Source organism: Martelella sp. HB161492 (assembly GCF_013184775.1).
In the GTDB taxonomy this organism is placed as follows: domain Bacteria; phylum Pseudomonadota; class Alphaproteobacteria; order Rhizobiales; family Rhizobiaceae; genus Martelella.
On record NZ_JAATVV010000009.1, the window covers coordinates 115,132 to 171,724 of the forward strand.

A 56,593-nucleotide genomic window follows, 5' to 3' on the forward strand; every position below is an offset into this window, starting at 1 on the left:
TTGGTTCCGCGACGGATCGTCCAGGCACGGGTTTCCTTCGGGCCGACGGTGAAATAGGTGATCAGATCGAGAAGCTTGTAGCCTGCGCGTATCAGGCGGTCGAGACCGGCCTCTTCCAGGCCGAGCTCGGAGAGGAACATCTCGGCTTCTTCGGCATCGAGCTGGGCCACTTCGGCTTCGATGGCGGCGGAGATGATGACCGTCTCGGCAGACTGCTTGTCCGCCATTTCGGCAACCGCTCTGGTGTGTTCATTGCCCGTGGTGGCGTCAGCTTCGGCGACATTCAGGACATAAAGCACCGGCTTGGATGTCAGCAGGTTGAGCCCCTTGAGAATCTTGATGTCTTCCGGATCAAGCGTGGCATTGAGGCTGCGGACCGGCTTGCCGTCCTGGAGAAGTGCAAGCGAGGCTTCCATGACCGGCAGATTGGCCAGCGCTTCCTTGTCCTTGCCGGTGGCGCGTTTGCGGGTCTGGTCGACACGGCGCTCCAGGCTTTCGAGATCGGCCAGCATCAGTTCGGTCTCGATCGTGTCGGCATCGGCGACTGGATCGATCCGGCCCTCGACATGGGTGATGTCATCGTCCTCGAAACAGCGCAGCACATGAACGACAGCGTCGACTTCGCGGATATTGGCCAGGAACTGGTTTCCGAGCCCTTCGCCCTTGGAAGCACCACGCACCAGGCCGGCGATGTCGACAAAGGAGATGCGGGTCGGAATGATTTCCTTCGAACCGGCAATTCTCGCCAATTCGGTCATGCGTGCGTCAGGAACCGCAACTTCACCGGTATTGGGCTCGATGGTACAGAAAGGGTAATTGGCAGCCTGCGCCGCAGCTGTTTTTGTCAGCGCATTGAAGAGGGTCGACTTGCCGACATTGGGAAGGCCGACGATACCGCATTTGAAGCCCATGGGAATGTCTCGCAGTTAATTCAAAAGGTCTGGTTGGTGGCTATGGGCGATGTTGACGGTCAAGGTCAAGGCTTGATCGCCTTTCGCTGGCTTTTCCGGGCCGCATCTTGCAAGAATGATGGCAAAAGCGCACAATGCAGCCGTTGCCTTTTGTCAATTTGCCGTGCAAAGACGGGGCGCTTTCAGTTCTTCAATTTCATCGAGCAGGCACCGGTCATGAGCAATCAGGGTACCGATCTCAAGAGCGCGACCAAGACCGCGCCGAAGATTCAGCGTCCGCGATTATACAAGGTCATTCTCGTCAACGACGATTATACGCCGCGCGAGTTTGTCATCGTCGTGTTGAAATCCGTGTTCCGCACGAGTGAGGATCAGGGTTATCGTATCATGATGACCGCGCATCAGAAGGGAAGCTGCGTTGTTGCGGTCTATGCGCGCGATATTGCCGAGACCAAGGCAAAGGAAGCCGTGGACCTTGCCAGGGAACTGGGCTTTCCGTTGATGTTCACCACGGAACCGGAAGAGTGATCGGGTTCAGTCTTCCTTCTTTTCGCCCAGCAGCTTTTTCAGCATGTCGGCCATCGGCCCCGATACCGGCGCCTTCTTTTGCCGGTGGTCGCGCGCCTTGTGGATATGCGACTGGGCCTTTTTCGCGACAGGCTGCGGTGCGGGTGCTGCCGGTCGTGATGGCGCACTGCCAGATAGCGCCAGCTTGTTCATGAATTGTGACTCTTCGCCGCGCACCAGCATGGCGGCATTGGCGGCAAGCGCGTCCAACAGCGCCTCAAGCCATTCGCGGTCGGCCTTGGCGAAATCACCGAGGACATGGCCATGCACGCGTTCCTTGGAACCCGGATGGCCAATGCCGAGACGCAGACGCCGGTAATCCGCGCCGCAATGTGCGTCGATTGAACGGATGCCGTTATGGCCACCGGAGCCGCCGCCGGTCTTGATCCGCGCCTTTCCGGGAATGAGATCGAGCTCATCATAGATCACGATCAGATCGGCGGTGGTGAGCTTGTAGAAGCGCAATGCCTCGCCGACCGCTTCACCTGAAGCATTCATATAGGTCTGCGGCTTGATCAGCAGCACTTTCTCGCCGGCCAATGTGCCTTCGCTGATCAGTCCCTTGAATTTCTTCGACCAGGGGGAGAAACCGTTTTTGTCGGCGATCGCATCAACGGCCATGAAGCCGATATTGTGGCGGTTGCCTGCATATTGCCCACCGGGATTGCCGAGACCTGCAATGATGATCATGTGATGATATCCTTTCGCAACTGGCCTCTTGGCGCCTAATGCGGGCAGCTGTCAAGCGCAAGCGGTGATCAGTCGCGCCGGACAATGCCGTCTGGCGCCTCGCGCTCAAGGAAGAGCAGCGTATCGGCCAGTGACATGGGGCGGGCATAGAGGAAGCCCTGCGCATATTGGATGCCGATGCGGCGGGCGAGGGCGGCCTGTTCCGCGGTTTCCACCCCCTCGGCAATCATATGACATTCCATTTTCTGCGAGATTGCCGCAATGCCTTCAATCAGCCGTTGGCTCCGCGCCCCGATCTGAGGGTCGGGATCGGTGCTGGCAGAGGTGAAGGACTTGTCGATCTTGATGACGTCGACGTGAAAGCGGTTGAGATAGGAGAGCGACGAAAAGCCGGTGCCGAAATCGTCAAGTGCGATGATGCAGCCTTCGGTGCGAAGCTGTTCCAGCGCAGACCTGACGGAGGGGCGGTCTTCCAGAAAGACGGCTTCGGTGATTTCAATTGTCAGCGTTTCGGGCGCGACGCCGCTTTCCCTGAGCTTTTCGCTGACAAATTCCGCAGTTTCCGCCGTCAATTGCAGGGGGGAGAAATTGACGGCGATCCGACACTGTCCCGGGTGCAGTTTTGCCGCGATCATCGGAAAGCGGGCCAGCGCCTTTTCAAGGATCTGGCGGCCGATGTCATCGATCAGCAACGTTTCTTCCGCCACTTCGACGAAACTTGCCGGTGAGAGAACACCCTTCTGTGGATGACGCAGCCGCATCAATGCTTCAAAGCCGATGATCCTGCCGCTATCGAGGGCAACGATCGGCTGGAAAAAGGGCTCGAACCAGCTATTGGCGAGGCCGTCGGCGATATCGATTTCGATCATCGCCCGTTCACGCGCCCGTTGCAGCATGTTGGGGTGGAAGAAGCTCAGCCCGTCGCGGCCAAGCCGTTTCTGCTGATACATGGCCAGATCTGCCCGGCGCAGGAGCTCGCGCCGCGTCAGCGCGTCGTTCGGATAAAGTGCAATGCCGATGCTGACGGAGGTGGAGACCATGATGTCACCGGCGGCAAAGTCTTCGTCACAGGCGCTGAGGATCTGCATCGCCGTCCGCCGGGCATCGTCAATTGCGTCCTTGCCGGCGATGACGATGGCGAATTCGTCGCCGCCAAGGCGCGCCGCCAGTCGGGCCCGCGCAAAAATCGGCTCCATGCGGGCACAAAAGGCGCGCAGAAGTTCGTCCCCGGTGGAGTGGCCGTAGCTGTCATTGACGCTCTTGAAGCGATCGAGATCGATATAGAGGCACGCCAGCCGCGTCGTATGGTCGGCATTGGTGATGGCATGGTCCAGCCCTTCTTCGAAGCCGACGCGATTGAGAAGTCCCGTCAGATAATCGGTCACGGCCTGATGTTCTATCCGTGCCTCGGAGCGGCGCAGCTCGGTGATGTCGGTCATGACACTGAGCATTTCGACGCCGCCATTGATGGTCGAGACGGCGGTTTCGACGATGAGAACATCCAGAATATCGCCATTCGCCTTGATCAGTCGCAGCGTCGTATTCTGTGCCGGTTCACCGATCCTGTAGTCCGTCAGGCGCTGGCTGCAGATATCGCGATCTGCCTCGACCACGAATTCGCTAAAGGCGCGTCCGATCACGGTATTTCGGCGGTAGCCGGTGACAAGCAGCCAGTAATCGCTCACCGCACTGATGGCGCCGCTCATCGTCGAGGAAAACAGCATGGCCGGTGTGAGATTGTAGAGATCGGATGCGCGCCGATGCGCCTGCTGCAGAGCCTGTTCTTCCTGTTCCAGCTTGTCCAGCATGTCATTGAAGCTCTGAGCCAGCATGGCGAATTCGTCGTTGGAGCGCGGCGTCACGCGCTGGCGGTAACCAAGCCGCTGCGTCGCTTCCATGGCCTCGGTCAGCGCCCGCAGGGGACGGATGATCAGACGGCGGTGAACGGCGATCGACGCGGCAAACAGCATCAATATGCCGATCACGAAGCTCAGGAGTGTCAGCAATTCGGTATGGGAGAAGCCGGACAGCAGTCCGGGGCGGTGAAAATACAGTCGGAGGACCCCGATCTCCTCATAGGCCGACAGCGTCTTGTAGACGATCGGACGGGTCACCGACGGCAGATGAAGAACATCCTCTCCCGCTCCCGGTGCTGACAGCCTGACGGCCACCGAGCCGACCTTGCCGGAGATTTCCACCCGGGCGATATCTGGCTCGGAAAGAATGCGCTGTGCGATGGCTTCAACACTTGGACGGTCAAAATCCCAGACGGGCTTTGCCAGAGCAAGAACGTTCATTTCAGCCAGGCTGGCCAGCCGGTTGGCGCTCTGTTCACGCGCGCGCTGCATGGAAATGATGGTCAGGCCGCCGAGCAGCAGCAGCAAAACAACAGCGAGCACGATGCTCACGACGTTTCTGAAGCGGTTTTCGATCGAACGGATCATCTATCACCGGCTGACATGCGACCAGACCAGGAGCATCATGCCGCAGTGCACCCAAGTCATTACAAAGCAATCATGGTAGTGTTTGCCGGTAAAAGGCAAGCGAAGCACCACAATATTTTTGCCTGTAAGTTTATTTTAGGAAATACCGAAAATTTGAGCGCGCATCCGGAGCACAAGGTGTGTATTCACGGTTGCATATTCTGGAGCGTAAACATCAGGATACGCGGCCAAAACAAAAAGCCGCATGCCCTTGAGCATGCGGCTTCGTCGAAAAGAACAGGCTCTAGAGCACTTATTCTTCAGTTTCACCTTCAGCGTCGTCGGCTTCAGCGGCAACACCGCCGGCCGGAGCTGCGATGGTGGCGATGGTGAAATCGCGATCGGTGATGACCGGGGTCACATTGGCCGGCAGGGTGACGGCAGAAATGTGAACCGATTCGCCGGCCTTGACCTTGGCGAGGTCAACGGTGATCGAATCCGGGATCGCGGTGGCCGGGCAGTGCAGCTCGACTTCGTGACGAACGACGTTCAGAACGCCGCCGACCTTGATGCCGGGGCAGATTTCTTCGTTGATGAAGTGAACCGGAACAGCAACGGTGACCAGGCTCTTTTCAGAGACGCGCAGGAAATCGACGTGAACGACGAAATCGCGGACCGGGTCAAGCTGGTAGTCCTTCGGCAGAACCTGATAGGTTTCCTTGCCGACTTCAACCGACATCATCGAGGTCATGAAGCCGCCGCCGAAGATGCGCTTGGTGATCTCGTTGGTGGAGATGGCGATCGAGACAGGGGCCTGCTTGTCGCCGTAGATTACTGCAGGTGTAAGGCCATTGCGGCGCAGTTCGCGGGAGGACCCCTTACCAACCCGATCGCGCGCTTCGGCCTTGAGCACGTAGATTTCCTTGCTCATGGCAATTCCTTTCAGAGTGTATAGCGGAGTGTTTTGCGACCTTGTCGAAGACGGAGCCTCAAAACGGAAGTACAAGACTCCCATCCGCGCTGCCTCCAAGGGTGTCTGCACGGACGCTGCTGCTATAATCCAGAAGGGGGAAATGTCAAGCTCGGACGAAGAAACGTCTGGAATCGGACTGTCATTTATGCGATTTTTTACAGTGCAGATGAACAAAACAGTGAAAAAAACAATGAATGCTCTGCCGAAACTGCCTGAACAGGGCTGTGAGCGAGGCATGGATCCAGCTTCAGGATGCGTCGCGGTGCCCATTTTATCCATTATTCTGTATCGAGGTGCTGAATGACGGCCCTTGTGACCAGTCTTGTGGTACAGCATTCTCATGTCACTATTCTGATCGCGCTCGCGGTTGTTCTCACGGGCGGGTTTCTGACCATGTGCCTGATGGGACGCCTGCGCGGTTCGAGCGGAAGCCAGTTTGCCATCTGGCTCTTCCTTGCCGGCTTTGTCGGCGGCATGACCGCCTGGTCCACCCATTTCATCGCTATGCTCGGCTATATCGTCGACGTGCATCATGCCTATGATCGGGTGCTGACATTTCTGTCGCTGGCGATTGCGATCTGCACGACAGTCCTGGCGATATCGATCGCATTTGCAGCCCGCGGCAGCGCACTTGTCGAAGCGGCGGGCATTATATTCGGCTTTGGCGTCGCGCTGATGCATTTTGTCGGAATGCGCGGCTTTAAGGTGGCTGGCTATCTGGAATGGTCCGTGTCCAGCATCGTCTGGGCTCTGATCATGGGAAGCCTGTTTGGCGCTCTTTGCTTCTCGGTCTGCATGCGCGCCAAGATGAGGCGTCCGGAATGGCTCGCAGCGGTTCTTTTCGGCCTGTCGATTTTCTGCGTCCATTTTATCAGCATGGCTGGCCTCAAGATTATTCCGGCAGAGGGGATCGTGCTGTCGGGGGCAGATCTGCCGGCCAGGACCATGGTTTTCGTCACGCTGCAGGTGACATCGATTGTCCTTGTTCTGGGCGTCTCCATTCTGATTCTCGACAGCAAGACCCGGGAAGGGTTCGATGAACGGGTTCTTCAGGCAGGAGCGCGCGATGTCCTGACCGGTCTTTCCAACCGCGTCGGCTTCAATGAACATTTCTCGGAGTTGTTTGAACGCGCGCGGACGCGGCATCGGCAACTGGCGGTGATCCATCTTGATATCTCCCGCTTCAAGCAGATCAATGATGTCCACGGTCATCTTGCCGGTGACTATGTGCTGCGCGTGATAACGTCACGGCTGCTATCCTGTCTCGGCAATTCCGATTTTCTCGCCCGTGTCGGCAGTGATGAATTCGCGATTGTGATCGAGGCCTATAATTACCGCAGCGATGCCTTGCGGCTGATGCGGCGTGTGGGGACCGAGATTGACAAGCCGATCGAGTGGAGCGGCACTCAGATCCGTGTCGACTTCCGGGCCGGGATTGCCGTCTTCCCTTCCGATGGCATCGAGCCGGATGAACTGATTGCCCGCGCGGACGCTGCCCTTCTTCGGGCAAAGCGTTCGACCAGTGAGCGCAGTATGTTTTACGATGCACGGCAGGACCACCATGAGCGCCGCCGCAATGCACTTGCCTTTGACATGCGCCGGTCGCTGCAGGAGGGGGAGTTTGAGCTTTTCTATCAGCAGCAACACCTGACCAGCGACCGGTCCATTTTCGGTTTTGAGGTCCTGCTGCGCTGGTTCCACAAGGAACTCGGTTTCGTGCCGCCGGATGAGTTCATTCCGATTGCCGAACAGACCGGCTTTATCCTGGAGCTCGGCGAATGGGTGTTGCGCGAGGCCTGCCTGAACGCGGTCAGCTGGAAGAAACCCTATCAGATCGGGGTGAATGTCGCGCCGCTGCAGCTTGCCGATGACCGGTTGCCTGCCAAGGTGAAGGCCATCCTGGAGGAAAGCGGCCTGCCGCCGCGGCGTCTGGAACTGGAAATCACCGAGACCGGCATTATCGCCGACTATAACCGCGCCTTGGCGGTGATCACGCAGCTCAAGCAGCTTGGGGTCAAGGTGGCGATGGATGATTTCGGCACCGGCAACTCGTCGCTCCGAACCCTGCAGCAATTCCCCTTCGACAAGATCAAGGTGGATCGTTCCTTCGTCTCCGGCCTGCCCGATGATCAGCTGTCAGCGGCAATCGTGCGTTCGACTGTCATCATCGGCGCCAGCCTTGGCATTCGTGTGCTGGCTGAGGGGGTGGAGACCGAGGAGCAGCTGGCCTTTCTGCTTCAGGAGAACTGCATGCGCGCACAGGGCTATCTGTTCGGCAGGCCCAAGCCATTCGACGAAATCAGGTCGCTGGTGATGACCGAAAGCTGACAGCAGGCTGACAGCAACAAGGGCGACGCCTGAAGCGCCGCCCTCAGACTGCTGACAAAGTCGTTCCGATTGCCTGTTCGGGGTGGAATGGCCGCCCCCTCCGTCGTCATCCCCGTGCTCGTCACGGGGATCCGGATTCATAAGACATTGAATAGAAAAGTTCTTTCGCCGCGTGGACGCGCGACGGCTGGATGCCTGTGACCAGCACAGGCATGACGTCGGAAAAGATGGAGAGGGTTGTCAGCAATCTGAGGGCGACGCCTGAAGCGCCGCCCTTGTTGCGAAAAAGACCTCAATGCCTGGCTTCAGTCGAACAGGCTCGATACGGAGCTTTCGTGACTGGTGCGGTTGATCGCTTCGCCGATCAGCGACGCCGTGGTGACGACGCGAATATTCGGCGACGAGATCACATCACCGCGCGGCTGGATCGAATCGGTGATAACCAGTTCCTTGAGGGCGGAATTGGCAATGCGCTGCACCGCGGTTCCGGAGAGAACACCGTGGGTGATATAGGCGGCCACGCTCAGCGCGCCGTTCTTCAGAAGCGCTTCTGCGGCATTGCACAGCGTGCCGCCGGAATCGATGATGTCGTCTATCAGGATGCATTCCTTGCCGGCGACATCGCCGATGATGTTCATGACTTCCGACTCGCCGGGGCGCTCGCGGCGCTTGTCGACGATCGCCAGAAGACAGTCGAGTCGCTTGGCGAGCGCACGGGCGCGGACCACGCCGCCGACATCGGGAGATACGACCATGACATTCTCAAGATTGCGCCGCGCCTTGATATCCCGTGTCAGGATCGGCAGCGCGTAGAGATTGTCGGTCGGAATATCGAAGAAACCCTGGATCTGACCGGCGTGAAGATCGAGCGTCATGACGCGGTTGGCGCCGGCCTGCGTGATCAGATTTGCCACCAGCTTGGCCGAGATCGGCGTGCGGGGACCAGGTTTGCGGTCCTGTCGTGCATAGCCGAAATAGGGAAGGACTGCGGTAATCCTTCGCGCCGAAGACCGACGGAACGCATCAATCATGATGAGCAGTTCCATCAGGTGGTCATTGGTGGGGAATGACGTCGACTGGACAACGAAAACGTCCTCGCCGCGTACATTTTCCTGGATCTCAACGAAAATTTCCTGGTCAGCAAATCGTCTGACGCTGGCCTTCCCCATGGGGACGTTGAGATAGTTGCAGATCGCATCGGCGAGTTGCCGATTCGAATTGCCTGCGAAAACTTTCATTTCAGCTCGCCCATTGCCGTCGTTATGGTCGCCTTTTACCGCTCCCAGATGCGAATGCAAGTCGCTTGAGCGGTACAGTGGTGTTTTTCCGTCGATTTATGACGGAAGGGTGTCATTTCGGTGTCGCGCTTGGGTCTCGCGGAGCATCACCCCTGCGAATCCAGCCAGACCATCAGATCGGCGACGCTCTTCTGACCGATGGTCTCCATGGTCTGGTTCGGAACGGCGCTCCAGGGGTCGCTCGACGTTGTCGGCGGTACCTCCTGCTGGCCCTGAATGCGATGAACGCGCTGGCCCTTGGCATCCATGACATCCCAGACATAGATCACCGCGACGCTGTCATCCTTTTTCACCGCCGAGAAATAGCCCTTGAGGCTGAGATCTGCATTGTCATCGCTCATCGGCTCAATGGTGAGCCCGGCAGCACGTGCCCCTTCACCGAGACGCGAGGAGAGCGGCTGCAGCTTGTCATCCGGCGCTCCGACAATCGGCAGGAATCGGATCGAACTGGCATTGGCAAGCGACGTTGTCTGAGATGCACCGGCTGTGCTGGGGGCCACTGTCTGTGGTGCAGGGGCCGCCGTTGCGACGGGTTGCGGGCTAGACGCCTGGACCTGTTGCGGGGCTTGCGCGGGCTGCTGAACGGATGCGGTCAAGGCCGGCGCCGTTGCCTGGCCGGCCGGCAGGGCCGGCGTGTCGTTTGAAAGACTGGCGGCCTGCGCACCAAATGTGCTTGGCGCCCGGCCAATGCCGGGTGTGTCGTTCAGCGTCGTCGCCGAGGCCGTCGCAGCTGCAGTGACCCCCGCATAGGTCGTTGGCGGGCTTGCCTGCTGATAGGTTTGTTGCTGTGATCCGGTCGATGGTGGCGGCAGGCTCTGGCTGGTGACGCTGTCGTCGGGAACCGTTGCCGCAAGCGGGCTTGTCTGCATCAGTGTCGGCTGACCATTGCCGCCAATAGCCTGCGGCGGGGACTGGCTTACATTCAGTGCATCACTCGTCGTGCATGCCGTGAGTGTCATGGCCAACAATGCAAGGCCCGCAAATTTGCCCGCCACGTTCAATCCCTTGCTTCGTTTCCGCGCGCAGCAGCCGATCGACCGCTGTCGTCTGTCACGCGTATCTGTTTCTTCGATATGTCAGCGATGTGAGAGGCCGACGTCCAAGTCCTTAAACCACTTGTCTTAAAGCTTCCTGATGCAGCCGTGTGATATTGTCAATTCTGCGGCGAAGGGACCGATCAACGGTGGATCATGCTCAGCGGATGGCGTGACAGCGGCCGTGGTGCATTTTCTGTGGTCAGATAGGTTCGACCGAGCGTCATGGCGGTACCGGTATCGGAATCCATGATGATCATATGGACGAAGAGCGACATGCCCGGCGCGATGGCCTGCATATTGCCGGTATGAAACATCTGGTGCTCCATCCATGAGGGGGCAAAGCGGGCGCCCAGCGAATAGCCGCAGGCATTCAGCCGGTGGCGGGAGAGGCTGAAGGCGTCCATGACCTCGGCGTGGCGGTCAAAGACGCTGCCGAAATTATTGCCGGGGCGAAGAATTTCCTCGATCGCCTCGATACACTCATGGCAGGCCCGATAGAGTTCATTGTGCCTGTCGGAAGGCTTGCCGGTCAGAAGGGTCCGCATCGCGGCAACGTGATAGTGGCGGTAGACGCCCGCCCATTCGAGGGTCAGCTGATCATCCTGATCGAGACGGCGGCGGCCGGTTTTGGAGCGGCACAGAAGCGCTGCCTCACCGGAGCCGATGATGAAATCATTGGCAGGCGGATCGCCGCCGCCGGAATAGACGGCGGCGTGCATGGCGGCAAGAATATCGGCCTCACTGCCACCGGCGACGGATAGCGGCAGGGCCGCATCCAGCGCATCATCGCAAAGCGCTGCGGCCCGTTCGATATAGGCGATCTCTGCCGGGCTCTTGATCAGGCGCAGCTGGCTGACAAGATAGGAGGCGTCTTCGAGCTGGCAAAAGGTCTGAAGCTGGCTTTCGATCTGGTTGGCGACACGCCCGGTCATGCCGTGGGTATCGTATTCCACCCCGACCCTGGCGCCCAGCAGGTCGAAGTCCGACATCAGCTCCTTCAGGTCGCGACTCGGGTCGCTCTGCCCGCGATCGACCCAGATGCGGATATCGGCAATGTTGGAGGTCAGCCGCGCCTGCCTCAGATCGGCGGACCGGGTCAGAAGTGCCATGCGGCCATCGGCGGTGACGACAAGGCATTGGAAGAACACGAAGCCGAATGTGTCAAAGCCAGTCAGCCAGTACATGCTTTCCTGGGCGAAGAGCAGGATTGCATCCAGTTTTCGGGCCTTGAGGCCGGCTGTCAGCCGTTCCAGGCGGTCCTGATATTCTTCGCTCGAAAATACCGGTTCCATCTAGTGCTCTCCAAGTGCAATGGCAGAGATCTGCCGGCCATAATCCGGTTCACGCCGATGCGTGGTTCTACGGTAGGAAAATAGTCCGTCCTCATCGCCATAGGTGCAGTGATCCATGATCTCGAAACCGACGCCTGCCGCGCCGAGCTTCTCTCCGACAAAGGCCGGCAGATCGAACATGGCATGGCCCCGGTTGATCGATGGCGAGAAGAAACGGTGATTGTCGGCATTGTGTTCCTTGAATGTCGCGACAAATTCCGGGCCAACTTCATAGGCGGCGCGAGAAATGGCAGGTCCGAGGCAAGCCGTGATGTTGGCGCGGCTGGCGCCCATCTTTTCCATCGCCGCGATGGTTGCTTCCAGAATGCCTGTCACGGCGCCGCGCCAGCCCGAATGTGCCGCCGCGATAACGCCCGCCTCAGGATCGGCAAACAGCACCGGCCCGCAATCGGCCGTCAGTACGCCGAGCACAAGGCCGGGCGTGCGCGTCACCAGCGCGTCGGCTTTCGGCTGGTCGCCGGAAAAGGGCGCGGATACCGTCACCGCATCGGCGGAGTGAACCTGATGAACCGTGACGAGATTTTCGGTCCCGGCACCGAACCATCTGGCAACGCGGCTGCGGTTCTCGTGAACATCCTCGGCCTTGTCCTTGGAGCCGGGGCCGCAATTGAGGCTGGCATAGATACCGGTCGAGACACCGCCCACACGGGAGAAAAAACCATGACGGATGGATGTTCCGGCCGTCTTTTCTGCAAGACGTGAACTTTGCAGGGGAGCCAGATCCGGCGTCCTGTTGAGCATGGCGCGCTTCCTCGTTTCAGGTTTTGATAGCGATGGTGGTTGGCGCAGGCGCCAATGTCAATCGGCGGGTAAGAATGGCGGCAGCGCGATTGTCGCACCGGAGACGGCGAGCACCTTGAACAGGTCCCCCATTTCACCAGCGCCATTGCCGGCTAGACGCTGCGCGGCCTCGATGATCGTCTTCTGCGTCGTCGTGTCGCGGCCACGGCCCAGCTGCGATGCGCGGGCGCCAAGGCCGAGACCGGCGAGAAAATCGCCCTGCATCAACGGTGGGTGCACATGCAGGCCGGCAGCTGCAGCGACGGATGCCAGTGCGAAGAAGTCGACATGGCTGGTCAGATCGGCCTCACCCGGATGGGCCAGAACAGGATCAAATCTGTGCCGATAAAGGGCCTGCAGCGTATCACCCGTGCCGGGCTGCAGATGGCCGTAATCGATGATCAGCGCCGTGCCGTTATCCCGCTTCAGGCGTTGAGAAATCTCTGCCATCAGCGCTTCGCGGGCCGGCGCGATTTCATAAAGGCTTCCCTCGGGCTGGGTATCGGCATCCGGTGGCAGTGATCCGGGATCCAGCCGTGCCGGCCCGGTTCGAAAGGCGAGCGTTCCCGCGTCATCAAGGCCGACCAGCCGTTCGAAAAAGCCGCCGCCGGTCTTGACGAATTGGCGGATCGGCAGGGCGTCGAAAAGCTCATTGGCGACAAAGAGCGTAAAACCTTCCGGAACGGCCTCCAGCCGGTCGACCCAGTGGAGTTTCTGCTGGTGCTGGCTAAGCGTTTCGCGCTGCCGTTTGCGAAGTTCCGGGCTTGTTTCGAGCAGATAGACCGAAACGCCAGCATAGAGGGCAGGGGCGAGGCGGGCGATCACCTTCAGCATGTCAGCCATCATCGTGCCGCGCCCGGGGCCGCCCTCGATCAGCACCACGCGATCCGGACGGCCATGGGCCTGCCAGGCGGCGACAAGACAGGTGCCGACCAGTTCGCCGAACAGCTGAGAGATTTCCGGTGCGGTGGTGAAGTCACCGGCACGTCCGAGCGGGTCGCGGGTCAGGTAATAGCCATATTCGGGATCGGCAAGGCAGAGCTGGAAATAGACGCTGACCGGGATCGGGCCGTCTTCAGCGATCATGCGCACCAGTTTTTCGCCGAGTGCCGTGATCACGCCGGCGTGCCCGTTTCATACCGGCGGGCGCGGTTTATGGCAAACCAGACGCCCCACAGGCCCACGGCAAGCATGGGCAGGGACAGGATCATGCCCATGGTCAGCCAGCCGCCATAGAGATAGCCAAGCTGGATATCCGGCTGGCGGAAAAATTCGACGAAGATCCGCGACAGGGCGTAAAGGCAGATGAAGACGCTCGATGTCAGCCCCGGCTTCTTCAGCGTGCCGAGGAAACGCACCAGCATGAACAGGACCAGCAGGCTGAAAAGCCCCTCGAGGCCGGCTTCATAGAGCTGGCTCGGGTGGCGCGGCAAGGGGCCGCCGGTGGGAAACACCATCGCCCAGGGCACGTCGGACACCCGGCCCCACAGCTCGCCATTGATGAAATTGGCGATCCGGCCGAAGAAAAGCCCGACCGGCGTTACCGTCGCGATCAGGTCGAACAGGCTCCAGGTGGAAATCCGGTTGCGGTGCGAAAACAGGATCATCACCGTGATCATGCCCAAGAGGCCGCCATGGAAGGACATGCCGCCATCCCAGATCCTGAAGATCAGCAACGGATCTGCGGTCAATTGCGGCAGGTCGTAAAACAGCATGTAACCGAGCCGCCCGCCGATGATGATTCCGAGCACCGACCAGGTGATGAAATCGTCGAGCTTGTTCTGCGTCAGCGGCGGCGTTGCACCGCGCCAGAGCTGCGTCTGCTTCAGCAGGTAGCGGGCATAGAGCCAGCCGATGAGGATGCCCGCGACATAGGCGATGCCATACCAGTGCACGGCAAGCGGGCCGAGGCTGAAGGCTATCGGGTCGATATTGGGGTAGCTGAGCGAGGCTTCGACGATCTGATCTGGCTGCAAGGGCTGAGTTCCATTATGATGGCGGCGAAGATGGCCGGTCTTTGTGACGGGGTCAAGACGTCGCTTTGGTGGCTTTTGGTCTTGCGTGTCAGCGCGGCTGTCACTACTTGAGTTCTGGAACGGGCGCCAAGCCTGCCCGGCATTTTCATGAGGGAGACAGGAATGAGCACCGGTACAAATCGCATTCTTGATGATCTGGCCAAGCTGATGACGGACGCCGCCGGCACCGTGCAGAGCGCTGGCAAGGATGTAGAGACCGCCTTCAAGGCACAGGCCGAGCGCTGGCTCAACAGCATGGACATCGTCAAGCGCGACGAGTTCGAGGCCGTGCGTGAAATGGCCATCAAGGCCCGTGACGAGAATGAGGCGCTGGCGGCGAAAATTGCCGCTCTGGAAGCCAGACTCGCCGACAAGGCGGAGTAAGCGTATCTGTCGTTGACGCTTCAATGCTAGCGGCGACAACGCAATGAATCAGGGCGTTTGCCCGTTTGACGCTGCTTTTGATCACAGGAAAGGCCCCGGTTTTTTGCCGGGGCTTTCTGTTTTGCGCCTTTGCCGAGTTTTTCCCACATTTCTTTCAAAAAAAAACCGGCCTGTGGACATGCCGAAAAAAGCCAGTGTCATGAATCGCTTAAGAGTCTCACCTGAATCATTTTCGCAGCTTCTGGGTGCTGGCTTGGCACCGTTCTGGCGATCTTGGGGCTTCCGTTCCCTGAGCCGCGTTATAGACTGATTTTAAAAGATGATTCGAAATTTTGGAATTCGGTGGAGCGTGGCTTCAGGCGCTGGTGTTCGTTACTGCGATACCGCATTGTAAGCTTCAGGTCTTCAACCTGAAAGGTGATTGATGAGCCTTCTCGAGTGGGAAATGGAACGGCAGTCCAATCCGGTGGACATGATTGAGTTCGTGGCCTCCAGCAATGACTGGTCGTTTGAGCGTTCCGGTGAGGATGAGATTGCCATGACGGTTGGCGGCCGCTGGGCCGACTATCATGTTTCCTTCTCCTGGATGGCGGATTGCGAGGCGCTGCATCTGGCCTGCGCCTTTGATCTCAAAGTGCCTGACAGGCGCATGAACGAGGTCGTCAAGCTGCTGACGCGGGTCAATGGTCAGGTGCTGATGGGGCATTTTGACTTCTGGCGGCAAGAAAGCGTTGTCGTCTTCCGCCAGTCCCTGCTTCTGGCCGGTGGTGCCGAACCGACCAATCAGCAGGTCGAAGGATTGCTGTCCTTCGGGCTTGATTCCTGCGAGGCCTATTTTCAGGCGTTCCAGTTCGTCGTCTGGTCGGGCATGTCTGCCGATGAGGCGCTGGCGGCCGTTCTCTTCGAAACCGTGGGGGAAGCCTGAGATGTCGTCACTTGCTGGACTTGGCAAACTGGTACTGGTCGGTGCCGGCAATATGGGCGGCGCGATGCTGTCCGGCTGGATCGCCGGCGGTATCCGGCCTGACAATGTTCTGGTGATCGATCCCAACCCGTCTGATTCCATTCGCGCGCTGATGGACCGCAGCGGCGTCAGCTATGCCATGCTTCCGCCGGAAAATGTCACGGCCGATATCCTTGTCCTCGCGGTCAAGCCGCAGGTCATGTATGCGGTGCTTGAAACGCTTGCGCCGGTGATCGGCCCCGATACGCTGGTGATCTCGATTGCCGCGGGCAAGACGCTGTCCTATTTCGAGGAACGTCTCGGCGCGCTTGCCATGATCCGCACGATCCCGAACACGCCGGCGATGGTCAAGAAGGGCATGATCGGTGCCTTTGCCAATGCGCGCGCCGGGGCGCAGCAGAAAGCGGATGCCGAAACGCTGCTGTCTGCGGTCGGCCAGGTCGAGTGGGTGGAAAAGGAAGCCGATATCGATGCGGTCACGGCCGTTTCCGGCAGTGGTCCGGCCTATGTCTTCTATCTGGTCGAGTGCATGGCGGAGGCCGGGCGCAAGCTTGGCCTGCCCGAAGACCTTGCCATGCGGCTCGCGCGCGGTACGGTGATCGGCGCTGGCGCACTGCTTGAAGGTGCCGGCGATGATGCCGCGACTTTGCGCAAGAATGTGACCTCGCCGGGCGGCACCACGGCTGCAGCCCTTGCACATCTGATGGCCGAGGATGCGCTTCAGCCCGTCTTTGACAAGGCGCTCGCCGCCGCGCGTGCGCGTTCCGAAGAGCTTTCGGGCTGATCGCCGGCCGGTTAACCAATCCCATCCGGGGAACAGACATATGGCTTCCGACGAAATCAGCTTTGACGATTTTATGAAGGTCGATATCCGTGTCGGCACGATTGTCGAGGCGGAGACTTTTCCTGAAGCGCGCAAACCCGCCTACAAGCTTCGCATTGATTTCGGCAGCGAGATCGGCATCAAGCGCTCATCGGCTCAGATTACGGTGCACTATGCGCCCGACAGGCTCGTGGGACGTCAGGTTCTGGCGGTGGTGAATTTCCCACCGCGCCAGATCGGTCCGGTGCGCTCCGAGGTGCTGACACTCGGTTTTGCCGATGGTGATGGTGCCATCGTGCTCGCAGGTGTCGATATTGCGCTGCCCAATGGCCAGCGCCTGATGTGAGCCAAGGCTGCCCATACGTCACGCCGGAATAGTCCTTCACACCGGAATTGCGATGACGGCGCGCAGGCCGCCGAGCGGGCTGTCGTCAAGCGTGACATTGCCGCCGTGGCTGCGGGCGAGATCCCTGGCGATGGCAAGACCGAGACCGGTACCGGACGAATCGAGATTGCGCGCATCATCAAGCCTGAGGAACGGCTTGAACACATCCTCGCGCCTTTCTGCGGGAATGCCGGGGCCGTCATCGTCAAAGATGATGGTCACCCATTTGCGCTCGTGGCGTACGGTGACGTCCAGCCGGTTGGCGTAACGGCGCGCATTGGATGCCAGATTGCCGACAAGCCGGGCAAAGGCGTTGGGCCGCACCTCAATCTCGTCGTCGCCTTCGATCGTATAGTTCAGGATTTTTCCGTGAAGTTCGAAATCTTCCTGCTGGCGCTCCATCAGGGCGCCGAGGCTGACGGTGTCGGATGTCTCCTCGCCATCGCCGCGGGCAAAGTCGATATAGCCCTGCAGCATGCTCTGCATTTCTTCGACATCTTCATTGAGCGCCTCGATCTCGGGAGAGCTGTCCAGCAAAGCGAGTTGCAGCTTGAAGCGTGTCAGGATCGTCCTGAGATCGTGGCTGACGCCATTGAGCATGGTCGTCCTTTGCTCGATCTGGCGTTCGATGCGTTCGCGCATCAGCACGAAGGCGAGGCCGGCGCGGCGAATTTCCACGGCGCCGCGTGGCGTGAAGGGGGCGGTTGATCTCTGACCCTTGCCGAAATTCTCCGCCGCGCGGGTCAGTGAAAGGATCGGGCGGATCTGGCCGCGCAGGAACAGTGTGGCAATGCCGATCAGCACCAGTGACGTTCCAACCATCCAGAGAATGAAGATGTGGGTATTGGACGCATAGGTCATGCTGCGCCGGGCGAAGACGCGCAGAATGCCCTTGTCGAGCTTGATCCGGATTTCGACAAGGCGGGAATTGCCGACCGTGTCGATGAAGAAGGGGCGGCCGATGCGCTCGGAGATCTGCTGGGCAAGCACCTGATCCAAAAGGCCGAAGAAGGGTTTCGGCAGCGGCGGCGGCAATTGTCCGTCCGGCTCGATTGCCACCCGCAGGTTCATGTCCTCGCGGGCAATCCGGATGATATCGTCATAGGTGTCCGGACCGGTGCTTTCGATCAGATCGATGATGGCGGCGATATCGCCGGTTACCGCGGCGGAAAGCCGCTCTGTCACCATCTGCCAGTGGCGCTCCATGAACACCGTGGCAATGACAGCCTGCAGCAACAGCATCGGCATGATGATGATGAGCAGCGAGCGGGCATAGAGGCCGCGCGGCAAGCGGTGATGGACGAAACGCGCGAAGGTCTTGTAGGAGCCGAGAATCTGGCGTCCGGGCGGCACGGAAGGAACGCTGCACAGGCTGGACCAGAGCCGCCGGTTGAGATTTCCCCACCGCCGCAAAAAGGTGAGCAGCCGCTGTTTCAGTCGTGCTGGCATGCGCTAGTCCCGGCTCAGCCGATAGCCGATGCCGCGCACCGTCTGGAGATAGCGCGGATTGGCCGGGTCGGTCTCGATCTTGCGGCGCAGCCGGTTGATCTGAACATCGATCGTGCGCTCGTTGATGTCAGAGGTCGAACTGGCGAGATCAAGCCTGCCGACGGTTTCCCCCACCTTGGATGCCAGCATCGACATGATGTCCTGCTCGCGATCCGTGAGCCGGATCAGCTCACTGCCCTTCTTCAGCTCCTTGCGGGCGAATGAATAGGCATAGGGGCCGAACATGACGACCTCAATGGTTCGGGGCTGCACGGTCTGGCTGCGCCGCAGGATATTGCTGATCCGCAGCAGAAGCTCCCGTGGCTCGAAAGGTTTGGCAAGGTAGTCGTCAGCACCGGCTTCAAGCCCGGCAATGCGGGCGTCCGCCTCGGCCCGCGCCGTCAGCAGCAAAACCGGAACATCGCGGATTTCGCGCAGGCTCGATGTGAGCGAAAGCCCGTCCTCCCCCGGCATCATCACGTCGAGCACAAGAAGATCGAATTCCAGCCCTTCAAGCTTGCGGCGGGCATCGGCGGCATCGCTGGCCGTGGTGACCCGGTAGCCACTCTCGCCGAGATAGCGTTTCAAAAGGGTTCGGATGCGGGTATCGTCATCAACGATGAGAATATGGGCCGCATCGTCGGCGGGCATGGTGCTGCTCATCGGTTCAACTGGCCTCCGGATTGATTCTGTCTGCGTTCAGCATTTCTGCTGGGCCGTATCGCACATCTTTTCGAGAAAGCTGAATACGGTTTGCCTTTCGCCCGGTGCAAGCTCTTCCATTGCGCCTTCAATGCGTCGCAGCTGTGGCGCGACCAGTGTGCAGCGCAGGGTTTCGCCCTTTTCTGTGAGAAAGAGGCGGCGCTGGCGGCGATCGCTCGGGCCGGCGGCCTGGCGCACATAGTCCATATCGATCAGCTGTTTCAGAACGCGTGCGAGGCTCTGCTTGGTGATCTTGAGAATATCAAGCAGGTCCGCGACAGTCATGCCGGGATGGCGGCCAACGAAGTGGATGACGCGATGATGGGCGCGACCGAAACCAAGTTCTGCCAGAATGGCGTCGGGGTCAGAGACGAAATCGCGATAGGCGAAGAACAGCAGTTCGACAATCCTGAACTCATCCGTTTCCTCCAGTGGACTATCGGCGCGCTCCGCGTCTTTTCTGGCTTCACTCAACACGATATTTCGATCCCCGGTCCTTGTCGATGCTGCTTCATTCCGGCACTTGGCAGGAACGGTCATTCTGACATAGGTTTAGCGCCGTTCGACGCCGGTGAGAAGGGCAAAGGGCCGGCTTTCCGGGGCAAAGAGGAAGTGTGTCGCGCTTGCGGGTGCGAAGTCATAGAGAGGGCCAGCCAGATGGCAAAGCTTCAGGCCGGGATCATTCCGGTAACGCCGCTGCAGCAGAACTGCACGGTCATGTTCGATGCGGAAACCCGTCAGGGCGTGATTGTCGATCCCGGCGGCGATGTCGATGTGATCATTCAGACGCTCGAGGAGAATGGTCTGACGCTTTCGGCGATCTGGCTGACCCATGGCCATCTCGACCATGCCGGCGGCGCGATGGAGCTGAAGGAGAGGCTTGGGCTTGAGATCATCGGTCCGCACGAGGCTGACAAGCCGATCCTCGAAAACATCGAGGAAAGCGCCAAGCGCTTCAACATGGAAGGCATGGTGCATAACGCCTATCCGGATCGTTTTCTCAATGATGGCGAAACGGTCAGTTTCGGCGAGCATGTCTTCGAGGTCTATCATTGCCCCGGCCATGCGCCCGGACATGTCATTTATTTCAACCGGGAACAGGGCTTCGCCCATCTCGGCGATGTGCTGTTCAACGGCTCTGTCGGGCGCACGGATCTGCCCGGCGGTGACCACCAGACCCTGATGAATTCGATCCGCGACAAGGTTCTGCCGCTCGGCGATGACGTCGGCTTTATCTGTGGGCACGGGCCGGGCGGACGCATTGGTGAGGAACGCAGGACCAATCCGTTCCTCAAGGGGCTATAGTGCGCCGTGCATCCTTTTGGGCGCCCCAGGACGCTCAATCTTATTGAGCCGATGCGCTTGAGCCCGGTCCATGTCCGGTGCCGGTATTGACAGGCGTCGGCAGGGTGGGCTCAAGCGCTTCCCCGATTTGGGAAGCGCTCTCCATTTTCGTCAGTCACGGACCAGAGTGACCCTGCCGCACGGGCAGGCAGGCAATATGCCGTTCGAGCTTCAGTTGTTCGGGCGGAAGCCGGGCGGCGCGATATTCCATGCCAAGCTAACAGGCCAAACGGCCAGTGAAATGCGCCAGATCAATGCAGCGCGGTCACAAGCCATGCCTTAACGGGTGCAAGAGCAAAGAAGATTGCAGAAATCGCGTCGCGGAAGGCGCGAGAAAGGCGAAGTCGATGCGCAATTGCCGCTTCGTTGCGGATAATTGGCATATAAATGCAGGCGCCTGCGCGCGAAGCGCCCACGTTTGACGAAACGGTCTTAACAGCTGTTGCAAAACATGCGTTCTGCTTCAGCGGCAAAGCCGGTAAAATGTCACAAAACCCCCCCTGCAGACGCGCGGTCTCCAGTCTTTAGGTCTTGCCGTGCTGATCGGGCTCAGCCTGCGATCTGCAGGTTGACGGCCTTCGGGCCCTTGCCGCGACGATCCGGCTCGGTGTCGAAGCTGACCTTCTGGTTTTCAGTCAGTCCGGTCAAACCGGAAGACTGAACGGCGGAAATATGGACGAAAATGTCCGCGCCGCCATTGTCCGGCTTGATGAAGCCGTAGCCCTTGTCTGTGTTGAAAAATTTTACAGTGCCTGTTTCGGCCATTCTCTGGGTCCTTTGCTCTCCGCCCTCGCTTTCTCCCGGAGGGGGATCATTCCAATGCTCGATCGCCCGTGAAGGGCAGCGCAGGCAGTTCTTGAATTGTGAGGAAAGGTACCGTTGTTACCGCGGCTCTCGATTATCCCGGGACGCAACCTCAGGTTAATCCTAAAGAGATACCGCCCGGAATATTAGCGTTTCCGGCGCGCATGGATTATTGGTCTTCCCGTGCTCGCAAAATGCCCGAACGCCGTTACAATGCGGTGTTTGCTGGATATTTGCAAGCGAAACTTTGCTGCAAAAGTCATGGTTGCGGCCTTTTCCGTCCGCTGTATCGCACATGATGGTTGTTTAGTGGTGCCTGGCAAGGTCATTTTTCTTTCCGGCTCTTGCGCATCGCGAATAGGCGCAGAAACGATATTGCTCAGACTTGATTTTGTTTTTTCCGTCCAAGTTCAGGCAGAAGCTCAACCATGATGATCGCCAGAAACATCAATGCGCAGCCAAGATAACCTGCCGGGACAAGCCTTTCGTGAAGAAAGAGCGCCGCGCCGAGCGCGCCGAATAATGTTTCCATTGACAGGAAGATTGCCGCCTGCGGCGCAGTCGTATAGCGCTGGCCAATCACCTGCAGGGCAAAAGCGACGCCGGAAGAGACGACGCCGACATAGAGGATCTCAGTCCATGATCCGGCAATCGAGGCCAGGCTGATATGTTCGCCGGTGATGAGGCCGGCAGCCACGCCCAGAATTCCGCAAACGAGAAACTGCACGGCTGACAGCATCAAGGGTCTGCCGCTCGGACCGACGAAAAGGCCCACAAGGGTCATCTGCGCGGCCCAGAAAAGCGCACAGAGAATGGTCAGCCAGTCGCCGACATTCAGTTTTGAAAGGTTGCCGCCGGACAGAAGGTAGATGCCGCCAAGGGCCATGAGGGCTGCGGGCCAGACGACCGGGTGGGGTGGCTTTCGCAGGATGATGAGGGCTATAGCCGGCACGGCGAGCACGTAAAGACCGGTGAGAAAGCTGGAATTGGTGACGCTGGTGTGGATGATGCCAACCTGCTGCAGGGCGGAGCCACCGAACAGGGCGATGCCAATGAGCGCGAAATGGCCATAATCGTGGCGGACAAGGCGCCGTTGCGATCTGGCGCCCTCGGCGAGCGCGAATGGAAGAACCACGAGCGCGGCCAGAAGGAAACGGATGCCAATAAACCAGTAGGGTCCGATATAGGCCATGGCGGTGGATTGGGCGACGAAGCCGCCACCCCAGATGGCTGCTGCGAGAAGAAGGATGCCGTTTGCTTGTAGTCGGTTCATCGGTGGTTCATGCAGTTTGTTGATAAGCTCGCCGCGTCGTTGCGCTTTTCGCGGAAAAGGCGGATTTCTGCGTCGCATAAACCCGGCGCTGAGCGATAGCAAGGATCAACCGCTCATGGGCCCGGAGATGCTGGTGGATGGCTGTTGCTGTAACGCAATTGGTTCGCCATATCGTGACGGATTTGCTAGAAGGCATGTTTGAAAATGCAAGCGACATTTGAACTGGCGCTGGACTTGGCAGGAGAGGGGACGCGTGGGATGAAGATTTGCAAAGCTCTGACGGGGACCGTCCTTGCCGTCGGCTTGAGCCTTGTGAGCCTTGCTGTGCCGGCGTCCGCCTTCGAATTCCGCCAGTTCGGCGACTGGGGCGTCAGCTGCGACAACGCCTATGACTGCACGATCTCGTTCAATCCCGCCACTGCTCCGGCTGACAAGGCGGGGCTGAGCGGACTTCAATGGCATCGCACCATCGATCCGTCATCGCCGCTGCTGATGTCGCTGCCCTTTCCGCCCGGCTTTTCGCAGAAGGCAGATGCGAAGGGCAATTTCACCATCGCTGTGGACGGTGTCGAGCGTTATAGTGTCGCGGTCAAGGATCTGAGCCGCGACGATGTGCTGGGCACGTTCGGGGTCAAGGAGCCGGATGGGCTCCGTAGCCTGTTCTCCGCCATGACCAAAGGACGGGTGGCGACGATCAGCTTTAGTGGCGCTGCGGGCGTCATCTCAAGCGATATCAAGCTTGACGGTCTGGAAGATGGTGGTCGCTTTATCGACAACCTTCAGGAACGCAACGGCCGGACCGATGCGCTGATTGCTTTCGGGGCGACACCACCGCCGACCAATGCACCGGTTCACGCGATTGACAGCCTGTCCCAGCTGCCGGATTCGGTTCTGCGCAACCTGAGTGACGAAAAGAGCGTGTGCTACACGACCGATGATCAGCTGGCGCAGGCGGATGCCTTTTCTTTCGAGACCTCGACGGGGACCGCCATCATCTTGCCCTGCGGTCCGAGCGGGGCCTATAACCAGCCCTACCAGATCTATGTCGGCAACGGCGAAGCCTTTCACCGCTCCGAATTTCCCAATGTCAGCGATGCCGGTATTACCGTTCTGGAGACGGTCTACAATGTCAGCTTTGATCTCAAGGAGCGCAAGCTGACGTCAGTCTATCTCGGCCGCGGGCTGGGGGATTGCGGTGTTGCCCATTACTGGAACATTGATGACAGTGCGACGGGCAATCCACTCGTTCTGACGGAAGAGCGCGGAAAAAGCGCATGTGACGGGAGTGGCGTCGGGGCCGACAAGTGGCCGGTTACCTGGTCGGCTGATCAGCGCGACACGACGGAAAAATAAGGTTTTACAATTCCAGGCCCGCGCTGTTGCGCGGGCATTTTTGTCTGGCCTTCATGCAGACTGGAGGATCAGAGCAGGCCGGAGCTTTCACGGTTGCGGCGCTCCTCGTCGCTTGCAAATGAGGAGATGCTTTCACGCCATAGGAAAGACGCGCCAACCACCATGGCTATGAAGGTGGCCATCAGGCCTGCCATGACAAGATCCCTGGTCAGCATGCCCGATGCCAGGCTCTCCGGCGCTGCTATCGTCGCCCCTTGCGGGAACATGAGATAGTAGTTGAGCAGAAGGGCGGAGGGGTGCTGCAGCGCCGTCACACCGTCAGCCTGGGCGAGCGGTGCGACATAATTTCCGGCCGGTGCGGCAAGGGCCGGCGTTGCTGCTGCCAGAAGTCCGAGCGATGCCAGCAGCATTTTCGTCCTGCCGATTGGGGCGGAAACGATGCGGGCAGCATATCTTTTCAGTTCCATGACCCGTTTCCTTTCGAACAACCTTTCGATGTGAACTAATTAACCAACAGATTGCGTTCTGAGATGGGCCGAAACTGGGTCAGTGCAACAAAATTTAAGGCAGATTTATGATTATATTAATGTCAGGTTAATTCGGTTCGCACTGACCTTATCTTTCATGACTTTGCGCCTGTGGATATTGCCCGCCGCCTTTGCATCTGATCGCCTGCAGGCGCTGGCGTGGCGGGAAGATTGTGGCTGATACGTCAAGAAAGACGCCGAAAAAGCGGCCGCCTTGAAACTGGCGGACCGATTGCTCTTGAAACCGGCGCAAAAGTGCGATTAGACCAATGACGCTGAAAAGATCGATGTGAACCCGGCTTTTCAGATGACAAAACCTCAATTCAAATCAGGACACTGATCATGGCCTTTCTTGCAGACGCCCTTTCTCGTGTGAAGCCTTCCGCCACCATCGCCGTGGCCCAGAAAGCCCGCGACCTCAAAGCGAAAGGCCGTGATGTGATCAGCCTCGGCGCGGGCGAGCCTGACTTCGATACACCGGACAATATCAAGGACGCTGCGATCGAAGCGATCAAGCGCGGTGAAACAAAGTATACGCCCGTTCCCGGCATTCAGCCGCTGCGTGAGGCGATTGTTGCGAAGTTCAAGCGCGAGAATGGCCTTGACTACAAGGCCTCGCAGGTGATCGTCGGTACCGGCGGCAAGCAGATCCTGTTCAACGCGCTGATGGCGACGCTGAATGCGGGCGATGAAGTGATTATCCCGGCGCCTTACTGGGTTTCCTATCCCGAGATGGTCTCGCTTTGCGGCGGCACCCCGGTTTTCGTCGCCACGACGCAGGAAAACAATTTCAAGCTTCAGCCGGAAGACCTGGAAAAGGCGATCACGCCGAAGACCAAGTGGTTCATCTTCAACTCGCCGTCCAATCCGTCGGGCGCCGCCTATTCGCATGATGAGTTGAAGGCGCTGACCGACGTGCTGATGAAGCATGAGAATGTCTGGGTTCTGACCGATGACATGTATGAGCATCTGACCTATGGCGATTTCAAATTCGTCACGCCGGCCCAGGTTGAGCCCGGTCTTTATGACCGTACGCTGACGATGAACGGTGTTTCGAAAGCCTATGCCATGACTGGCTGGCGTATCGGCTATGCGGCCGGTCCGGCGCCGCTGATCACCGCGATGTCGACGATCCAGAGCCAGCAGACGTCGGGCGCCTGCTCGATTGCCCAGTGGGCTTCGGTGGAAGCGCTGAATGGTCCGCAGGACTTCATTCCGATGAGCAAGGTTGCCTTTGAAAAGCGTCGCGATCTGGTCGTCTCGATGCTCAATCAGGCCGTCGGCATCGCCTGCCCGAAGCCGGAAGGCGCCTTCTATGTCTATCCGTCCTGTGCAGGGCTGATGGGCAAGACCGCGCCGTCGGGCAAGGTCATGGAAACGGACGAGGATTTCGTCACCGAGCTTCTGGAAGCAGAAGGCGTTGCCGTGGTTCACGGTTCTGCCTTCGGTCTCGGCCCGAACTTCCGTATTTCCTACGCAACGTCGGATGAGCTGCTGGAGGAATCCTGCCGTCGCATCCAGCGCTTCTGCGCTGCTTGCAAGTAATATAGCGGTTTCGACCATTTGATCTTGAGGCGGGCAGCAATGCCCGCCTCTTCTGGTTTTGCAGCGCTGGCTTAACAACTTGGTCAAAAGGCGTTATAGCGGCGACATATTTCATCTCCTCAACAGGTTCCTTTCGCCGATATGTCTGCCGTTTTGCCTCTTTCTGCCCATGGCCGCAAAGCCTTACATTCGGTTTGTCTCGCCGTTTTTCTGACCGTCTTTCTGATGCTTGCCGGTGGTCATGCGCAGGCACAGCAGGCCGGTACGTCGGCACCATCTCCTGCGGGGACTGCGTCAGCCGGCACGGAACCGAACCTTTTGATCGGCACGCATGCTGCCCCGCCTTTCGTTGCCCAGCGTGCCGATGGCGGCTGGTACGGGATCAGCATTGACCTGCTGAATGAGATCGCCGATGAGGTCGGCTTCACCTATAAGCTTGTCGACATTGACAAGGACGACCTCGTCGCCAGCGTTCAGAGCGGCAAGATTGATGCGGCCATTGGTGCTGTGCCGATCAATGGCAAGGACGAGGCGCGGATCGACTTCACCCAGCCCTACTATCACAGCGGCATTGGCGTTGCGGTCCACGACACCAATCCGGTCGAGCTTTCCTTCATCTTCAAGCTGATGACGTCACCGACGTTTCTGTCGACCATCAGCCTGCTGATCGGTCCGGTGTTCTTCTTCGGCGCGCTGATCTGGCTGCTGGAGCGGCGTGCCAATCCGCAGCAATTCGAGCACCGGCCCGGACGCGGCGTTTTCAGTGGCTTCTGGTGGGCGACGGTGACGATGACCACAGTCGGTTATGGCGACAAGGCGCCGGTGACCTTTCTTGGCCGCCTCATCGCCATGGCATGGATGTTCATTGCCCTGCTGCTTGCCAGTGTCACCACCGCCCAGCTGGCCGCCGGCTTGACATCGAGCATGCGCGAGAGCGTGGTGGCCGGCTTTGGTGATCTGGGGCATGTTCGTGTCGGCACGGTTTCAGGCTCTCCGGCTGAGACGGCGCTGAAGGCGCTCAGTATTCCTGCATCCGGCTTTGACAACATCGAAGCCGGCCTTGCGGCGCTGTCCGCCCACAAGATCGATGCCTTTGCCTATGACAAGCCGGTTCTGGACTGGGTCGTGCAGTCAAAGGCCGGCATCAAGGTCAGCGATATCGTATTTTCCGAGGAAAGCTACGGTCTGATCCTGCCGCAGAAGGATGCGCTGCGCGAACCGATCGATGTCGCCATTCTGAACCTGCTCGACACCAAGCAGTGGGATCTGGTTCTCAAGCGCTATATGCCGGACTTACCGGACTGATTGCCTTCGTCGACATAAGCGCGCATGCCAAGATAAAGGGCGTCGAATGCCGCACGGCAGTGGGGCGAGCGTCCGAGGTCTTCATGCATGGTGATATAGACAGGAAGCGACAGCGGAATGGCGCCTTCAAGAACCTCGACAAGATCCGCCTCCCGGCGGCCGAGCTGCAGCTGGCTGAGGCCAATGCCAAGGCCGGCACGAATGGCGGCAAGCTGGGCAAGGTTGCTGTCTGTCCTGATCCTGAAATGCGGCAAGGCGAGATCGGGAAAAGCACGCATGCTGTCGCGGACATAGCTGAGTTCGCGATCAAAGCCGATCACCGTATGGCGAGCAAGATCATCGAAGGTCTGCGGTATCCCGTGTCGTTGCAGATAGCGGCGATGGGCAAAGCAGCCAATGCCGATCCGCCCGGCAAGGCGCATTCTCAGCGCATCCTGCCGCGGCTCGACCATGCGAAGAGCGATATCGGCCTTACGCAGCAACAGGTCCTCCACCGAGTCGGAGATTGACAGCTCAATTTCGAGCGCCGGGTGTGCTTCAAGCAGCGGCTCGAGCACAGCCGGCAGAACCTCAACGCCGATCACCTCACTGACGCTGATGCGCACCGTGCCGGAGACCTGACCGGCCGTCTGTGATGCCGCGCGGCCAAGCGCTGATGCTGTTGCCGCCATGGCCTTGGCCAGCGGCCGCATAGAGAGGGCAACCTCGGTTGGCTGCAATCCCTGCTGGGACCGGGTGAACAGCGGTTGTCCCGCCGCAGCTTCCAGCGCGGCGATATGCCGGCCAATGGTCGGCTGCGTCAGTGCAAGCTCACGCGCGGCCGCCGACAGCGAGCCTTTTTCCAGCACGGCCAGCAAGGTGCGATAATGGTCCCAGCTCAGATCACTCATATATTTATGTATAGCAACGGCAGAATTTTATGCAATTCCGTATGGGGGGCATGTGAGCGCATCATGCATTCATCACGATTGCGATGGAGATGAGCGATGATTGAGGCAAAAGGGCTTGAGCGGCCAACGGCACTGGTTCTGGGCGCCGGCGGCGGCATTGGCGGCGCCGTGGCAAAAGTGTTGTCTGCACGCGGCTTCAGGATCAAGGCACTGTCGCGGCGTGCGGAGCAGATGCGTGTGGTCCGGCCCGAATATGAATGGATCTCCGGCGATGCCATGAATGGCGAGGATGTCACCAGAGCAGCAGCGGACGCGACGCTGATCTTTCACGGCGTCAATCCGCCAGGCTACCGGAACTGGGAGACGCTGGCCGTGCCGATGCTCGACAATACGATCGCCGCAGCGCGGGCGAATGCGGCGCTGATCCTCTTTCCCGGCACGGTCTACAATTTCGGCCGCGAGCAGTTGCCGTCACCGGAAGAGGATGCGATCCAGACGGCGACGACGAAGAAGGGACGGATCCGCATCACGATGGAGAACCGTCTGCGGGATGCCGCCGAAAGCGGCACGCAGGTTATTATCGTCAGGGCAGGGGACTATTTCGGCCCCGAAGTGGCCAATAGCTGGTTCAGCTATCTGGTCAAATCCGGCCGGCCGGTGCGCTCCGTCACCCGGATCGGCCGCAAAGGCGTCGGTCATCAATGGGCCTATCTGCCGGATGTGGCGGAAACAATGGTGCAGCTGGTCGAACGCCGCAGCGCGCTCGGCGCCTTTTCACGCTTCCATTTTGAGGGAACCTTCGATGCGGATGGCGAACAGATGCTTAAGGCCATCGGCCGGGTCGCCGGATGCGACAATCTGAAGGTCAGGAACTTCCCCTGGTGGATGGTGCCGCTTGCCGCGCCCTTTGTCCCGGTGATGCGGGAGGTGCGGGAAGTGTCCTATCTCTGGCGGGAGACCCTGCACATGCGCAATGACCGGCTGGTCGCGGTGCTCGGCGCGGAGCCGCGCACGCCGCTGGACACGGCGATCCGCGTGACGCTGATTGGCCAGAACTGCCTGCCCGGGCCGGATGCCATTCCGCTTACAGCCCCAGCACGGACAGCATGAGGAAGGTCGCAAAGAGCACGAAATGCGTCATGCCTTCGATCGCGTTGGTTTCGCCGTCATTGACGTTGATGGCGGCGGCGACCAGCGTGATGGCGACCATGGTGATCTGAACCGGTGTCATGGCCATGATAAAGGGCTGGCCGGTGAACAGTGCGATGGCCTCCACCACGGGCACGGTCAGGATGACGGTGGAGAGCGATGCTCCAAGGGCGATATTCATCACTGCCTGCATGCGGTTGCCAAGGGCTGCGCGCAGGGCGGTGAGGATCTCCGGTCCTGCCGAGATGGCGGCGACGAGAATAGCCATCAGCGCCAGGGGCGCGCCGGTCCCCTCGAGCCCGTGATTGAGGAAGGAGGACATGAACTCGGCGAGAATGCCGATCAGGAGGACGCCAGCGATGATGACGCCGATGGAGAAGGTGGTCGAGCCATTTTCGCCCTCCTCGCCGTGCTCCGCGCCGCCTTCGGTGACGGCGTGCTGTTTTTTCGGCGCGCGGTAGGAGAAGAAATAGCTGTGCTGGCCGACCTGCATCTTCAGGAAAAGGGCATAAAGCGCGAGCATGGCGACAATGGTGAAGCCGGAATAGAAGTGCCATTTGGCCTGCGGAACAAAGTCGGGCACGATCATCGATATGCCCATCGCCGTCAGGATCATCACGGAATAGGTTTTGCCGGAATCGCTGTTATAGGGCTGTTCGCCATGTTTGAGGCCGCCCAGAAGGGCGGCAAGGCCCAGTATGCCGTTGATATCCAGCATGACGGCCGAATAGATCGTATCGCGCACCAGCGTCGGCTGTTCGCTTTCCGACATCATGATCACCAGGATCAGCACTTCCACGGTCACCGCGGAGAGCGTGAGGATCATCGTGCCATAGGGATCGCCCGCCTTTTCAGCGAGAATTTCCGCATGATGGGCAACGCGCAGCGAGGCGCAGGCGATCGATGCCACCAGCAGCGCGGCAATGATCAGCAGTACCGGCCGCGAGGCATGGGCAAGCAGGTGTTCGAGATAATAGGCGATTGCCGCCACCGGCAATGCCTGAAGCAGTAAAAGCTCGCCCCTCAGCGCGCGCAGCATGGCATATCCCCAAAACGAGGTTGGTGTGATCCCTTATCCGGTATCAACGTGGCAGGCCGGCAAAGGTTTCGGCGCACCACGCGGATTGTTCCAAGGCTTTCAGCCGCCAAGGAAAGGATAATCGATATAGCCCTCGGCGCCGCCGCCATAGAGCGTGCGCTGGTTCAGCGGATTGAGCGATGCGTTGATCCTGAGGCGCCTGACATAATCCGGGTTGGCGATGAAGGCCCGGCCAAAGCCGATCAGATCGGCGCGTTCCTTCTCCAGTGCCTCGATCGCCTGGTTGCGGTCATAGCCATTATTGACCATCCAGGCACCGGTGCCATCCGTGCGGTAATAGGTCTGGCGCATTTCATCATAATCAAAGGGCCGCCCACCCTGGCTGAAACTGCGCTCGCCGCCTGTCGCGCCCTCAATCACATGCACATAGGCAAGATCATAGGCCGAAAGCTGGCTGGCGATATAGTTGAAGAGGCCCTGCGGTGCGTCGTCATGCACATCGTTTGAGGGCGTGACCGGCGACAGCAGCACCGCGGTGCGGCCGGAGCCGATCTCGCGGCTGACCGCGCCAACGATGTCGAAGAGGAAGCGGGCGCGATTCTCGATCGGTCCGCCATAAAGATCCGTGCGCTGATTGCTGCCCGAGCGCAGGAACTGGTCGATCAGATAGCCGTTGCCGGCGTAGATCTCAACACCATCAAACCCGGCCGCCATGGCGTTGCGGGCGGCCTTTCGGTAATCATTGATGATCTCCGAAATCTCGAATGGCTTGAGTGCGCGCGGCATCGACGTCTCGACGAAATCGCCGGTTCCGTCCGGATAGACGACAAAGGTCTTGGCCTTTGCCTGAATCGCCGAAGGTGCGACGGGCGGATCGCCAAAGGGCTGGAGCGATTTGTGCGAAATGCGCCCGACATGCCAGAGCTGGCAGAAGATCTTGCCGCCGCCCTCGTGCACGGCGCCGGTCACCTGGCGCCAGCCGGCAATCGCTTCATCCGTATAAAGTCCGGGAACATCCGAGAAACCCTGCGCCTGTTCGGTGATCGCGGTTGCTTCGGAAATGATCAGGCCAGCGGTGGCACGCTGCCGGTAATATTCCACATTGAGCTCATTTGGTACCGCTTCAGGGGAGCGGTTGCGCGTCATGGCCGCCATAACGATGCGGTTCTCCAGCGTAACATCACCGATGGTGATTGGGTCGAAGAGATTTGCCATGGATTCCCTTTCAGTGCCGACCGGCCGCGATGACGTCTACGAGAATTACATGATGGCCTCGCGCGGCGCAATTTCTCATCAAATGCTTTTGTTCTCTCAGTGGCCGAACCCTGTCAGGGCCTGCCGCTCAATCCGTGTCTAGTATCCTAAAATCGTTATCATAGGGTGAAACTGGTAAGAATTCGTTTACTTCGTTTCGCATTTTGCAGACTTTGAAAAGCGCAAAAAAAAAGGACCTCCAAAAGGGGTCCTTATGAGTTGTGAAGGTAAAACCTCCAGAGGGGAACAGCTGCTGCAGCGGGACTGGAGAGCCAACCGCCAGACGCATCAGCTATTAAGGGATATGGTTCTTTTTTGTGCGCATTGCAATAGTTTTCAGCGGGCGATGCGAAAAAAAAGTTCAGCCCCTGTCAGATCGTAAAAAAAAAGGGCCACCGAAACCGGGGCCCTATAAGTTAGAAGGCTTCTCAAAACCTCCAGAGGGGAACAGCTGCTGCGGTGAGCCAGGGAGAAGTTGGCCACCAACTGCATCAGCTATGTGCGATATGCTCTTTCATTAGGCAATTTTCAATGTTCTATTGTGCATGGCAGCTATGCATTTTGTGTAAAATCACGACTATTGTGACTAAGTTCAAGTCATCCTGCATCTCTGCCTACAAATAAGGCAAAATCGCGACGGATCAATGCCGGTTCTGCGGCGCGACCGTGGCGCAGTCGTGGCGTCCGGTGTTTGGTGTTGGCCTGATTCTTGCCTGCGCAGCCGCAGCCTTGCGCTCGGCCCGGTTTTCAGGGGCCGGAACAAGGCCTCAGCGCCTGAGCGATTCGATTCTTCTGCCGGTGATGCTGACCTGACGATCGTCAGTTTCCCGCCCGCTGATCGCGCTCAGAAGCTCCAGTTACGGGCCTTTGAGACGATGAAATCGCGGAAGACTTTCAGCTTGGCCGAATTCTTCATTTCATCGGGATAGCAGAAATAGGTGTCGAAGGTCGGCACATCCGCATGGGTGACGAGCTGCAGCAGGCCGGGATCGCGACCGACGATATAGTCCGGCAGGATGGCGATGCCGATGCCGAGAAGCGCCGCCCGTTTGATCGAGGTCAGCGAGTTGATCTGCAGATGGGCCGGCCGCGGATTGTCGAAGGACCGCCCGGCGATCTCCAGCCAGTTGACGTCGAGCAGATAGCTCGGCGCCGGTTCGCCGAAGGAGATGATGCGGTGATTGTCGAGATCCTCGATCGTCTGCGGCTCACCATAGCGGTTGATATAGGAGGGCGAGGCGTAGACGTGCATGTGAACGGTGAACAGCTTGCGCTGAATGAGATCCGGCTGCAGCGGCTGGCGCAGGCGGATCGCGCAGTCGGCGTGGCGCATGTTCACGTCGACTTCCTCATTGTCGAGGATCAGCTGGATCTGCATGTCCGGATAAAGCTGCAGGAATTCCTGAACCTTGTCGGTCAGCCAGCCCTGGCCGAGGCCAACCGTGGTTGTCACCCGCAGTTTGCCGGATGGCTTTTCCTTGGTCTCGGTCAGGCGCATCCTTACGCCTTCGAGCTTCAGCAGCACGTCATGGGCGGTGCGGTACAGCAGCTCGCCCTGTTCCGTCAGGATCAGGCCGCGCGCATGGCGATGGAACAGCTTGACGCCGACATCCTGCTCGAGCGCGCTGACCTGGCGGCTGATGGCGGACTGGGAAAGATGCAGCTTGTCAGCCGCATGGGTAAAAGAGCCCGCCTCGGCTGCCGCATGGAAAATGCGCAGCTTGTCCCAGTCCAGAGGCATTCCTGAGCTCTTCATGTCCGTCTACTCCGCAGCGGCGAGCGTTCCCGCTTTTTGGGCAGTGAGGAAACGGTCCGCTTCCAGAGCTGCCATACATCCCATTCCCGCCGCGGTTACCGCCTGACGGTAGTTGTCGTCCGTAACATCACCAGCGCCGAAGACCCCTTCAATGCTGGTCTTCGTTGTGCCGGGCTCGGTCCAAAGATAGCCATTCGGCTTCAAGCGTAATTGATCCTTGACAAGATCAACCTGCGGAGCGTGACCGATGGCGACGAAAACGCCATCTGCCGCGACTTCACGGGTTTCGCCTGTCACGACATTTTTCAGTCGTGCACCGCTGACTGTCGCGGGCAGGGGAGGCACTGCACTGGAACCGAGAATTTCGTCAATGGCGTGATTCCAGATTACGCTTACATTCTCAAGCGCGAAAAGCCGTTCCTGCAGGATTTTCTCGGCCCTGAAGCTATCACGGCGATGAACGACCGTCACAGTTTTCGCGATGTTTGCGAGATAAAGCGCCTCTTCGACTGCGGAGTTGCCGCCGCCGACAACGATCACGTCCTTGTTGCGATAGAAGAAGCCATCGCATGTGGCGCAGGCGGAAACGCCGCCCCCCATGAAATGCTGCTCGCTCTCGATGCCGAGCCATTTGGCCTTGGCGCCGGTTGCCAGGATCACGGTATCGGCGGTCCAGGTAATGCCTGAATCCGTCGTTGCGACAAATGGCCGCTTGGAGAGATCAAGGCCGGTGACGATGTCATTGACGATCTCGGCACCGACATGTTCTGCCTGTTCCAGCATCTGGCTCATCAGCCAGGGGCCCTGAATGGGATCGGCGAAGCCAGGATAGTTTTCAACGTCGGTGGTGATCATCAGCTGTCCGCCCTGATCAAGGCCGGCAATCAGCACTGGTTTCAGCATCGCGCGCGCAGCATAGATGGCAGCGGTATATCCGGCGGGACCGGAGCCGATGATCAGCACGGGGCTGTGACGATCGGACATGTCAGTTCCTTTCAATGACACGTCTGCCCGGTCTGTGGCCGGCCAGCGCGTCCGTAAAATCTTTTCCCTCATTTATGGCTGCTCACCCCCAGCTTTCAAGGTGGTGATCTTCGCTACCAACAGAGCATTTCAGACAGTTGAAAGATTCATGCTTGTTGTTGTAATATTATTGCGCAAATCAAGGTGGCTACGATTCACCAATCTCACATCATGAAGGAACACGGTATGCGCGCCGATCTCGATGCGGTCGATCTGAAGATTTTGCGTGAACTGCAGCGCGACGGTCGTATCACCAATGTCGATCTGGCCGAGCGCGTTGGCATCTCCGCGCCGCCTTGTCTGCGCCGGGTTCGCCGCCTTGAAGAGGCCGGTATCATCGAGGGTTATCACGCCATGCTGAGCGCGCCGAAGCTCGGCTATGACCTTGTTGCTTTCTGCATGGTTGGCCTCAAGCACCAGTCGGAGGCTGAGCTCAAGGCTTTTTCCAAGGCGACCGATGACTGGCCGATGGTGCGTCAGGCCTGGATGACCTCCGGCGAAACCGATTTCCTCTTGCATTGCGTTGCCGAAAATCTGATGCAGTTTCAGGATTTCGTTATCGAAGTTCTGACCAGCCATGAACATGTCGACACGGTGCGGACCATGCTGACGATTCGCCAGGTCAAGAAGGTCGGTCTGGTCGCGCTCTGACTGCTTGAGACTGGATATTGGCCAGCCGGCAAGCGCCCGCTTTCCCGGGACGGCACGATGCGCGGTCAGGACCTCGCGGGAGGCCGACGCTTCAGGACGTCCGGTCCATACTCTCCTGAAGCCGCTGATAGGCGAGGAATTCCTGCTCCAGCATCGTCTGCGTGGTGAAATGCTTCAGCACATGGGCGCGGCCGGCTTCACCCATGCGCTGCCGTTCTTCCGGCGCATCCAGCAGATGGTCGATGGCTGATGCCATGGCTTCGGCATTGCGTGGCGGCACCAGCAGGCCGGTCACGCCGTCGATGACTGTCTCGAGGCTGCCGCCATGGGCTGTGGCGATGATCGGCCGGGCCATGGCCTCGGTTTCGATTGCCACACGGCCAAAGGCTTCCGGACGTATGGAGGCGGAAACGGCAAATTCGCTAGCAAGAAGCACTGCCGGAATATCGGAACGACTGCCGCACAATCTGACGCGGTCGGCAAGCCCGGTTTCGGCAATCAGGCTGTTCAGCGCATCGATGGTGGATTGCTGGCCGCTGCCGACAATGGCGAGGCGAGCATTGTCATGCCGGCTTTTCGCCAGCGCCTCGACGAGGAAGCGATGGCCCTTCCAGTCGGTGATCCGCCCGACAATGACGATCAGCGGCGCATCGGCTGTGCCGCCAAGCTCGCTGCGGACCCTGGCAACCGCCTCCGGCGCGAGCGCGTCCGGATCAAACTGTGCCGGTTCGACCCCGCGCGGGGCGACAATGATCTGGTCGGCCGGGTAACCGTAAACGGATATGATGTGGTCGCGGATGAATGCGGAATTGGCAACCACCAGCGGCCCTTTCAGCATGACACCGTTATAGATCCGTTTCAGCCGTCCAGAATGACCATAGACGCCGTGGAAGGTGGTGAGGAAACCGACCTTGCGCCGTGCCATGCGTGTTGCCCAATATCCCGCCCAGGCCGGCGCGCGGCTTCGCGCGTGCACAATATCGATCTCGTCTTTGTCTATGAGGGCGGCGAGTTTTCGCGCATTCTGCCAGATCGCCAGCGGCGACTTGGCGCCGACACCAAGGGGAATATGGCGGGCGCCGGCCTGTTCAACGGCCTCAACCAGCCGGCCGCCGGCGCTGACCACGACATTTCCGATGCCGCGCTGGCTGAGAAATGCTGCCATTTCAACGGTTCCACGCTCGACGCCGCCGTCGCCGAGCGCAGGCAGGATCTGCATGATACGGGATTTGAACATGGCATCACTCCAGAAACTCAGTGCTGAAGACGCCTATCAATGAGGCTCGTTCGAGGCAAGCATTCATACGTCTCGGATAAATATTGGCATTCCTGAAGCCGATGCGATATTGAACGGCGGTAATTCTAGATGGAGTGGCAAGCGTGCAGACCATCGTGTGCATGAAATGGGGAACGCGGTACCCCGCCGATTATGTCAACCGCATGTGGTCGGCGATCAAACGCAATACCGGGCGTGAGACCCGGCTGGTCTGCTTTACCGATGATCCAAGCGGCATTGATGCTGCGGTGACGACCTTTCCGCTGCCGGACATCACCATTCCCGAAATTCTTGCCTGGACGCCCTGGCGCAAGCTCTCGCTCTGGCAGGCGCCGCTCGGTGATCTTGAGGGCGACGTTCTGTTTCTCGATCTTGATATTGTCATCACCGGCAATCTCGACGATCTGTTCGATTTTGCCCCCGGAAAATACTGCGTTTGCGAGAACTGGACCCAGAAGGGAAAAGGCATCGGCAATACGTCGATCTTCCGCTGGCATGTCGGCCGAAACACGCATGTCTTCAATGATTTCAACGCCGACGGCTATCCGATCTTCCAGAAATACCGCATCGAGCAGACCTATATTTCCGATGTCGTCGATGACATGGTGTTCTGGCCCGAGGCGTGGTGCGTGAGTTTCAAGCATACGCTTGTTCCGGCCTGGCCGCTCAACTTCCTCAAGGTTCCGCCGCTGCCCGAGGGCACAAAGGTGGTGGCGTTCACCGGCAAGCCGGATCCCGATGAGGCCGCGATCGGCAAATGGCCGGCCGGTAAAGCCTGGAAGAAGCTCTACAAGCACGTCCGGCCGACGCCTTGGATTGACGAGAACTGGCGCTGAGACGTCAGCGGCGGATCATGTTCGCGATCCGGTTCTTCAATTGCAGCGTTTCGCGGAAAACGATATCGGCAAGGCTTGAGACCGGTGCGGCAATGCGCGCCGCGCGATGGGACTTCAGCTCTTTCACCGCAGGAATATAGGGGGGCGGCTCTGTGCTGGTGACGATATCGGTGATCCGCGTAAAGCAGTTATAGTCCTCGATCACCCGCCGGCGGGCTTCGATGATGGCTGGCAGCCGTTTCTCATATTCATGATCTGCGATTGCCGCCTTCATGATGGCGACCGCTTCGTCCGGCTTGCGGATATCGAGCGCGATGAAACTGTCCTCGGGAAAGTAATCGGCCGCATTCGGAGCGCCGAAATAAAACGGCAGCGACAGGCCGAGAAAGGCATCCGACAGCTTTTCGGTGATGTGGTGCTGCGCCACGTGATTCTCGATGGCGAGGTGATATTTGAACGGATCGAGCGCCTCGGCCTTGTCGCGCATGGGCCTGCGGCCGTGGCCGTAAACTTCCATCTCAGGCAGTGCCTTGGAGGCAAATTCGGTAAAGTCATAGCGCAGCCGGTGCAGCGTATGGCCCTGACGCTTCGTCGAGCATACCGTTGAAATCAGCTGGCTCTTTTCCGGAAAGCTGTTGGCGATCATATCTGCGGTTAGGGCCGTCTCGCCACCCGTCCCATAATACCAGAAAAGCCCGACCTGGCTCCAGATCCGCCCGTCATGCCGCAGGGCAAAGGGTTCCTGGCTGGTCAGAACATGGCCGAACTGGCGCAGGAAACTGCGGGAATAGATCCGGATGGCGCTTGGTTCGCTGGTCAGCAGAAGTGTGTTTGCCGGCGGGCAGGGAAGTTGTTCCGAGCGCCCCAGGCGCCGGTCCTGACTGTCGACGGGCAAATCGTCATAGACAACCAGCCAGTCATAGTCCGGCGCATCGCTGTCGAGAATAAACTGAACGCCCCTTGATTCCTCAAAGCCCCGACGCAGTTGCCGGGAGTAATTCTGCTGTGCCGCTTTCACCATCGGGCCGCGGACAACGAATTTGATGCGTATGGGGCGGTTGTCGTGCATGCTCAGAGTTGTTCAGCCAGCGGCAAAGGCGGCCTTTGGCCGCCAGTGACGATCTATTTCCAGAGAACTTCAAGAATTTCGTAGGAGCGGGCACCGCCCGGGGCGTTGACTTCAACGCTGTCGCCTTCTTCCTTGCCGATCAGCGCACGCGCGATCGGAGAGGAGATCGAAATCTTGCCTTCCTTCACGTCAGCCTCGAAATTGCCGACGATCTGATAGACCTTCTCATCGTCGGTTTCCTCGTCGACGAGCTTGACCGTCGCACCGAATTTGATCTTCGAACCCGACATGGTCGCGGGATCGACAATTTCCAGACGTGCGGTAACATCTTCCAGTTCGCCGATGCGCCCTTCATTATAGCTCTGGGCTTCCTTGGCGGCATGATATTCGGCATTTTCCGAAAGGTCGCCATGAGCGCGCGCTTCCGCAATTGCCTGAATGATGCGGGGACGTTCTTCCTGCTGGCGCCAGCGCAGTTCCTCGACCAGCTTGCCGGCGCCGCCCCTCGTCATCGGTACTTTTTCGACCATTTCAAATTCCTTTGGCCTATTGTTCTTGCGGCGGCGGGCAGGCTTTTCTCCCACGCCTGAAAACGCCGTTCGCTCTGTGTTCAAACTTTCCTCGGCCGCCAGATCGGGATGAAAGACAGCGCTTTCCTCGCCCTCTGAGGCACACAAAAAGAAACAGGTTCCAGAGCAAGAGCCCGGAACCAGTCTCAAATCACTGCGGAATCTATAACAGAAGCATGGCCGCGATTTCCAGATAATTCGTGGCGCGGCTTTGCGAATGCCGGTTATCCGGCGCGAAAAGCCCGGTTTTACGGGCTTTTCGCGGAGGATCAATGATGGTGATGGCCGGTTCCGCCGGTTTCGTGGTGGTGCATGTGATCATGATCTTGGTGCCCGGCATGGGCACCATTCCGGGCGATCCAGAAAAACCAGATGGCCGGGATTGCGAAGACGATATTCAGCCAGAATGTGTAGTCGATGCTGAAATGGGTCAGTTCCGTGCGAATGTCGGGCACAGTCTGCGGCACGAGGCCGAGAACGGAAAATGCGCCATCCATGACGATACCGGCGGCAACCATGGTGACAAACATGACGCCGGCGATATAGAGCGCCATCTTCCAGCCGAAATAGCGCCGATAGGCATCGATCAGCGGCAGGATGATCAGATCGGCATAGATGAAGGCAAGCACGCCGCCGAAGCTGGCGCCGCTTGAAAAGAGCACGGCTGCCAAGGGAATATTGCCGACTGAACAGACGAAGGTGAAAATGGCGATGACGGGCCCGAGCACGGCATTGACGGGAATTTGCAGCCAGGCCGGAGCATCGGTCAGAAACAGGCTTTGCCAGAAGCTGGTCGGCACGAAGGCGGACAGGAACCCGCCGATCAGGAAACCGATCAGCAGATCCTTCCACAGCATCGACCATTCCATGACGAAATTCTGGGCGATTCGGCTCGCTGCCTGGGGCTGCTTCAGCCGCGCGAGCAGGCTATCGCCCTGAAGCGGCTCCATGTGATGCTGGTGACCCTTGCCGGTTTCCTCGTGTTCACGGGCTGCCTTTTCAAGTGGTTTGGAGAGCGTGAGGCGAACAATGACCGTCATGATGACGATCAGCACAACTCCGCCGATCCACTCGCCGAGCATGAATTGCCAGCCGAGAAACAGAAGCAGGATGATGCCGAGCTCAAGGACGAGGTTGGTGGAGGCGAACAGAAAGGCGAGCGCATTGACGAGCGCTGCTCCCTTCTTGAACAGCGTGCGCATGATGGCGGCCGACGCATAGGAGCAGGATGAACTGGCGGCGCCGGCGGCTGTGGCAAGCGCGATCTCGCGGGGCGTTCCCCGTCCGAGACGTTTCTGCAGCGCCTCGGCCGGAACTGCGGCCTGCAGCACCGATGAGATCGTGAAGCCCAGGACCAGCGTCCAGCCGGTTTTCCAGGCCATGCCAAAGGCCATCAGCAATGCCTGGCCCAGATCGTGAAGGATGGTGTTCATTGGCTTCCCCTTTCCCGTTCAAGCCCCGATGGTGGGGAATTGTTCCCGCGCAGTCTTGAAAAAAGCGCCGGAAGCGGCACGACAGCGCATAAATGGCTCTTTACGGAGGTGGTTTGCCGAGATTAGCATGTTTGCGTTGCCGGTGCATCGATGGCGTCGTTTGCAAGAACCGGCCGCGCTCATCTCATGATGATGATGTGTCCTGCACGCCCGGACGTTAAACCGGGCTGATGGATGGATCCCGCCCGGTCTGGACGAGGATTTCTCCATGACAGATCTGCCCGAACGCCCCCGTTACTTTTCTCTGAGGAATGGTGACAGGGCCGCCTTGCCCTTCTCCCAGTCTGAATATGATCTCAGGCTCAAACGTCTGCGTGCCATCATGGCGCGGCACGATCTTGACGCCGTGCTGCTGACGTCGATGCACAACATCGCCTATTATTCCGGCTTTCTTTATTGCAGTTTCGGCCGCTCCTTTGGCTGTATCGTCACCATGGAGACCTGCACCACGGTTTCCGCCAACATCGATGCCGGACAGCCCTGGCGGCGCAGCCATGGCGACAACATCATCTATACCGACTGGCATCGCGACAATTTCTGGAGGGCCGTGCAATCCATTGCCGGTTCTGTCCGACGGATCGGCATTGAAGGCGACCACATGACGCTGTCGGCGAAGACGGCGCTCGAGGATGCCTTCGGCGCCATCACGCTTTTCGACGTGGCGCCCGAGACGATGCGCGCGCGCATGATCAAGTCTGCGGAAGAGATCGCGCTCATCCGTGCAGGCGCCCGCATCGCCGATCTTGGCGGCGCGGCGATCCGTGACGCGATTTGTGAGGGCGTCCGCGAAATCGACGTCGCGATCGCCGGACGGGATCAGATGGAGCTGGCGATCGCCGAAGCTTTTCCCGAGGCGGAATATCGCGACAGCTGGGTCTGGTTCCAGTCTGGCCTCAATACCGATGGCGCTCATAATCCGGTGACCGCGCGCCGGCTCGAGGCCGGCGATATTATGAGCCTCAACACCTTTCCGATGATTTCCGGCTATTACACCGCACTGGAGCGGACGCTTTTTCTCGGTGAGCCGGACGCGGCGTCACGGAAGGTCTGGGACATCAATGTCGCCACCCATGAACTGGGCCTGTCGCTGATCCGCCCCGGCATATCCTGCGCTTCGATCTGCGAGGAACTCAACCGCTTCCTGAAGCAGGAGGGCATGCTTCAATACCGCTCCTTCGGTTACGGACACTCCTTCGGCATGCTCAGCCACTATTATGGTCGCGAAGCGGGGCTAGAACTGCGGGAGGACATCGACACCGTGCTCGAGCCGGGCATGGTCGTGTCGATGGAGCCGATGCTGACCATACCCCAGGGCATGGCCGGCGCCGGCGGCTACCGCGAGCATGACATCGTCGTCGTCGGGGAGACCGGCGCCGAGGATATCACCGGCTTTCCCTTTGGGCCTGAGCACAATATCATCGCGGCATAAGGCAAGGCGGCTGCGTGGCCTCAGTCCGCCACCGTTTTGAGCAGGGATTCGAGGCGATCGAAGTTCTGCTCATTGGCAGCGCGCAACAGATGACTGATTGCCTCGTTTTCTTCGGTCCTGTCGAACAGCATGCGCCATGAGAGGCGCGTGCCGGCATCTTCATCGGTGAAACGCATTTCCAGGGTGAAGGCGTGGACCGGTTCATGATGGATCGCGCGGATAAACTGCCCGGCGACGACATCGGTGAACGACCAGCGATTGTCGAAATCGGTGCCGTTCGAGGCGGTCATGGTAATCAGCCAGCTGCCGCCGGGACGAAGATCAAAATCGGTGATGCTGTTGGAAAAACCGTGCGGTCCCCACCAGCGCTCCAGCATGTCGGGATCGGCAAAGGCTTCATAAAGCGTTTCGCGGGAAACGGGGAAGACCCGTTCATTGAGGATTTCGATCTTGTCAGTCATGGTGCCGGTATCCTGAAATTACAGGGACAAAAACGGCGGGCTCTCGCCCGCGTTCAGATTGCTGAGAAACCTTGCCCTCTATCCGTCGTCATCCCCGTGACAAGCACGGGGATGACGACGGATAGAGGGGCTGCTCCACCTCAAGCATGCAATATGAATGGCTTTGTCAACAGTATGAAGGCGGACTCTCGCCCGCCTTCATAGCGCGATATCGCGCATATATCAGTCTGACAGATCAGGCGTAGCTCTGCAGCGGCGCGACTTCGAGCTGGCCCTTCTTCAGCGCCCGGATCGCCTGGGCGGCGGCAAGTGCGCCGGACATGGTGGTGTAATAGGGCACCTTCTGGGTCAGCGCCGCGCGGCGCAGCGATTTCGAATCCGAGATCGTCTTGTCATTGCTGGTCGTGTTGATGACCAGCTGGACCTGACGGTTGCGGATCGCGTCCTCGATATGCGGGCGGCCTTCGCGAACCTTGTTGATCTTGATGGCGGCAATACCATTCTGCTCCAGGAAATCGCGGGTGCCGCCGGTCGCCATGACCTTGAAGCCCTCTTCGACCAGCAGCTTGATCGCCGGCAGAACCCGGGCCTTGTCTTCCTGCTTCACCGAAACGAAGACGCAGCCCTGACGCGGCAGGTCGACGCCTGCGCCCAGCTGGGCCTTGGCAAAGGCAATGGCAAAATCGCGGTCAAGGCCGATAACCTCGCCGGTGGAGCGCATTTCCGGGCCGAGCAGCGTATCGACGCCGGGGAACCGGGCAAAGGGGAAGACGGCTTCCTTGACGGCAATGTGATCAAGCGCGCGCGGATGCGGCTTCTCCCCATATTCGCCGATCGCGTCGTCGAGCACTTCGCCGGCCATGACGCGTGCGGCGATCTTGGCGATCGGCGCACCGATGGTCTTGGCGACGAAGGGAACGGTCCGCGACGCGCGCGGATTGACCTCAAGGATGAAAATCGTGCCGTCCTTGATGGCATATTGCACATTCATCAGGCCCTTGACGTTCAGCGCCAGCGCCAGTTCGCGGGTCTGTTCCTCAAGTTCATCAAGAATGGCGGGAGACAGCGTATGCGGCGGCAGCGAGCAGGCGCTGTCGCCGGAGTGGATGCCTGCTTCTTCAATATGTTCCATGATGCCGGCGATGAAGACGTTTTTGCCATCGCAAAGGCAGTCGACGTCCACTTCGGTGGCGTTGGTCAGGTAGCTGTCGAACAGAAGCGGGTTCTTGCCCAGCATCGTGTTGATCTGGCCCGTCTTGTCGTTCGGATAGCGCTGCTTGATGTCTTCGGTTACCAGTTCCGGTACGGTTTCCAGCAGATAGGTCGAAAGCCCGGCGTCATCATGGACGATCTGCATGGCGCGGCCACCCAGAACATAGGACGGGCGCACGACCAGCGGGAAGCCGATCTCGCCAGCGACGAGGCGCGCCTGCTCAACCGAATAGGCAATGCCGTTCTCCGGCTGGTTCAATTCGAGCTTGATCAGGAGTTTCTGGAACCGGTCGCGGTCTTCGGCGAGATCGATCATGTCCGGCGCGGTGCCGAGGATCGGAATACCGTTTTTCTCCAGCGCTTCGGCCAGCTTCAGCGGTGTCTGGCCGCCGAACTGGACAATCACACCGACCACTTCGCCGTCTTCCTGCTCGGCGCGCATGATCTCAATCACGTCTTCAGCCGTCAACGGCTCGAAATAGAGCCGGTCGGAGGTGTCGTAGTCGGTGGAAACCGTTTCCGGATTGCAGTTGACCATGATGGCTTCAAAGCCAGCATCCTTCAGCGCGAAGGCGGCATGGCAGCAGCAATAGTCAAACTCGATGCCCTGGCCGATCCGGTTCGGGCCGCCGCCGAGAATGACGACCTTCTTGCGATTGGAGATCTGAGCCTCAGAACGGGTGGCACCGGCAAAGGGCAGTTCATAGGTCGAATACATGTAGGCCGTCGGCGAAGCGAATTCGGCCGCGCAGGTGTCGATCCGCTTGAACACCGGGCGCACACCGAGCCGGTTGCGCAGCTGGGCAACTTCCTTCGGCCGGCCATGGGTGAGGCTGGCAAGCCGCTGGTCGGAAAAGCCCATCGACTTCAGCATGCGCATATTGTCCGCATCGTCCGGCAGGCCGTGGACGCGGAGCTTTTCTTCCATGTCGACGATGCCCTTGATCTGGGCAAGGAACCACGGGTCGATCTTGGAATGTTCGTGGACTTCTTCTTCGGAGAAACCAAGGCGGAACGCCTGGGCAACCATACGCAGGCGCTCCGGCGTCGGTGTGCCGATGGCGGCGCGTACGGCGTTGAAGGGCTCGCCGGTGTCGTAGCCGGGGATCTCGATCTCGTCGAGGCCGGTCAGACCGGTCTCCAGACCGCGCAGCGCCTTCTGCAGCGATTCCTGGAAGGTGCGGCCGATGGCCATGACCTCGCCGACCGATTTCATCGCCGTCGTCAGCGTATGTTCGGCACCGGGGAATTTCTCAAAGGCAAAGCGCGGGATCTTGGTGACGACATAGTCAATCGACGGTTCGAATGAGGCCGGCGTGGCGCCGCCGGTAATGTCGTTTTCAAGTTCGTCCAGCGTATAGCCGACGGCAAGCTTGGCCGCGACCTTGGCGATCGGGAAGCCGGTTGCCTTCGATGCCAGAGCAGAAGAGCGCGAAACGCGCGGGTTCATTTCGATGACGACCAGACGCCCATCCTTGGGGTTGACCGCGAACTGAACATTCGAGCCGCCGGTTTCAACGCCGATCTCACGCAGCACCGCAAGCGAGGCGTTGCGCATCATCTGGTATTCCTTGTCGGTCAGCGTCAACGCCGGTGCGACGGTGATGGAATCGCCCGTATGGACACCCATCGGATCGATATTCTCGATCGAGCAGATGATGATGCAGTTGTCCGCCTTGTCGCGAACGACTTCCATTTCATATTCCTTCCAGCCGAGGACTGATTCTTCGATCAGCACTTCGGTGGTCGGGGAGGCATCGAGGCCGGAACCGACAATCTCGAAGAATTCCGAGCGGTTATAGGCAATGCCGCCGCCCGTTCCGCCAAGCGTGAAGGAGGGACGGATAATTGCCGGCAGGCCGATCACGTCAAGCGCCTGGGCAGCAATCGCCATGGCATGGGCCATGTAACGCTGCTTGCGGTCGGTATTGCCGAGGTTCCACTTGTTTTCCAGCGCATCCAGCGCAGTGTCGAGAGCGTCGCCGGACAGCGTGGCCCGCAGTTCGGCGCGTTCGGCCTCGTGTTCCTGGCGATCCTTGTCCTTGATCTCGGTGGCATTGGCGAGCATCGAGCGCGGCGTTTCCAGCCCGATCTTGGCCATGGCCTCGCGGAACAGCGCGCGGTCCTCGGCCTTGTCGATGGCATCCGGCTTGGCGCCGATCATCTCGACATTGTAGCGCTCGAGAACGCCCATGCGGCGCAGCGACAGCGCGGTGTTGAGCGCGGTCTGGCCGCCCATGGTCGGCAGCAGCGCGTCCGGGCGCTCCTTGGCGATGATCTTGGCAACGACTTCCGGCGTGATCGGCTCGACATAGGTCGCATCCGCCAGACCCGGATCGGTCATGATCGTTGCCGGGTTTGAATTGACGAGGATTACACGATAGCCCTCGGCGCGCAGCGCCTTGCAGGCCTGTGCACCGGAATAGTCAAACTCACAGGCCTGGCCGATGACAATCGGCCCCGCGCCGATAATGAGGATGGACTTGATATCTTGGCGCTTTGGCATGGGTGCTTCCGTTTGTTCTCGTTCCTGCATCAAAAACCGGCACGGAGAACCGGCCGGCTTGAGCGTCGTCGCAAATTTCTAGGCTAGGAGGGCCTTATAGGCAAAACATTGCCCGAACGGAACCCCGAAAATGGCCGAAATTGGGGATTGGGCAGGCAAATGCCGAACCGAAGCGTATCGGATCGGGACTGAAACCGGGCGACTTTCCGTGAAAGTCGGATCTGACAAGCCTTGCGGCAAAGGGATGTGCAGACTTGATCTGCGTGAAAAGAATCACATTTTGCCAAATCACAAATGAACCAAATCACCGCCAGCTACGTTTACAGAGCAAACAAGAGGAGTAACAACATGATGGAATATCTGCCTCTCATCGCTTTTCAGTCGCTGTTTGCCGCGGCCGGCCTCGGCGTCCTCTACCGCATCGTCGCAACGAAAAACGCCGAAGCGGGGCGCGCGCGCCACCTGCGCTGATCCCGCATGCGCTATCGCATGGCAGGTCTTTCCGGCCTGCCATTTTTCTCGGCTTGACGCGAAGGCATCATCATCCCATCTCAGCCTCACCTGACCATTGAAGGTTTCGCGTCATGCTCCTTGTCCATTATCTCGAAGATTCCCGTGCGCACCGCATTCTCTGGCTGCTGGAGGAGCTTGGTGTTGACTACAGCATTCGCGTCTATCGTCGCGGAGAGGATATGAGCGCCCCGGATGAACTCAAGCGGGTGCATCCGCTCGGAAAGTCGCCGGTGATCGAGGATGGTGACCGTGTCATTGCCGAGAGCGGCGCAATCGTCGAATATCTGCTTGATACCTATGGGATGTCCTCCGGTCTCAGGCCGGCTGCCGGATCTGAAGCGCTGCAGGATTACCGCTACTGGCTGCATTATTCGGAAGGTTCGGCCATGCCGCTTCTGGTGATGAAGCTCGTCTTTCTGAAATTGCCGGAGCGCGTGCCATTCCTGATGCGGCCTGTGGTCTCTGCTGTGTCACGCGGGGTGATGAAGGCGCTGACCGATCCGCAGCTCAAGGCGCATGGGGCCTTCTGGGAAGAGACGCTCGATCGCAGGGGCTGGTTTGCCGGTGACGGTTTTTCCGCGGCCGATATCATGATGAGTTTTCCTGTTGAGGTCGGCATGGCGCGGGTGCCTTTTGAAAGACGGCCGCAGGCCGTCCTGTCGTGGCTGGCGGCCATTCACGCGCGGCCCGGCTATCGCCATGCGATCCAGCGCGGCGGCGCCTATCGCTATGGGACGAAGGCAGAGTAGCTTTCGCAACAGAAAGAGGATATGGGAGGAGGCCGCTCGGGCCCCGATATTGCCTGGCCCCTGCGTGTCAGTTTCAGGTGCTCTCATGTCTGTCACAATGCCTCCTGCGCAAGCAGCCGGTCATTCGTGGTCTCGCCATTTTCGCGAAACGCTTTCCCTTGGTATCCCGCTTATCGGTGCGCAGCTTGCCCAGCAGGGCATCAACACCACCGATATTGTCATTCTGGGCCAGTTGAGCGCGATCGATCTCGCCGCCGCTGTTATTGCCACCCAGTATTTCTTCACGCTGTTCATCTTCGGCTGCGGTCTGGCGATCGCGGTGATGCCGATGGTGGCCCAGGCCTATGGGCGGGGCGATGAAGTGGCCGTCAGACGGTCACTGCGCATGGGCATGTGGGCATCGATTGCCTTCGGCCTCATGGTGCTGCCGCTGTTCTGGTATTCCGAGCCGATCCTGTTGGCCATCGGTCAGGAGCCGGATGTGGCGGCAAGGGCAGCGATCTATTGCCGTATCGTCGCCTTTGCGATGTTTCCGGCGCTGCTGTTCAATGTGCTCAGAAGCCTTGTCAGCGCCACGGGCCGGGCCGGTATCGTGCTCTGGGCAACGATCCTGATGCTGCTTTTGAATGCGGCACTCGCCTATATCGTCGTGCTTGGGCATTTCGGTCTGCCGCGTTTCGGCATTGCCGGCGCTGCCGTGGTTGCCTTCTCCGTGCAGCTTGCCGGCTTCCTGTTCCTGGCGATCTATATTGAGCGCGATGCGGAAATGCGGCGCTATCAGCTTTTCGTCCGCTTCTGGCGGCCCGACTGGGGTGCCCTGCGCGAAGTCGTGGCGCTCGGTCTGCCGATCGGTGTTGCCGTTCTCGCCGAGGTGTCGATGTTCACCGTCGCTTCGCTGATGATGGGCCGTTTCGGCGCCATTCCCCTTGCCGCCCACGGCATAGCCATGCAGCTTGCGGCGATCACCTTCATGGTGCCGCTCGGCCTGTCTCAGGCCGGCACCGTGCGGGTCGGCGTGTTTCACGGGCAGGGGGATTTTGCCAATCTGAAGCGGGCCGCCATTGCCGTTGTCGTGCTCGGCCTTTGCTACGCCATGATCGGCACCATGGCTTTCGCCTTTCTGCCCGCACAGCTCGCCAGCCTGTTCATCGATACCAAGCTGCCCGAAGCCGCCGCCGTCATCGCCTATGCCGTGCCGCTGATCATCATTTCCGGCTTGACGCAGCTGGTCGATGGCACGCAGACGATGATGAGCGGTCTTTTGCGCGGGCTGAAGGATACGCGCATACCGATGGTTCTGGTGCTGATTTCCTATTGGGGCATTGGTCTCGGCTGTGCATTTGTTCTGGCATTTCCGTTTGATCTCAAAGGGATAGGCATCTGGATCGGCTTCATGTTCGGTCTTGCGTCCGCGGCTGCGATGCTTGCCGCGCGCCTTTTCATTCTGCTGCGGCGCGAGCGTAACGCGCTTGTTGCCTGAGGTCTGTGTCGCGGCTAATCTCGGCGCTCTGATGGGAGGATAACGATGCGTAACGACATCATCTTCGGGGCTTTGCTACCCTATCTGACCTTTGTGCTCGGTCAGCATTTCGGATTGTCGGTCGTGCATGCGCTGGCGCTCGGATCCCTGTTTCCGATTGCGACGATCATCGTGTCCTATGTCGTCAGCCGCCGGATCGCCGCTGTCAGTATCATCACGCTTGCTGCAGCGCTGGCCTCGCTGGCGGGCAGTCTCTGGTTCAACAGCGCCTATCTGGCGTTGTTGAAGAATTCGCTGATTACCGGTCTGATCGGGCTTGTCTTTCTCGGTTCGCTGTTTGCGCCGCGTCCGCTGATCTTCTTTCTCGCCGCCGAGGGAAACCGGGAGAAGCAGGAAAAATACGAAGGCTTCTGGCAGACCCGTCCCGGCTTCCGCCGCACCATGCGGGAAATGACGGGCATCTGGGCGGCCGTCCTGCTTGGTGAGGCTATCCTGCGGGCGGTTCTGATCCCGCTTCTGCCGATCGATATTTTTCTGGTTGTCAGTGAGGTGATGTGGATTGCCGTTTTCGCCGGCATGATGACCTGGAGCATCCGCTACGGCAAACGCCGGTCGAAACAGCTCGAAGATCAATCTTCATGAAAAAGGGCGCCAAAGCGGCGCCCTCAGGCTGCTGACAAAGCCATTCAGATTGCCTGTTTGGGGTGGTGTAGCCGCCCCCTCTGTCGTCATCCCCGTGCTCGTCACGGGGATCCCGGCTCTTCTGGGCATTGGATTATAAGAGTCTTTCGCCGCGCGGACGCGCGTCGGCTGGATGCCTGCGACAAGCACAGGCATGACAACAGCAAAAAGGGGGCGAGGTTTGCCTGCAGTCTGAGGGCGCCAAAGCGGCGCCCTTCCTCAATTCACGGATCTGTCAGGCTTCAGGCGCGCTCGGAAAGAAGGGCCTCGCCCTTCTGTTCGCGCACCATGTTGATGAAGCGGCGGAAGAGGTAGTGGCTGTCCTGCGGGCCGGGGGAAGCCTCGGGGTGATGCTGGACCGAAAAGACCGGCTTGCCGACAAGGCGAAGGCCGCAGTTCGAACCGTCAAACAGCGAGACGTGGGTTTCTTCCACGCCATCCGGCAGAGAAGCCTTGTCCACGGCAAAGCCGTGATTCATCGACACGATCTCGACCTTGTTGGTGGTGAAATCCTTGACCGGATGGTTGGCGCCATGATGACCCTGATGCATCTTCACCGTGGTGCCGCCAAGCGCCAGTGCCAGCATCTGGTGACCGAGGCAGATGCCGAAGACCGGCAGGCCGCTGTCGATCAGCGCACGAATGACCGGAACCGCATATTCGCCGGTTGCTGCCGGGTCGCCGGGGCCGTTGGACAGGAAAATCCCATCGGGCTTCAGCGCCAGGATGTCTTCGGCCGAGGTCTTGGCGGGAACCACCGTGACCTTGCAGTCCAGACCGGAAAAGAGACGCAGGATATTGCGCTTGACGCCGTAGTCGATGCAGACGACGTGATAGGCCGCATCCGTGTCTTCAAGGTTGCCATAGCCTTCGTTCCAGACCCAGGGCTTTTCGCGCCACTGCGAGGACTGGCCGGAGGTCGCCTCGATCGCCAGATCCAGACCTTCAAGGCCGCTCCAGGCTTTGGCTTCCGTCTTCAGCGCTTCGATATCGAAATGGCCGGAAGGATCGTGGGCGATCACGGCATTCGGCGCGCCATGTTCGCGGATCCAGGCCGTCAGCGCACGCGTATCGATGCCCGAAAGGCCGATAATGCCACGTGCCTTCAGCCACTGGTCGAGATGCTCGCTGGCGCGATAATTCGACGGCTCCGTAATATCGGCCTTGAAGATCGTGCCGACCGCGCCGCGTCGTGCGGCCGGTGTCAGGTCTTCGATATCTTCGGCATTGGTGCCGACATTGCCGATATGGGGAAAGGTGAAAGTGACGATCTGCCCGAGATAGGAGGGATCGGTGAGGATTTCCTCATAGCCGGTGAGGGCAGTATTGAAGCAGACTTCCGCCTGCACCCGGCCCGTCGCGCCCATTCCCTTGCCGTAGATAACCGTACCGTCTGCGAGAACCAGTACGGCGGTTGGCTTGTTGATCGTCCATGCGGATTGGCTAGTCATCATCGTCCTTTGCGCTTCCAGCTTATCCTTGCCGCTTGTTCTTTGCGGTGCGGATCGCCATATATTGGCCGCATGATCAGGGGCGTCCGGCTGCTTTTGCAGCGGCGCGTGGCAAACACGACCAATTCTGATGCGGTTGCCGGAAAATAGTCAAACCCGGCTTGCGGGTCAATTGCCGAGGGTGCACAGTGCGCCGATAGACAAAAAAACTTCGCTGACGAGAACATTTGATTTGATCGTGGACGCTGGATTCGCTAAACGCCCCCGCTTGTTCACGAGGAAACGCCGCTGCAATCAACCCCCCGGCTTTCCCAGGAGATATGTATGTTGCGCGACAAGCTCGCTTCCGCACTAAAAGATGCCATGAAAGCCCAAAAGCCGGTCTGCCTCTCAACCCTTCGTCTGGTTCAGGCAGCGATCAAAGACCGGGATATTGCCCATCGCAGCTGCGGCAAGGATCCGGTCACGGATGAGGACATCATGACGATCCTGGTCAAGATGGTGAAGCAGCGCGAGGAATCGGCGCGCCTCTACGATGAGGCCGGTCGTGCCGATCTTGCCGCGCAGGAGCGTGAGGAAATCAGCGTCATCAAGGGTTTTCTCCCCGCCCAGCTATCGGAGGAAAAGGTGCGTGAGCTTTGCGCTTCCGTCGTGGAGGAGACCGGCGCCCAGGGGCTTCGTGACATGGGCAAGTGCATCAAGGCCCTGAAAGACCGCTATTCCGGCCAGATGGATTTTTCCAAGGCCTCCGGCGTGGTAAAGGAAATGCTGAAATAGCATTCCCGTTTCCGGCGGCTGTTTCCGCCGGCGATGGTACTTTTCCCGTATTGTCGTTATGGTGATGGCTGCCCGTCCGGCGAAAACAATCCGGACGGCGGGCCAAGAGGTATCGATGCGTTTTCCGCCTTCCTTTCTTGACGAGATCCGCGATCGCGTTGCGATCTCGAGCGTGATCGGGACGCGCGTGTCATGGGACCGTAAAAAGACCAATGCCGCGCGCGGTGATTACTGGGCGTGCTGCCCCTTTCACGGTGAGAAGACCCCCAGTTTCCACTGCGAGGACCGCAAGGGGCGCTATCATTGCTTCGGTTGCGGGGTGACGGGGGATCACTTCCGCTTTCTCACCGATCTGGACGGCATGAGCTTTCCCGAAGCGGTACAGGCGGTTGCCGATCTTGCCGGTGTGCCGATGCCGGCCCCCGACCCGCAGGCCGAGCGGCGCGAACGCGAACGCCGCAGCCTCGTCGAGGTGATGGAGCTGGCAACGGGCTTTTTTCAGGATCAGCTGCAGTCTGCAAATGGCAGTCGGGCGCGGGCCTACCTGCGCGAACGCGGGCTTTCCGCCCGCACCATCGATACGTTCCGCCTTGGCTTTGCCCCTGACAGCCGCAATGCGCTGAAGGAGTATCTCGCCGGAAAAGGTGTGGAAAAGGAACAGATCGAAGCCTGCGGTCTGGTGGTGCATGGCGCCGATATCCCGGTTTCCTATGACCGGTTCCGCGACCGGATCATGTTTCCCATCCTGTCCTCGCGCGAGCAGGTGATCGCCTTTGGCGGTCGTGCCATGCGGGCTGACGCCATGGCGAAATATCTCAATTCCAACGATACCGAGCTGTTCCACAAGGGCAATGTCCTGTTCAATTTCGCCCGTGCCCGAAAGGCGCTGTCCGGTGCCGACGGTGCCAAGACGGTGATCGCCGTTGAAGGCTACATGGATGTGATTGCGCTCGCGCAGGCCGGAATCGGCAATGTTGTCGCGCCGCTTGGAACCGCCCTGACGGAGGCGCAGCTTGGTCTTTTGTGGCGCATGACGCCGGAGCCGGTGCTCTGTTTTGATGGCGATGGAGCGGGCATCCGTGCGGCCGAGCGCGCAGCGGGTCTGGCGCTGCCGCTGATCAGGCCCGGCCATTCCTTGCGTTTTGCGCTGCTGCCGGACGGGCGCGACCCGGATGATCTGATCCGCGATGGCGGACGACAGGCTTTCGAGGCTGTGATGGGCCAGGCCCGGCCGCTTGCCGATATGGTTTTCGAGCGCGAGGTCGGCTCTGCCCGCAGCGATACACCGGAAAGCCGTGCCGCGATCGAGGCGCGAATCAATCAGCTGGTCCAGTCCATTGCCGATGAAAATGTCCGCCGGCACTATCAGCAGGATTTCCGCAACCGGCTTTACGCCCGGTTTCGCGGCAATGGCGGCGGCGGGCAGCGGCGTGAGGACCGCGGCCGTCAGGGTAATCGCAACCGGGCAGGGGGCGCACCCTTTGCCGGGGCAGGGTCCTTTGCCGCCTCCGATCGTCTGGCGCGGTCATCGCTTGCCAGCGCCCAGTTCCTGGCCAAGCCTTCCTTCCGCGAATGCCAGATCGCGCTTTGCCTGCTGACCCATCCGGCGCTTGCCCGCGAGGAATTTGACAATATCGCCACCCTGACCTTCGAGAGCGCGGATATGCGTGCCTTCTGGGCCGCCTTTATTGCCAATGTCGCCCGGCCCGGCATGGATTACCAAAGGCTGGACGAGCATTTGCGCGGTGCGGGCTTTGCGGCGATGCTGGACCACTTCCAGGTTCTGGTGCGCCAGAATGTGCCCTGGATTGCGAGCCCCGATGCTGCGCTTGATGATGTGCGGGAAGTCTTTCATCAGGCGCTGTCGTTTCATAACCGGGCGCGCTCGCTGGAGCGCCAGCGGCTGGAGCTGGAGCGTGAAATTGCCGAAGCGATCGAGGAAAGCGATATCGAACGTCACGACCGGCTGTTTGATGCATTGCGTGCCGTGCTGAACGAAATTTCCCGGATCGAGAACCAGGAAGCCGATATTGATGGCTTCGGCATCATGTCCGGGCGCAACGGTCAGGTGGGTGAGGCGTCGTGATTCGTTTCCGACGGGACACAGCACGTCAAGAATCGCTGATGCCTGTCAGGATTGCAGCAATAGGGGGCTTGTATTTGCCCGGCGGGATCCTAAATGTGTGTCTTGCGAGAAGCGCTCTATCTATGGATGGAACCTGCTGAGCGGTCTGATGCGTTGTGAATAGAGCGGATTTTTCGAATAAATCACGCGTGAAATGGATTGAACGCTTGACTGACAGAGAATTTCTGGGAATCACCATTTCAGATGGCAAAGCGCAGCGAAATTTCACGATAGGTACTATGTGCACCCGGAGCCAAGGCTCCGCAAGGGTGCATTTTGTCCTGTTTCAGGGTTTGCGGATGAAATGACTGGCCGGATGCCGTTGTCTCCTTGGAGACTTTGTTAAGCATTCGCCATTAAGCCGCTTCTGGCCAGCGGCAGAAACGTCAGGGAAGCAAAGTACATGGCAACAAAAGTCAAGGAAAACGAAGAAGCCGAAACGGAGCGCGAAGGCGGTCATGACGGACCTCTTCTGGACCTTTCCGATGACGCTGTAAAGAAAATGATCAAGACCGCGAAAAAACGCGGTTATGTGACCATGGACGAGTTGAACGCCGTTCTGCCCTCGGAAGAAGTCACGTCGGAGCAGATCGAAGACACGATGGCCATGCTTTCGGACATGGGCATCAACGTCATCGAGGACGAAGACGAAGTCGAGCACGACAACGACGATAACTCCGACGACAGCGAGAGCGAAAGCGACAGCACCGAGCTGGCGACCAGCACCGGCACCGCCGTAGCCGCGACGAAGAAGAAAGAACCGACGGATCGTACCGATGATCCGGTGCGCATGTACTTGCGCGAAATGGGTTCGGTCGAGCTTCTGTCGCGCGAGGGCGAAATCGCCATCGCCAAGCGGATCGAATCCGGTCGCGAGACCATGATCGCCGGCCTGTGCGAGAGCCCGCTGACCTTCCAGGCGCTGATCATCTGGCGCGATGAGCTCAATGAAGGCACGACGCTCTTACGCGAGATCATCGATCTGGAAACCACCTATTCCGGTCCCGAGGCCAAGGCTGCACCGCAGTTCCAGAGCCCGGAGAAGATCGAGGCTGACCGCAAGGCTGCCGAAGAAAAGGAAGAAAAGGCACGTCGCAGGAAGCCTGCCGACGATGTCACCGATGTCGGCGGCGAAGGCATGCCGGCGGAGGAAGAGGAAGAAGACGAGGATGAATCCAACCTGTCGCTGGCGGCCATGGAAGCCGAGCTGCGTCCGCAGGTCATGGAAACGCTCGATCTGATCGCCGACACCTATATCAAGCTGCGCAAGCTGCAGGATCAGCAAGTTGAAGCCCGTCTTGCGGCGACCGGCACGCTGACCAATGCACAGGAACGCCGCTACAAGGAGCTGAAGGAAGGGCTGATCACCGCGGTCAAGTCTCTGTCGCTCAACCAGAACCGTATCGACCTGCTGGTCGAGCAGCTTTACGACATCAACAAGCGCCTCGTTGAGAATGAAGGCAAGCTGTTGCGCATGGCGCTGAACCGCGGTGTCAAGCGCGATGACTTTCTGGAACATTATCAGGGTGCCGAGCTTGATCCGAACTGGATGAAGTCGATCGCCAATCTTTCCGGCAAGGGCTGGAAGGATTTTGCCCGTGAAGACGGCTCGCTGATCAAGGATCTGCGCACCGAAATCCAGAGCCTTGCAACGGAAACCGGTATTTCGATCGCCGAGTTCCGCCGCATCGTTCACATGGTGAAGAAGGGTGAGCGCGAGGCGCGCATCGCCAAGAAGGAGATGGTGGAAGCCAACCTCCGTCTGGTGATCTCGATCGCGAAGAAATACACCAATCGCGGCCTGCAGTTCCTCGACCTCATTCAGGAAGGCAATATCGGCCTGATGAAGGCGGTCGACAAGTTCGAGTATCGCCGCGGCTACAAGTTCTCCACCTATGCGACCTGGTGGATCCGGCAGGCGATCACCCGTTCGATCGCCGACCAGGCCCGCACGATCCGCATTCCGGTGCACATGATCGAGACGATCAACAAGATCGTCCGCACATCGCGCCAGATGCTGCATGAGATCGGCCGCGAGCCGACGCCTGAGGAGCTTTCCGAAAAGCTCAACATGCCGCTGGAAAAGGTCCGCAAGGTGCTGAAGATCGCCAAGGAGCCGATCTCGCTCGAAACCCCTGTGGGTGACGAGGAAGATTCGCATCTCGGCGATTTCATCGAGGACAAGAATGCGCTGCTGCCGATCGATGCGGCTATTCAGGCGAACCTGCGCGAGACCACGACCCGTGTTCTTGCCTCGCTGACCCCGCGTGAAGAGCGCGTGCTGCGCATGCGTTTCGGCATCGGCATGAACACCGACCACACGCTGGAAGAGGTCGGTCAGCAGTTCTCGGTCACCCGCGAACGTATCCGCCAGATCGAGGCGAAGGCGCTCAGGAAGCTGAAGCATCCGAGCCGCTCGCGCAAGCTGCGCTCGTTCCTCGACAGCTGATCGGCGGAAAATGCGGATTTTGGAATGAAGAAAACCCGGCTGAAAGGCCGGGTTCAGACTGCTGACAAAGGCATTCATATTGCTTGTTTGAGGTGGAATAGCCTCAACCTCCGTCGTCATCCCCGTGCTTGTCACGGGGATTCAGATACATAAGGCATTGAATAGACAGGGCTTTTCTCCGCGCGGACGCGCACCCGCTGGATGCCTGTGACAAGCACAGGCATGACGTCAGTGAAGGGGGTGAGGTTTGTCAACAGTCTGAACCCGGTCGAGAGGCCGGGTTTTTCGTTGATGGTGATCTCGTGCCGTTCAGCGGACTGCAGGCGGAAATGCTCAGGACATGAAGAGCGTTATGCTCGGGATCAGAATGACTGCGAAACAGGCCATGACGATGAAGGCGCGCTTCCATGAGCCGACGAATTTCGACAGCAGCCATGGCCCCAGAAGCCAGTAAGCAAGCGCGGTGAAAAAGCCGGGGAAATAA

General features: G+C 59.3%; 51 protein-coding genes (2 of these 51 running past the window's edge). 22 read left to right on the forward strand and 29 right to left on the reverse strand.

Annotated elements, in window-relative coordinates; all coding sequences use genetic code 11:
• A protein-coding gene (ychF, locus tag HCK86_RS15910; RefSeq protein WP_176085465.1) for a redox-regulated ATPase YchF crosses the window boundary here: on the reverse strand, positions 1-911 show its 5' portion. 193 nt of this gene lie to the left of the window's left edge; 911 of the gene's 1,104 nt are visible here — the first part of the coding sequence; its start codon is at positions 909-911; its stop codon lies beyond the left edge, outside the window.
• A 216-nt stretch (positions 912-1,127) separates the two neighbouring features.
• Here ychF and clpS point away from each other — a divergent pair, with 216 nt between their 5' ends.
• Positions 1,128-1,439 carry an ATP-dependent Clp protease adapter ClpS gene (clpS, locus tag HCK86_RS15915; protein ID WP_176085466.1) on the forward strand — a complete coding sequence of 104 codons (312 nt, stop codon included), beginning with the start codon at positions 1,128-1,130 and terminating at the stop codon, positions 1,437-1,439.
• Positions 1,440-1,445: 6 nt separating this feature from the next.
• Here the strand turns inward: clpS and pth are convergent, their stop codons facing one another.
• The 3 genes from pth to HCK86_RS15930 form a co-directional block, all read right to left on the reverse strand.
• On the reverse strand, positions 1,446-2,168 hold the full coding sequence (gene pth / locus HCK86_RS15920; protein WP_176085467.1) for an aminoacyl-tRNA hydrolase: 723 nt from the start codon (positions 2,166-2,168) through the stop codon (positions 1,446-1,448).
• A 68-nt stretch (positions 2,169-2,236) separates the two neighbouring features.
• The gene (locus tag HCK86_RS15925; RefSeq protein WP_176085468.1) at positions 2,237-4,612 is read right to left on the reverse strand and encodes a GGDEF and EAL domain-containing protein; all 2,376 of its coding nucleotides are present in this window, start codon (positions 4,610-4,612) and stop codon (positions 2,237-2,239) included.
• 292 nt (positions 4,613-4,904) lie between these two features.
• Positions 4,905-5,522, reverse strand: coding sequence for a 50S ribosomal protein L25/general stress protein Ctc (locus tag HCK86_RS15930; RefSeq protein WP_176085469.1), 618 nt, complete (start codon positions 5,520-5,522; stop codon positions 4,905-4,907).
• A gap of 142 nt (positions 5,523-5,664) precedes the next feature.
• Here HCK86_RS15930 and HCK86_RS15935 point away from each other — a divergent pair, with 142 nt between their 5' ends.
• Positions 5,665-5,868 carry a hypothetical protein gene (locus HCK86_RS15935; RefSeq protein ID WP_176085470.1) on the forward strand — a complete coding sequence of 68 codons (204 nt, stop codon included), beginning with the start codon at positions 5,665-5,667 and terminating at the stop codon, positions 5,866-5,868.
• Positions 5,865-7,892 (forward strand): EAL domain-containing protein, encoded by a 2,028-nt coding sequence (locus HCK86_RS15940; RefSeq protein WP_176085471.1) that lies wholly within the window; start codon positions 5,865-5,867, stop codon positions 7,890-7,892. Before HCK86_RS15935 ends, HCK86_RS15940 begins: the two co-directional genes overlap by 4 nt.
• Before the next feature lie 305 nt (positions 7,893-8,197).
• Here the strand turns inward: HCK86_RS15940 and HCK86_RS15945 are convergent, their stop codons facing one another.
• The 6 genes from HCK86_RS15945 to lgt all read right to left on the reverse strand — a co-directional run bounded on the left by HCK86_RS15945 (position 8,198) and on the right by lgt (position 14,335).
• Positions 8,198-9,130 carry a ribose-phosphate pyrophosphokinase gene (locus HCK86_RS15945; protein ID WP_176085472.1) on the reverse strand — a complete coding sequence of 311 codons (933 nt, stop codon included), beginning with the start codon at positions 9,128-9,130 and terminating at the stop codon, positions 8,198-8,200.
• A 146-nt stretch (positions 9,131-9,276) separates the two neighbouring features.
• Positions 9,277-10,149, reverse strand: a complete 873-nt coding sequence (locus HCK86_RS15950) for a hypothetical protein (RefSeq protein ID WP_176085473.1) — start codon at positions 10,147-10,149, stop codon at positions 9,277-9,279.
• A 218-nt stretch (positions 10,150-10,367) separates the two neighbouring features.
• Positions 10,368-11,519, reverse strand: a complete 1,152-nt coding sequence (locus tag HCK86_RS15955; RefSeq protein ID WP_176085474.1) for a Xaa-Pro peptidase family protein — start codon at positions 11,517-11,519, stop codon at positions 10,368-10,370.
• Positions 11,520-12,320 (reverse strand): peptidoglycan editing factor PgeF, encoded by an 801-nt coding sequence (gene pgeF, locus HCK86_RS15960; protein ID WP_176085475.1) that lies wholly within the window; start codon positions 12,318-12,320, stop codon positions 11,520-11,522.
• A gap of 57 nt (positions 12,321-12,377) precedes the next feature.
• Positions 12,378-13,478, reverse strand: coding sequence for a class I SAM-dependent methyltransferase (locus tag HCK86_RS15965; RefSeq protein ID WP_176085476.1), 1,101 nt, complete (start codon positions 13,476-13,478; stop codon positions 12,378-12,380).
• Positions 13,475-14,335, reverse strand: a complete 861-nt coding sequence (gene lgt, locus HCK86_RS15970; protein WP_176085477.1) for a prolipoprotein diacylglyceryl transferase — start codon at positions 14,333-14,335, stop codon at positions 13,475-13,477. Before lgt ends, HCK86_RS15965 begins: the two co-directional genes overlap by 4 nt.
• A gap of 162 nt (positions 14,336-14,497) precedes the next feature.
• Here lgt and HCK86_RS15975 point away from each other — a divergent pair, with 162 nt between their 5' ends.
• From HCK86_RS15975 to HCK86_RS15990, 4 genes are all read left to right on the forward strand, one after another.
• On the forward strand, positions 14,498-14,758 hold the full coding sequence (locus HCK86_RS15975; protein ID WP_176085478.1) for an accessory factor UbiK family protein: 261 nt from the start codon (positions 14,498-14,500) through the stop codon (positions 14,756-14,758).
• A 424-nt stretch (positions 14,759-15,182) separates the two neighbouring features.
• Complete coding sequence (locus tag HCK86_RS15980) at positions 15,183-15,683, forward strand: YbjN domain-containing protein (protein WP_176085479.1); 501 nt, start codon at positions 15,183-15,185, stop codon at positions 15,681-15,683.
• A gap of 1 nt (position 15,684) precedes the next feature.
• Positions 15,685-16,506, forward strand: coding sequence for a pyrroline-5-carboxylate reductase (gene proC, locus HCK86_RS15985; RefSeq protein WP_176085480.1), 822 nt, complete (start codon positions 15,685-15,687; stop codon positions 16,504-16,506).
• Between the two features lie 40 nt (positions 16,507-16,546).
• A complete protein-coding gene (locus HCK86_RS15990; protein ID WP_176085481.1) occupies positions 16,547-16,891 on the forward strand; it encodes a tRNA-binding protein in 345 nt (114 codons plus the stop codon).
• 36 nt (positions 16,892-16,927) lie between these two features.
• Here the strand turns inward: HCK86_RS15990 and HCK86_RS15995 are convergent, their stop codons facing one another.
• Genes HCK86_RS15995 through HCK86_RS16005 form a run of 3 tightly spaced genes read right to left on the reverse strand, consistent with a single transcriptional unit; the run spans position 16,928 to position 19,594 of the window.
• Entirely contained in the window at positions 16,928-18,379 is a 1,452-nt protein-coding gene (locus tag HCK86_RS15995; RefSeq protein WP_176085482.1) for an ATP-binding protein, read from the reverse strand.
• 3 nt (positions 18,380-18,382) lie between these two features.
• Entirely contained in the window at positions 18,383-19,081 is a 699-nt protein-coding gene (locus HCK86_RS16000; protein WP_176085483.1) for a response regulator, read from the reverse strand.
• Between the two features lie 36 nt (positions 19,082-19,117).
• Complete coding sequence (locus HCK86_RS16005; RefSeq protein WP_246739631.1) at positions 19,118-19,594, reverse strand: MarR family transcriptional regulator; 477 nt, start codon at positions 19,592-19,594, stop codon at positions 19,118-19,120.
• A 183-nt stretch (positions 19,595-19,777) separates the two neighbouring features.
• Here HCK86_RS16005 and HCK86_RS16010 point away from each other — a divergent pair, with 183 nt between their 5' ends.
• On the forward strand, positions 19,778-20,425 hold the full coding sequence (locus HCK86_RS16010) for an MBL fold metallo-hydrolase (RefSeq protein WP_176085485.1): 648 nt from the start codon (positions 19,778-19,780) through the stop codon (positions 20,423-20,425).
• Between the two features lie 588 nt (positions 20,426-21,013).
• Here the strand turns inward: HCK86_RS16010 and HCK86_RS16015 are convergent.
• Complete coding sequence (locus HCK86_RS16015) at positions 21,014-21,229, reverse strand: cold-shock protein (protein ID WP_176085486.1); 216 nt, start codon at positions 21,227-21,229, stop codon at positions 21,014-21,016.
• 418 nt (positions 21,230-21,647) lie between these two features.
• Positions 21,648-22,541, reverse strand: a complete 894-nt coding sequence (locus HCK86_RS16020) for a DMT family transporter (protein WP_176085487.1) — start codon at positions 22,539-22,541, stop codon at positions 21,648-21,650.
• Positions 22,542-22,799: 258 nt separating this feature from the next.
• Between HCK86_RS16020 and HCK86_RS16025 the strand changes: the two genes are divergently transcribed.
• Positions 22,800-23,894 (forward strand): DUF1176 domain-containing protein, encoded by a 1,095-nt coding sequence (locus HCK86_RS16025; protein ID WP_176085488.1) that lies wholly within the window; start codon positions 22,800-22,802, stop codon positions 23,892-23,894.
• A gap of 68 nt (positions 23,895-23,962) precedes the next feature.
• Here the strand turns inward: HCK86_RS16025 and HCK86_RS16030 are convergent, their stop codons facing one another.
• The gene (locus tag HCK86_RS16030) at positions 23,963-24,361 is read right to left on the reverse strand and encodes a hypothetical protein (RefSeq protein ID WP_176085489.1); all 399 of its coding nucleotides are present in this window, start codon (positions 24,359-24,361) and stop codon (positions 23,963-23,965) included.
• Between the two features lie 402 nt (positions 24,362-24,763).
• On the opposite strand from HCK86_RS16030, the gene HCK86_RS16035 reads away from it, so the two are divergent.
• Together HCK86_RS16035 and HCK86_RS16040 are read left to right on the forward strand one after the other, a co-directional pair.
• Complete coding sequence (locus tag HCK86_RS16035; RefSeq protein WP_176085490.1) at positions 24,764-25,966, forward strand: pyridoxal phosphate-dependent aminotransferase; 1,203 nt, start codon at positions 24,764-24,766, stop codon at positions 25,964-25,966.
• Between the two features lie 318 nt (positions 25,967-26,284).
• The gene (locus HCK86_RS16040; RefSeq protein ID WP_176085491.1) at positions 26,285-27,271 is read left to right on the forward strand and encodes a transporter substrate-binding domain-containing protein; all 987 of its coding nucleotides are present in this window, start codon (positions 26,285-26,287) and stop codon (positions 27,269-27,271) included.
• Here HCK86_RS16040 and HCK86_RS16045 read toward each other — a convergent pair.
• On the reverse strand, positions 27,247-28,161 hold the full coding sequence (locus HCK86_RS16045) for a LysR family transcriptional regulator (protein WP_176085492.1): 915 nt from the start codon (positions 28,159-28,161) through the stop codon (positions 27,247-27,249). The two genes, HCK86_RS16040 and HCK86_RS16045, sit on opposite strands and share 25 nt — an antisense overlap.
• Before the next feature lie 96 nt (positions 28,162-28,257).
• Here HCK86_RS16045 and HCK86_RS16050 point away from each other — a divergent pair, with 96 nt between their 5' ends.
• A complete protein-coding gene (locus HCK86_RS16050) occupies positions 28,258-29,271 on the forward strand; it encodes an NAD-dependent epimerase/dehydratase family protein (RefSeq protein ID WP_176085493.1) in 1,014 nt (337 codons plus the stop codon).
• Here HCK86_RS16050 and HCK86_RS16055 read toward each other — a convergent pair.
• The 4 genes from HCK86_RS16055 to trxB form a co-directional block, all read right to left on the reverse strand.
• A complete protein-coding gene (locus HCK86_RS16055; RefSeq protein WP_176085494.1) occupies positions 29,246-30,349 on the reverse strand; it encodes a calcium:proton antiporter in 1,104 nt (367 codons plus the stop codon). The two genes, HCK86_RS16050 and HCK86_RS16055, sit on opposite strands and share 26 nt — an antisense overlap.
• A 99-nt stretch (positions 30,350-30,448) precedes the next feature.
• A complete protein-coding gene (locus HCK86_RS16060; protein WP_176085495.1) occupies positions 30,449-31,564 on the reverse strand; it encodes an alkene reductase in 1,116 nt (371 codons plus the stop codon).
• Positions 31,565-32,447: 883 nt separating this feature from the next.
• Positions 32,448-33,344 (reverse strand): LysR family transcriptional regulator VtlR, encoded by an 897-nt coding sequence (locus HCK86_RS16065; protein ID WP_176085569.1) that lies wholly within the window; start codon positions 33,342-33,344, stop codon positions 32,448-32,450.
• A 21-nt stretch (positions 33,345-33,365) separates the two neighbouring features.
• Complete coding sequence (trxB, locus tag HCK86_RS16070; RefSeq protein WP_176085496.1) at positions 33,366-34,343, reverse strand: thioredoxin-disulfide reductase; 978 nt, start codon at positions 34,341-34,343, stop codon at positions 33,366-33,368.
• Positions 34,344-34,568: 225 nt separating this feature from the next.
• Here trxB and HCK86_RS16075 point away from each other — a divergent pair, with 225 nt between their 5' ends.
• A complete protein-coding gene (locus HCK86_RS16075) occupies positions 34,569-35,033 on the forward strand; it encodes an Lrp/AsnC family transcriptional regulator (RefSeq protein ID WP_141148533.1) in 465 nt (154 codons plus the stop codon).
• A gap of 91 nt (positions 35,034-35,124) precedes the next feature.
• Here the strand turns inward: HCK86_RS16075 and HCK86_RS16080 are convergent, their stop codons facing one another.
• A complete protein-coding gene (locus HCK86_RS16080) occupies positions 35,125-36,270 on the reverse strand; it encodes a glycosyltransferase family 4 protein (RefSeq protein WP_176085497.1) in 1,146 nt (381 codons plus the stop codon).
• 143 nt (positions 36,271-36,413) lie between these two features.
• On the opposite strand from HCK86_RS16080, the gene HCK86_RS16085 reads away from it, so the two are divergent.
• Positions 36,414-37,145, forward strand: coding sequence for a hypothetical protein (locus HCK86_RS16085; protein ID WP_348641087.1), 732 nt, complete (start codon positions 36,414-36,416; stop codon positions 37,143-37,145).
• A 4-nt stretch (positions 37,146-37,149) separates the two neighbouring features.
• Here the strand turns inward: HCK86_RS16085 and HCK86_RS16090 are convergent, their stop codons facing one another.
• The 3 genes from HCK86_RS16090 to HCK86_RS16100 form a co-directional block, all read right to left on the reverse strand.
• A complete protein-coding gene (locus HCK86_RS16090; RefSeq protein ID WP_246739632.1) occupies positions 37,150-38,214 on the reverse strand; it encodes a glycosyltransferase family 10 in 1,065 nt (354 codons plus the stop codon).
• 53 nt (positions 38,215-38,267) lie between these two features.
• Positions 38,268-38,744, reverse strand: coding sequence for a transcription elongation factor GreA (gene greA / locus HCK86_RS16095; protein ID WP_176085498.1), 477 nt, complete (start codon positions 38,742-38,744; stop codon positions 38,268-38,270).
• A 308-nt stretch (positions 38,745-39,052) separates the two neighbouring features.
• Positions 39,053-40,216 carry a permease gene (locus HCK86_RS16100; RefSeq protein ID WP_176085499.1) on the reverse strand — a complete coding sequence of 388 codons (1,164 nt, stop codon included), beginning with the start codon at positions 40,214-40,216 and terminating at the stop codon, positions 39,053-39,055.
• Between the two features lie 268 nt (positions 40,217-40,484).
• Between HCK86_RS16100 and HCK86_RS16105 the strand changes: the two genes are divergently transcribed.
• A complete protein-coding gene (locus tag HCK86_RS16105) occupies positions 40,485-41,705 on the forward strand; it encodes an aminopeptidase P family protein (RefSeq protein ID WP_176085500.1) in 1,221 nt (406 codons plus the stop codon).
• A 20-nt stretch (positions 41,706-41,725) separates the two neighbouring features.
• Here the strand turns inward: HCK86_RS16105 and HCK86_RS16110 are convergent, their stop codons facing one another.
• Both HCK86_RS16110 and carB read right to left on the reverse strand, forming a co-directional pair.
• Complete coding sequence (locus tag HCK86_RS16110; protein WP_176085501.1) at positions 41,726-42,166, reverse strand: SRPBCC domain-containing protein; 441 nt, start codon at positions 42,164-42,166, stop codon at positions 41,726-41,728.
• Between the two features lie 235 nt (positions 42,167-42,401).
• Entirely contained in the window at positions 42,402-45,884 is a 3,483-nt protein-coding gene (gene carB / locus HCK86_RS16115; protein ID WP_176085502.1) for a carbamoyl-phosphate synthase large subunit, read from the reverse strand.
• A gap of 348 nt (positions 45,885-46,232) precedes the next feature.
• Here carB and HCK86_RS24230 point away from each other — a divergent pair, with 348 nt between their 5' ends.
• The 4 genes from HCK86_RS24230 to HCK86_RS16130 all read left to right on the forward strand — a co-directional run bounded on the left by HCK86_RS24230 (position 46,233) and on the right by HCK86_RS16130 (position 49,268).
• Positions 46,233-46,355 (forward strand): hypothetical protein, encoded by a 123-nt coding sequence (locus HCK86_RS24230; protein ID WP_281409612.1) that lies wholly within the window; start codon positions 46,233-46,235, stop codon positions 46,353-46,355.
• Between the two features lie 113 nt (positions 46,356-46,468).
• A complete protein-coding gene (locus HCK86_RS16120) occupies positions 46,469-47,146 on the forward strand; it encodes a glutathione S-transferase (RefSeq protein WP_176085503.1) in 678 nt (225 codons plus the stop codon).
• 85 nt (positions 47,147-47,231) lie between these two features.
• Positions 47,232-48,626: an MATE family efflux transporter gene (locus HCK86_RS16125; RefSeq protein WP_176085504.1), complete on the forward strand. Its 1,395-nt coding sequence runs from the start codon at positions 47,232-47,234 to the stop codon at positions 48,624-48,626.
• A 45-nt stretch (positions 48,627-48,671) separates the two neighbouring features.
• Complete coding sequence (locus tag HCK86_RS16130) at positions 48,672-49,268, forward strand: VC0807 family protein (RefSeq protein ID WP_176085505.1); 597 nt, start codon at positions 48,672-48,674, stop codon at positions 49,266-49,268.
• Between the two features lie 281 nt (positions 49,269-49,549).
• Here the strand turns inward: HCK86_RS16130 and carA are convergent, their stop codons facing one another.
• On the reverse strand, positions 49,550-50,758 hold the full coding sequence (carA, locus tag HCK86_RS16135; protein WP_176085572.1) for a glutamine-hydrolyzing carbamoyl-phosphate synthase small subunit: 1,209 nt from the start codon (positions 50,756-50,758) through the stop codon (positions 49,550-49,552).
• A 324-nt stretch (positions 50,759-51,082) separates the two neighbouring features.
• Between carA and HCK86_RS16140 the strand changes: the two genes are divergently transcribed.
• From HCK86_RS16140 to rpoD, 3 genes are all read left to right on the forward strand, one after another.
• Positions 51,083-51,535 carry a GatB/YqeY domain-containing protein gene (locus tag HCK86_RS16140; RefSeq protein ID WP_176085506.1) on the forward strand — a complete coding sequence of 151 codons (453 nt, stop codon included), beginning with the start codon at positions 51,083-51,085 and terminating at the stop codon, positions 51,533-51,535.
• Between the two features lie 115 nt (positions 51,536-51,650).
• A complete protein-coding gene (gene dnaG, locus HCK86_RS16145) occupies positions 51,651-53,621 on the forward strand; it encodes a DNA primase (protein ID WP_176085507.1) in 1,971 nt (656 codons plus the stop codon).
• Between the two features lie 442 nt (positions 53,622-54,063).
• Complete coding sequence (gene rpoD / locus HCK86_RS16150; RefSeq protein ID WP_176085508.1) at positions 54,064-56,109, forward strand: RNA polymerase sigma factor RpoD; 2,046 nt, start codon at positions 54,064-54,066, stop codon at positions 56,107-56,109.
• A gap of 333 nt (positions 56,110-56,442) precedes the next feature.
• Here rpoD and HCK86_RS16155 read toward each other — a convergent pair whose 3' ends face one another.
• Positions 56,443-56,593: the 3' portion of a hypothetical protein gene (locus tag HCK86_RS16155; protein WP_176085509.1), read on the reverse strand. The gene runs 479 nt beyond the window's last position; 151 of the gene's 630 nt are visible here — the last part of the coding sequence; the start codon falls outside the window, past its right edge — the gene reads right to left on this strand; it ends in the stop codon at positions 56,443-56,445.

Excerpts from the sequence above, each read along its gene's own strand:
- HCK86_RS16030 (WP_176085489.1), bottom strand. The coding sequence starts at position 24,361 with ATGGAACTGAAAAGATATGCTGCCCGCATCGTTTCCGCCCCAATCGGC.
- HCK86_RS16035 (WP_176085490.1), top strand. The coding sequence starts at position 24,764 with ATGGCCTTTCTTGCAGACGCCCTTTCTCGTGTGAAGCCTTCCGCCACC.
- proC (WP_176085480.1), top strand. The coding sequence starts at position 15,685 with ATGTCGTCACTTGCTGGACTTGGCAAACTGGTACTGGTCGGTGCCGGC.
- HCK86_RS16010 (WP_176085485.1), top strand. The coding sequence starts at position 19,778 with ATGGCAAAGCTTCAGGCCGGGATCATTCCGGTAACGCCGCTGCAGCAG.
- HCK86_RS16075 (WP_141148533.1), top strand. The coding sequence starts at position 34,569 with ATGCGCGCCGATCTCGATGCGGTCGATCTGAAGATTTTGCGTGAACTG.
- HCK86_RS16090 (WP_246739632.1), bottom strand. The coding sequence starts at position 38,214 with ATGCACGACAACCGCCCCATACGCATCAAATTCGTTGTCCGCGGCCCG.
- pth (WP_176085467.1), bottom strand. The coding sequence starts at position 2,168 with ATGATCATCATTGCAGGTCTCGGCAATCCCGGTGGGCAATATGCAGGC.
- trxB (WP_176085496.1), bottom strand. The coding sequence starts at position 34,343 with ATGTCCGATCGTCACAGCCCCGTGCTGATCATCGGCTCCGGTCCCGCC.
- HCK86_RS15955 (WP_176085474.1), bottom strand. The coding sequence starts at position 11,519 with ATGGAACCGGTATTTTCGAGCGAAGAATATCAGGACCGCCTGGAACGG.
- dnaG (WP_176085507.1), top strand. The coding sequence starts at position 51,651 with ATGCGTTTTCCGCCTTCCTTTCTTGACGAGATCCGCGATCGCGTTGCG.
- HCK86_RS15950 (WP_176085473.1), bottom strand. The coding sequence starts at position 10,149 with ATGACACTCACGGCATGCACGACGAGTGATGCACTGAATGTAAGCCAG.
- HCK86_RS24230 (WP_281409612.1), top strand. The coding sequence starts at position 46,233 with ATGATGGAATATCTGCCTCTCATCGCTTTTCAGTCGCTGTTTGCCGCG.
- HCK86_RS16020 (WP_176085487.1), bottom strand. The coding sequence starts at position 22,541 with ATGAACCGACTACAAGCAAACGGCATCCTTCTTCTCGCAGCAGCCATC.
- HCK86_RS16140 (WP_176085506.1), top strand. The coding sequence starts at position 51,083 with ATGTTGCGCGACAAGCTCGCTTCCGCACTAAAAGATGCCATGAAAGCC.
- HCK86_RS16050 (WP_176085493.1), top strand. The coding sequence starts at position 28,258 with ATGATTGAGGCAAAAGGGCTTGAGCGGCCAACGGCACTGGTTCTGGGC.
- HCK86_RS15935 (WP_176085470.1), top strand. The coding sequence starts at position 5,665 with ATGTCAAGCTCGGACGAAGAAACGTCTGGAATCGGACTGTCATTTATG.
- carA (WP_176085572.1), bottom strand. The coding sequence starts at position 50,758 with ATGACTAGCCAATCCGCATGGACGATCAACAAGCCAACCGCCGTACTG.
- HCK86_RS16110 (WP_176085501.1), bottom strand. The coding sequence starts at position 42,166 with ATGACTGACAAGATCGAAATCCTCAATGAACGGGTCTTCCCCGTTTCC.
- greA (WP_176085498.1), bottom strand. The coding sequence starts at position 38,744 with ATGGTCGAAAAAGTACCGATGACGAGGGGCGGCGCCGGCAAGCTGGTC.
- HCK86_RS15975 (WP_176085478.1), top strand. The coding sequence starts at position 14,498 with ATGAGCACCGGTACAAATCGCATTCTTGATGATCTGGCCAAGCTGATG.
- clpS (WP_176085466.1), top strand. The coding sequence starts at position 1,128 with ATGAGCAATCAGGGTACCGATCTCAAGAGCGCGACCAAGACCGCGCCG.
- rpoD (WP_176085508.1), top strand. The coding sequence starts at position 54,064 with ATGGCAACAAAAGTCAAGGAAAACGAAGAAGCCGAAACGGAGCGCGAA.
- HCK86_RS15925 (WP_176085468.1), bottom strand. The coding sequence starts at position 4,612 with ATGATCCGTTCGATCGAAAACCGCTTCAGAAACGTCGTGAGCATCGTG.
- HCK86_RS16125 (WP_176085504.1), top strand. The coding sequence starts at position 47,232 with ATGTCTGTCACAATGCCTCCTGCGCAAGCAGCCGGTCATTCGTGGTCT.
- HCK86_RS16000 (WP_176085483.1), bottom strand. The coding sequence starts at position 19,081 with ATGAGCAGCACCATGCCCGCCGACGATGCGGCCCATATTCTCATCGTT.
- HCK86_RS16045 (WP_176085492.1), bottom strand. The coding sequence starts at position 28,161 with ATGAGTGATCTGAGCTGGGACCATTATCGCACCTTGCTGGCCGTGCTG.
- carB (WP_176085502.1), bottom strand. The coding sequence starts at position 45,884 with ATGCCAAAGCGCCAAGATATCAAGTCCATCCTCATTATCGGCGCGGGG.
- HCK86_RS16055 (WP_176085494.1), bottom strand. The coding sequence starts at position 30,349 with ATGCTGCGCGCGCTGAGGGGCGAGCTTTTACTGCTTCAGGCATTGCCG.
- pgeF (WP_176085475.1), bottom strand. The coding sequence starts at position 12,320 with ATGCTCAACAGGACGCCGGATCTGGCTCCCCTGCAAAGTTCACGTCTT.
- HCK86_RS16130 (WP_176085505.1), top strand. The coding sequence starts at position 48,672 with ATGCGTAACGACATCATCTTCGGGGCTTTGCTACCCTATCTGACCTTT.
- HCK86_RS16065 (WP_176085569.1), bottom strand. The coding sequence starts at position 33,344 with ATGCCTCTGGACTGGGACAAGCTGCGCATTTTCCATGCGGCAGCCGAG.
- HCK86_RS15995 (WP_176085482.1), bottom strand. The coding sequence starts at position 18,379 with ATGCCAGCACGACTGAAACAGCGGCTGCTCACCTTTTTGCGGCGGTGG.
- HCK86_RS16100 (WP_176085499.1), bottom strand. The coding sequence starts at position 40,216 with ATGAACACCATCCTTCACGATCTGGGCCAGGCATTGCTGATGGCCTTT.
- HCK86_RS15980 (WP_176085479.1), top strand. The coding sequence starts at position 15,183 with ATGAGCCTTCTCGAGTGGGAAATGGAACGGCAGTCCAATCCGGTGGAC.
- HCK86_RS15930 (WP_176085469.1), bottom strand. The coding sequence starts at position 5,522 with ATGAGCAAGGAAATCTACGTGCTCAAGGCCGAAGCGCGCGATCGGGTT.
- HCK86_RS16015 (WP_176085486.1), bottom strand. The coding sequence starts at position 21,229 with ATGGCCGAAACAGGCACTGTAAAATTTTTCAACACAGACAAGGGCTAC.
- HCK86_RS16025 (WP_176085488.1), top strand. The coding sequence starts at position 22,800 with ATGAAGATTTGCAAAGCTCTGACGGGGACCGTCCTTGCCGTCGGCTTG.
- HCK86_RS16105 (WP_176085500.1), top strand. The coding sequence starts at position 40,485 with ATGACAGATCTGCCCGAACGCCCCCGTTACTTTTCTCTGAGGAATGGT.
- HCK86_RS16120 (WP_176085503.1), top strand. The coding sequence starts at position 46,469 with ATGCTCCTTGTCCATTATCTCGAAGATTCCCGTGCGCACCGCATTCTC.
- HCK86_RS15945 (WP_176085472.1), bottom strand. The coding sequence starts at position 9,130 with ATGAAAGTTTTCGCAGGCAATTCGAATCGGCAACTCGCCGATGCGATC.
- HCK86_RS16060 (WP_176085495.1), bottom strand. The coding sequence starts at position 31,564 with ATGGCAAATCTCTTCGACCCAATCACCATCGGTGATGTTACGCTGGAG.
- HCK86_RS16080 (WP_176085497.1), bottom strand. The coding sequence starts at position 36,270 with ATGTTCAAATCCCGTATCATGCAGATCCTGCCTGCGCTCGGCGACGGC.
- HCK86_RS15990 (WP_176085481.1), top strand. The coding sequence starts at position 16,547 with ATGGCTTCCGACGAAATCAGCTTTGACGATTTTATGAAGGTCGATATC.
- HCK86_RS15940 (WP_176085471.1), top strand. The coding sequence starts at position 5,865 with ATGACGGCCCTTGTGACCAGTCTTGTGGTACAGCATTCTCATGTCACT.